Consider the following 57,671-nt stretch of genomic DNA (forward strand, 5'->3'; position numbering starts at 1 on the left):
CCGTTGACTTCCGCAACCAGAAACAGACTGACGTCGTGATTCACCTTCCGCTCAATGTCCATTTCCGGATCGTTCCACGGACGCAGCAGATCGCAGCGCTCCCAAAGGGTGATCACCTCTTCGAAATCTTCCTGGCGAAAAACGCGTATCTCCATGGTATTAACCGCCTTTTCGGGTTTAAAAACAGTGATTATGGCGTGAACCGTGCCTTTAGCCAATAACCGGGGAAAATCTCGCCAAAATTTGGCATAATGTCACTTTGTCACGTATTGAAATGAAAAGTAAAACAATTCTCAATAAGGACTGTCGTAACGCTAAACGCGATACGATATAACACCAGGACCCCATTTTTTAGTATTCAGGCCGCATGAGCACATTCAAACCATTAAAAGCACTCACATCGCGTCGTCAGGTTCTCAAAGCGGGGCTGGCGGCCTTAACGTTAACGGGCATCGCAAAGCAGGCTCAGGCAAAAGACGAGAGCACGCTCAAAACCAGTAACGGACACAGCAAACCCAAAACCAAAAAGCCCGGCGCGAAGCGTCTGGTGATGCTTGACCCGGGCCACGGCGGAATTGATACCGGCGCCATCGGCAAAAACGGTTCGAAAGAAAAACACGTCGTACTGGCGATTGCAAAAAATGTGCGCGCAATTTTACGCAGTAACGGCATTGACGCCCGTCTGACGCGCTCTGGCGACACCTTTATTCCGCTGTATGACCGGGTGGAGATAGCCCACCAGCACGGCGCGGATCTGTTTATGTCGATTCACGCCGACGGCTTTACCAACCCTTCAGCGGCGGGCGCCTCGGTGTTTGCGCTGTCCAACCGTGGCGCCAGTAGCGCCATGGCGAAATACCTCTCCGACCGTGAAAACCGGGCGGATGAAGTCGCCGGGAAAAAAGCCACCGACAAAGATCACCTGTTACAGCAGGTGCTGTTCGATCTCGTGCAGACGGATACCATCAAAAACAGCCTGACGCTCGGCTCGCACATCCTGAAGAAAATTAAGCCGGTACATCGTCTGCACAGTAAAAGCACCGAACAGGCGGCATTTGTGGTGCTGAAATCACCGTCTATTCCGTCCGTGCTGGTGGAAACCTCGTTTATCACCAACCCGGATGAAGAGCGTCTTCTCGGCACCACGGCGTTTCGCCAGAAGATCGCTAATGCCATCGCCTCCGGCATTATCAGTTATTTCAACTGGTTCGATAACCAAAAAGCGCACTCCAGGAAACGTTGATGAAACCCAATGCTCAACTGGTTAAAACCTTCCTGCTGCAGCTGCAGGATGAGATTTGCCGCAAACTGGCCGCCGCGGACGGCGGTGAATTCCAGGAAGATAACTGGCAGCGTGAAGCCGGCGGCGGCGGGCGCAGCCGGGTGCTGCGCAATGGCGGTATCTTTGAACAGGCGGGCGTGAATTTCTCCCACGTCCACGGAGACGCCATGCCCGCGTCTGCAACCGCGCATCGTCCTGAACTTGCGGGCCGCAGTTTTGAAGCGATGGGGGTCTCGCTGGTGGTGCATCCACACAACCCGTTTGTGCCGACCAGCCACGCCAACGTCCGCTTTTTCATTGCGGAAAAACCGGGGGCCGATCCGGTCTGGTGGTTTGGCGGCGGTTTCGACCTTACACCCTACTACGGGTTTGAAGAAGATGCCGTGCACTGGCACACCACCGCGCGGAACCTCTGCCTGCCGTTTGGCGAAGACATCTACCCGAAGTTTAAAAAATGGTGCGACGACTACTTCTACCTGAAGCATCGCGACGAGCAGCGCGGCATTGGCGGGCTGTTCTTTGACGATCTGAACACGCCTGATTTTGATACCGCGTTCCGCTTTATGCGCGCGGTGGGCGAAGGGTATACCGACGCTTATCTGCCCATCGTCGAACGCCGTAAAGACACCCACTACGGCGTGCGCGAGCGCGAATTCCAGCTCTATCGTCGCGGGCGTTACGTTGAGTTCAACCTGGTGTGGGATCGCGGGACGCTGTTTGGCCTGCAGACCGGCGGGCGCACGGAATCGATTTTGATGTCGATGCCGCCGCTGGTGCGCTGGGAGTACTGCTACGAGCCAAAAGAAGGCAGCCCGGAGGCTGCCTTGAGTGAATTCCTGAAAGTACGCGACTGGGTTTAACCCCCCTCACACCGGCCCTCTCCCAAAGGGAGAGGGTTAGGGTGAGGGTAAAAATTACAGCGGCTGGGTCTGCGCCTCAACCACCGCCAGGGCCACCATATTCACGATACGGCGCACAGAGGCAATCGGCGTTAACACGTGCACCGGTTTCGCCACGCCCATCAGCACCGGGCCTACGGTCACCCCTTCAGAACTGGAGACGCGCAGCAGGTTATAGCTGATACGCGCCGCTTCCACGTTCGGCATAATCAGGATATTCGCCGATCCTTTCAGCGGGCTGTCCGGCATACGTTCGTTGCGAATGCTTTCCACCAGTGCCGCATCACCGTGCATTTCCCCGTCAATCATCAGCTCCGGCGCACGCTCGCGCACCAGCGCCAGCGTCTCACGCATTTTGCAGGCCGCCGCAGATTTAGACGAACCAAAGTTAGAGTGCGACAGCAGCGCCACCTTCGGCTCGATACCAAAGCGGCGCACGGTCTCCGCCGCCATCACGGTGATTTCCGCCAGCTCGTCCGGGCTCGGATCGTCGTTAACGTAGGTGTCAGCGATAAAGGTGTTGCCGCTCGGCAGCAGCAGGGCATTCATCGCCCCGGCGGTATGAACCCCGTCACGATAGCCGAAGATCTCCTGCACCACGCTAAAGTGCTCGTGGTAATCGCCGATGGTGCCGCAGATCAATGCGTCCGCTTCACCGCGATGGACCATGATCGCGCCGATCACCGTCGTGTTGCTGATGACGGCTTTCTGCGCCTGCTCCTGGGTGATCCCCCGACGCTTCATGATCGCGTAGTATTCGCTCCAGTACTCTTTAAAGCGCGGATCGGATTCGTTGTTGACGATCTCGAAGTCGACGCCCGGCTTAATCTGCAGACCCAGCTTCTGAATGCGCATCTCAATCACGCTCGGACGACCAATCAGGATCGGCTTCGCCAGACCTAAGGTGATCAGCTCCTGGGTAGCGTGCAGCACGCGCGCCTCTTCCCCTTCCGCCAGCACCACGCGCTTCGCGTCGGCACGCGCCTGCGAGAAGATCGGCTTCATGAACAGGTTAGTTTTATAGACAAACTCGGTGAGCTTATCGATGTAAGCATCAAAATCCTGTATCGGACGCGTCGCCACGCCGGAATCCATCGCCGCTTTGGCCACCGCTGGCGCAATTTTGACAATCAGGCGCGGGTCAAACGGTTTAGGAATGATGTAGTCCGGGCCAAAGCTCAGATCCTGATCGCCGTAGGCGGAGGCCACCACTTCACTCTGCTCGGCGTGGGCCAGTTCCGCGATGGCGTGCACGGCGGCAAGCTTCATCTCTTCGTTGATCGCCGTTGCGCCAACATCCAGCGCGCCGCGGAAGATGAACGGGAAGCAGAGCACGTTGTTGACCTGGTTTGGGTAGTCGGAACGGCCGGTACAGATAATGGCATCTTCACGCACCGCTTTCGCCAGCGGCGGCAGAATTTCCGGCTCCGGGTTCGCCAGGGCCAGGATCATTGGCGCGCGCGCCATCTTCTTCACCATCTCCTGGGTCAGCACTTTCGGGCCCGAGCAGCCGAGGAAGATATCCGCGCCGTCAATGACGTCCTCGAGCGTGCGCTTGCCGTCGTCTTCGACTGCATACGCCGCTTTGGTTTCCGCCATGTTGGGCTCGCGGTCTTTATAGATAACGCCTTTAGAATCGCAGACCACGATGTTGTGCTTCTGCATACCCAGCGCCACCAGCAGGTTCATACAGGCGATGGCCGCCGCACCTGCGCCAGAAACCACCATGCGCACATCAGAGAGATTTTTTTCCACCACGCGCAGGCCGTTCAGAATCGCGGCGGTGCTGATAATCGCGGTGCCGTGCTGGTCATCATGGAACACGGGAATGTTCATACGCTCGCGCAGCTTCTGCTCGATATAGAAACATTCCGGCGCTTTGATGTCTTCCAGGTTAATCCCGCCGAAGGTCGGCTCCAGCGCGGCCACCACGTTAATGAATTTGTCAGGATCAAGCTCGTCCACCTCGATATCAAACACGTCGATACCGGCGAATTTCTTGAACAGCACGCCTTTCCCTTCCATCACCGGTTTACCCGCCAGGGCACCGATGTTACCGAGACCGAGTACCGCCGTACCGTTAGAGATAACGGCCACGAGGTTGCCGCGCGCGGTGTATTTGTAGGCCGCCAGCGGGTCTTTTTCGATTTCCAGACACGGTGCCGCAACGCCAGGCGAATAGGCCAGCGCCAGATCGCGCTGGGTTGCCAGCGGCTTGGTTGGGGAGACCTGGATTTTGCCCGGGACAGGGAACTCGTGAAAATCGAGGGCACTCTGTTTTAACTGATCGTCCATCTTGTTATTCCTTTTACGTATCGGTCAGATAGTATCGCCTCAGGACAGCACATAAACTTTGAAGGCAGCCAAACTCTCACCATCACACATTAAAAATTGTTATCAATTTATAACAGCCATGTTACCCGTCTCAAAAGCAATGCCTCCCCCGTCTGCTATGCTTTTTTGTTAAGTCCATCATGATTTTCTCAGAAGTGTGAACTAACGCACTCATCTAACTCTTTTATTTCCAAGGAGTAATCATTTATGAACCAGCTAGACGGCATCAAACAATTCACTACCGTGGTTGCAGACAGCGGCGATATCGAGTCGATTCGCCACTATCAGCCGGAAGATGCGACCACCAACCCTTCGCTTCTGCTCAAGGCTGCCGGGCTTGCCCATTTTAGTCATCTGATTGATGACGCCATTGCCTACGGTAAACAGCGCGGGAAAACGCAGGAGCAGCAGGTCGCCGAAGCCAGCGACAAGCTGGCGGTTAATTTCGGTGCGGAAATTCTGAAAAGCATCCCGGGACGCGTCTCCACCGAAGTGGACGCCCGCCTCTCATTCGATAAAGAAAAGAGCATCAATAAAGCCCGCCGCCTGGTCGAACTCTACCAGGAACAGGGGATCGATAAATCACGCATTCTGATCAAACTGGCGTCGACCTGGGAAGGCATCCGTGCGGCAGAGGTGCTGGAAAAAGAGGGGATCCACTGCAACCTGACGCTGCTGTTCTCCTTTGCTCAGGCACGCGCCTGTGCCGAAGCCGGCGTGTTCCTGGTCTCACCGTTTGTCGGCCGCATCTACGACTGGTACCAGGCGAAACAGCCGATGGATCCGTACGTGGTAGATGAGGATCCGGGCGTGAAATCGGTCCGTAATATCTACGATTATTACAAGCAGCACCGCTATGAAACCATCGTGATGGGGGCCAGCTTCCGCCGTACCGAGCAGATCCTCGCCCTGGCCGGCTGCGACCGTCTGACCATCTCCCCTAACCTGCTGAAAGAGCTGCAGGACAAAGAAGAGACGGTCATCCGCAAGCTGATCCCCACCTCTACCGTGCTGCCAAAACCGAAAGCCATGACCGAAGCCGAATTCCGCTGGGAGCACAATCAGGACGCCATGGCCGTGGAAAAACTGGCGGAAGGTATCCGCCTGTTCGCCGTTGACCAGCGCAAACTTGAAGATCTTCTCGCCGCCAAACTTTAACCTTGCCATGGAGTGAACTATGTCCCGTAAAGAGCTAGCCAATGCCATTCGCGCCCTCAGCATGGATGCCGTGCAAAAAGCCAATTCCGGCCACCCCGGCGCGCCCATGGGCATGGCTGATATTGCCGAAGTGTTGTGGAACGACTTTCTCAAACACAACCCCAATGATCCCACCTGGTACGACCGCGACCGTTTTATTCTCTCCAACGGCCACGCCTCGATGCTGCTCTACAGCCTGCTGCATCTTTCCGGCTATGACCTGCCGCTCGAGGAGCTGAAAAACTTCCGCCAGCTGCACTCAAAAACGCCGGGTCACCCGGAAATTGGCTATACGCCCGGGGTAGAAACGACCACCGGGCCGCTCGGTCAGGGGCTGGCCAATGCGGTCGGGCTGGCGATTGCCGAGCGCACGCTGGCGGCGCAGTTTAACCAGCCGGGGCACGACATTGTCGATCACTACACGTACGTGTTTATGGGCGACGGCTGTCTGATGGAGGGGATTTCCCATGAAGTCTGTTCCCTGGCGGGCACCCTGGGGCTGGGTAAGTTGATTGGCTTCTACGATCACAACGGCATCTCCATCGACGGGGAAACCGAGGGCTGGTTCACCGACGACACGGCAAAACGCTTCGAAGCCTACCACTGGCACGTGGTACATGAGATCGACGGCCACGATCCTGAGGCGGTGAAAAAAGCGATTCAGGAAGCGCAAAGCGTGAAGGACAAACCGTCGCTGATTATCTGCCGCACGGTTATCGGCTTTGGTTCACCGAATAAGGCCGGCAAGGAAGAGGCGCACGGCGCGGCGCTGGGCGAAGAGGAAGTGGCGCTGACCCGGCAAAAGCTGGGCTGGAAACATCCGCCGTTTGAGATCCCGAAAGAGATTTACCGGGCGTGGGACGCCCGTGAAGCGGGTGAAAAAGCCCAGCAGGCCTGGAACGAGAAGTTTGCCGCATACAAAAAAGCACACCCGGGACTGGCCGCCGAATTCTCTCGCCGCATGAGCGGTGGCCTGCCGGAAGACTGGGACGATAAAACCCATGCGCTGATTGAAAACCTGCAGTCCAACCCGGCGAAAATTGCCACCCGTAAGGCTTCGCAAAACACGCTGAATGCCATTGGTCCGCTGCTGCCCGAACTGCTTGGCGGCTCGGCGGATCTGGCCCCAAGTAACCTGACCATCTGGTCCGGCTCGAAATCGCTGAAAGAGGACATTGCCGGGAACTACATCCACTACGGCGTGCGCGAATTCGGGATGACCGCCATTGCCAACGGTATCGCTCATCACGGCGGTTTCGTGCCCTACACCGCCACCTTCCTGATGTTTGTCGAGTATGCCCGTAACGCAGCGCGCATGGCGGCCTTAATGAAGGCGCGACAGATTATGGTCTATACCCATGACTCCATTGGTCTCGGGGAAGATGGCCCCACGCACCAGGCGGTTGAACAGCTGGCGAGCCTGCGCTTAACGCCAAACTTCAGCACCTGGCGTCCGTGCGATCAGGTCGAAGCAGCAGTTGGCTGGAAACTGGCAGTAGAGCGCCACAATGGCCCAACGGCATTAATTCTGTCACGCCAGAACCTGACGCAGATTGAACGCACCCCGGAGCAGGTGAAAAATATCGCCCGCGGCGGCTACATCCTGAAAGACAGCGGCGGCAAGCCGGACGTGATCCTGATTGCGACCGGTTCAGAAGTCGAAATCACGGTGAAAGCGGCGGAAAAACTGACCGCCGAAGGCCACGCGGTGCGCGTGGTATCCCTGCCCTCAACGGATATTTTTGACGCCCAGGATGAGGCGTACCGTGAGTCGGTGCTGCCCTCTAACGTCGCGGCGCGCGTGGCGGTTGAAGCCGGTATGGCCGACTACTGGTACAAATATGTCGGCCTTAAAGGGGCGATTGTGGGCATGCGGGGCTACGGTGAGTCCGCCCCTGCCGACAAGCTGTTCCCGTATTTTGGTTTCACCGTTGAGAACGTGGTAGAGAAGGCGCTGAGCGTGCTGTAGTGCGGTCTGTTTATTGCCGGGTGGCGCTATCGCTTACCCGGCAAAGCTACCGCGTGATCCACAGCGTGGGCCAGGCATCTGGCCCATTCCAGTTATCGCAGCTGGGTTCCTCGGCATAACGCACCAGGCGGAAACGCTGGCCGTCAAAACGCCAGCGCGTCTGGATGCCACAATCTCCCAAACCGCGTCCCAGCGCCAGCGTGGTCAGCTCGCGCGTCTTCTCATCGAAGCTGGCGTTCATTAACTCCATTTCACTGCTGCCACTCGACGGCGTAAACGGCAGACGTAGCCTGACGCTGCGGGCAGAGAACGGTTTTTTACGTGACACCAGCCATGCCAGATCGACGGTGTTATAGGCCCCCGCCTCGCAGCTGACGATCAACAGCGCTTTTTCATCGGTTAACGCGGTGACGCGCACTTCGCGGCGGTTAGGATCGAGCGAGCACTGGCTGCTGTTCATCCGCCCGGTGCCATAATCCAGCAGGTCATTCAGTTCGGCGTGGGAAAGCGGTGTTGGAGTAGGATTAACGGTCGCCACCTTTTTCAGGGCGGGCGCGGGCGGCACGCTTAACGGCGGATCGTCACCTTTCTTAATCCACGCGGTTTCACTGCCGACACGCTTTTGCTGGGCATCAATAAACAGCAGCGCGGCTTTCAGACCGCTCAGGGAAATCACCTGCTTACCGCCGCGCAGGGTCAGGGTCTTCCCTTCCTGAATATTTTTCAGAAAGGCGGTGATGGTGGCCGCATCGTCCGTTTTCAGGTGCCATGGCGTGAGCTGCCAGCGCTGCTTGTCCAGCTTCAGAGGCACATTGTCCAGCAGCAGCCGGGTGGCAATCTCCGGCTCTTTGACGGAGGGCGTATCCAGCCCGCCGAGATCGATACGCAGCGTTGCATCCGTTTTCGCGCCGGCGCTTCGGGTGAGCGTCATGACCAGCCCCCGGTGTTCGCCGGTGTTGCGGGCCAGGCAAAAGTTCTGGTTATTACAGGTCACCTGCCAGTCAGAGAAAGCTTGCTGAGCAGGCGCAGCCCGCACCTGCGGCGCGAGGAGCAGACAAAACAGGGAAAATAAAAAGACGCTATAGCGCATGAATGACACAATCCCGGAACGAAAACGCGTAACTGGGCAGTATCTTCGTGTTCCGGCCGGGTCGTCTCAATCGGATTTATCGGATAGATTTATCCGAAAAACACTCTACATCCGTTCGAAAGTGGTATTCATTAAGCCGGTACTCTGCAAATACTGCAGCAATATCACTGCTTTACCATCCCTGATTTCGCCTGAACGCATCATTTCCAGCGCCCGGGAGAAAGGCAACTCCAGCACCTCGATATCTTCATCCTCCACGCCACCGCCCCGGTGCGTACGCTGGGCGTCGCTGTATTCCGCAATGAAGAAATGGATAAGTTCCGTGACGCCGCCTGGGGACATGTACAGCTCAAAGACCTTTTTGACCTCGCCCACTTCAAAGCCGGTTTCTTCTACGGCCTCTTTGCGGATGCAGACTTCCGGCTCATCGTCATCAAGCAGGCCCGCGCAGGTTTCAATCAGACGTCCGTCAGGGTTGCCGTTTACCCACGTCGCCACCCTGAACTGACGGATCAGCACCACGCTCTGCTTTTCACGGTTATATAGCAGAATGGTCGCCCCGTTACCCCGGTCGTAAACCTCGCGCTTATGGCGGATCACTTCACCGTTATTACGCGTAAGATCGTAGGTGATGTTACGCAGGACAAAGTAGTTTTCAGAGAGAATTTTGTCTTTGATAACGTCAATTTTCAGGGTCATACGGGCTCCACGACATAATGAGTGGTCCTATACTACGCCGTGAATCCCGCTTTGTCGCCCGCCGCTTTAATGATGTTTCGGGCCGCTAACCCCAAGCCAGTCGAGTATCCCTTGCGCCGCATGACGCCCTTCCGCCATCGCGGTCACCACCAGATCCGCGCCGCGAACCGCATCACCGCCGGCGAAAATGTGTGGGTTGCTCGTCTGATAACGGTAGCGGCTTTCTACCGAGGCCACGATGCGTCCCCACTCATCTGTTTCAACACCCTGCGCCTGCAGCCACGGCATCGCGTGCGGGTTAAAACCAAACGCCATGATCACCGCATCAGCCTCCATTACAAACTCGCTGCCGGGCACCGGAACGGGCCGACGCCGCCCCTGCGCATCCGGCTCACCGAGCCGGGTACGCAGCATCCGGATACCGTTGACCTTCCCGTCAGGAGCCTGCGTCAGCTCAACCGGCTGGACGTTAAATTCAAATGCCGCCCCCTCTTCTCTGGCATTCTTCACCTCTTTCTTCGACCCCGGCATGTTGGCCTCATCCCGGCGATAGGCGCAGGTCACCTTTGCGGCGCCATGACGTAGCGCGGTACGTACGCAGTCCATGGCGGTATCGCCCCCACCGAGCACCACCACGTTCAGCCCACGGGTATCGATGAACGGTTCGCTGGCCGTTGCGTCCAGCCCCATAACATGCCGCGTGTTGCCCACCAGGAAAGGCAGCGCGTCATAGACCCCTGGCGCATCTTCGTGCGGGATACCGGCCTTCATCGAGCGATAGGTGCCCACGCCAATGAACAGGGCGTCGTACTCGTCCTTTAACTGTGACATCGGCACGTCCTTGCCCACCTCGCAGTTCAGCGCAAAGCGGATCCCCATCGCGGTAAATATCTCCCTGCGCCGCGCAAGCAGCGATTTGTCCAGCTTGAATGCCGGAATGCCAAAAGTGAGTAAACCGCCAATTTCCGGATGCCGGTCATAGACCGTCACGCTCACCCCGCTGCGCGCCAGCACGTCGGCGCATGCCAGACCGGCAGGACCCGCGCCGACGATCGCGACACGTTTACCCGTCGGCGTGACGGCGGACATGTCCGGCCGCCAGCCCATCGCCAGCGCCCTGTCGGCGATATAGCGCTCGATGTTGCCGATGGTGACGGCCCCCGCCTCATCACGAAGCGTGCAGGCCCCTTCGCATAACCGGTCCTGCGGGCAGACGCGGCCGGTTATTTCAGGCAAACAATTGGTCTGATGAGAAAGTTCGACCGCGCCGGCAATATCCCCCGCATTCAGACGCTCAATCCACTGCGGGATGTGGTTGTGCAGCGGGCAAGTCCATTCGCAAATGCTGTGCTCTCCGCACTTCAGGCAGCGCGACGCCTCGCGGGCGGCCTGTTCGGCCCGAAACGGCAGGTAAATTTCGTGAAAATGGCTAATGCGTTCCGCGGCAGGCAGTTTGTCGGGCTCACCGCGGGGCAGGGACATCTGCATCTGCTGCAGCTTACTGCGCGGGAGCTCGTCTCTGACGACCTCCCCATGCCAGGGCTGGACCGACAGGCAGGCCGCACGCTGGCGGCGCGATTTGACCAGCGTGTCCAGCACGGCAGGCGTCGCAAGGGAGAGGACATCAGCCGGGCAGTTTTCGATACAGGCCGGGCCCTGTGGACGCGTCAGGCAGAGATCGCATTTATTCGCCGAGGCCTTCACGCCGCCGTGGTCGAGCGGGGTGACGATGATCTCCATCGTGCCAAACGGACAAGCCACCGCGCAGGCCTTACAGCCGATGCATTTTTGTTGATTCACCTGTACGCTGTCATCGCATTTGCTGATGGCGCCGTTCGGGCAGCTCTGCGCGCAGGGCGCATTTTCACAATGATGACACGTGACGGGGCTTCGCTTCCCGCCGGACCTCAGGACCGTAATACGGGGATGAAAATGGCGCTCGCTCAGAACGTGTTGCTCACCGTTGTGTGCCATGACGCAGGCCACTTCGCAGGCGCGACACCCAATGCATTGCTGGCTGTTAGCCATAATAAAACGATTCATAACCACACCTGTTTTTGCTTCAATATCCTTATTCTTTATAAGAGTATGGTATTTACGCATCACGGCGCGTTCGGGCAATGTGCAAATGCCCGGAAGACCCAATTATTTCCAGTGAACCTGTGGCAGATCAATTTTATTCAGAGAGCCGTTCTGTGACCGTTAAACGACCCGTTTCCGCAAGCCTTGCCTGGGCTTTCTTTTCGATCATTGTCTTATCCGCGCTGACCAGCACCGTCGCACTGCTGACGCTGGCCAGCAGCCAGCGTGATGCCGAGGCGATTAATATTGCGGGTTCGCTGCGCATGCAGAGCTATCGACTGGGCTATGAGTTGCAGCGCAACAGCCCTTCCCTTGCCGCGCACCGCGAGCACTGGCAACAGACGTTGCGCGCGCCGGCACTGCAGAAGCTGGACCGCTGGTACGTCCCGGACAATGTTAACGCCCGCTATCAGCAGCTGCAGGTGGCCTGGCTGGAGATGGATAAACGCATCGCCCGCGGCGACAGCGCCTGGTATCAGACCCACATTGAGGATTTTGTCGGCCGCATTGATGCCTTTGTGCTCGCCCTGCAGCACTACACCGAGCATAAAATTCAGACGGTGACCCTGCTCTCCCTGGCCGGCGCGCTGGGGATCCTGCTGCTGACGCTGTTTACCCTGCGCCGCATTCGTCGTCAGGTGGTGTTACCGCTTAACAATCTGGTGGCCGCCAGCGAACGGATTGAGCGCGGTGAATTTGCCACCCCTGCGCCGGATACCGCCCTGCCGAATGAACTGGGCCAGCTTTCGCGCGCCTTCAACCACATGTCCGCCGAATTAGCGACGCTCTACCGCTCGCTTGAAGCCTCGGTTGCGGAAAAGACGCGGCATTTGCATGACGCCCACCAGCAGCTCGACATGCTGTTCAAGTGCTCTCAGGCGCTGAATACCGGCCAGATAGACAGCCACTGTTTCCGGCATATCCTGCAGATTGTCCATGACTATACGCAGATGAACTATCTGGAACTGCGTACCAGCGACGACTGGCGGCTGTGTGAAGGGACGGCGTTACGCGACATCCCGCTGCAAAACCTGCCGGTAGTGATGCAGGACACACTCTACGGCGAGCTGCGCTGGCAAAGCGAGACGGACAGCGTCCCTCTCCCTCTGATGAGAAGCGTGGCGACCATGCTCGGGCGTGGACTGTACTTTAACCAGGCGCAGAAGCATTACCAGCAGCTGCTGCTGATGGAAGAGCGCGCCACCATTGCCCGCGAGCTGCATGACTCGCTGGCGCAGGTGCTGTCGTATCTGCGCATTCAGCTTGCGCTGCTGAAGCGCGCCGTGCCGGAGGACAACACCCCGGCGCAGACCATCATTACCGATTTCTCCCGCGAGCTGAACAACGCCTGGCAGCAGTTGCGCGAGTTGCTCACCACCTTCCGCCTGACGCTGAACCACGCGAATTTACCCGCGGCGTTGCAGGAGTCTCTTGACGCGCTGCAGAGCCAGACGCAGGCGAAGCTGCACCTTGACTGTCGCCTCTCCTCGCTGGCGCTCGACGCGCAAAAGCAGGTTCATCTGTTACAGATCGTGCGTGAGGCGGTGTTGAACGCCATTAAGCACGCGCAGGCCAGCGAGATCACCGTGAGCTGCGTGACGGCTGTGGACGGTACGCACCGCGTCAGCATTCGTGACAACGGCATCGGAATTGGCGAAGCCAGCGAGCCGCCGGGACACTACGGTCTGAACATTATGCGTGAACGCGCGCAACGGCTTGGGGGAGCACTGCACTTTTCGCAGCCACAAAACGGGGGCACGCTGGTCAGCGTCACGTTCCCCGTGCCGCAGGCACCGGCGGGTAAATAACGGTAAAGGAGGAAGCGCAGGGAAAAGCGCATGATAATTTACACTATCTCCTTTTTTTCTCCACGTTTGACCTGAGCCTTACCGCTAAAGTTATGCGGGCAATAAACAATAATGACGAGCAGCAAAACGAGGTCACTTTTTCATGGCGAATTTTTTTATCGATCGCCCCATTTTTGCCTGGGTAATTGCCATTCTGTTGTGTCTGACAGGTGTCCTGGCAATTACGTCACTTCCCGTTGAGCAATATCCCGATCTGGCCCCGCCTAACGTGCGTGTCACCGCAAACTACCCCGGCGCGTCCGCACAAACGCTGGAAAATACCGTGACGCAGGTTATCGAGCAGAACATGACGGGTCTGGATAACCTGATGTACATGTCCTCGCAAAGTAGCGCCACCGGTCAGGCAACGGTGACCCTGAGCTTCAAGGCAGGCACTGACCCGGATGAAGCGGTGCAGCAGGTACAAAACCAGCTGCAGTCGGCCATGCGCAAACTGCCCCAGGCGGTACAGAACCAGGGCGTGACCGTGCGTAAAACCGGCGACACCAATATTTTGACCATCGCGTTTGTCTCGACAGATGGCTCGATGGATAAACAGGATATCGCGGACTACGTCGCCAGTAATATTCAGGATCCGCTCAGCCGTATTAACGGCGTCGGGGATATCGACGCTTACGGTTCACAATATTCAATGCGCATCTGGCTCGATCCCAACAAGCTCAACAGCTACCAGATGACGGCAACCGACGTGACGGATGCCATCAAAGCCCAGAACGCCCAGATTGCCGTAGGGCAGCTGGGAGGAACGCCGTCCGTTGATAAACAGGCCCTGAACGCCACCATTAATTCGCAATCCCTGCTGCAGACGCCGGAGCAGTTCCGCAACATCACCCTGCGGGTGAATCAGGATGGGTCGGAAGTGCGTCTGGGCGATGTCGCCACGGTGGAAATGGGCGCAGAAAAGTACGACTACCTGAGCCGCTTTAATGGCAACCAGGCCTCCGGTCTGGGGATTAAGCTGGCCTCCGGCGCGAACGAAATGGCCACGGCGAAACTGGTGTTAGACCGTCTGGATGAGCTGTCGCAGTATTTCCCGCACGGGCTGGAGTACAAAGTCGCCTATGAAACCACCTCCTTCGTTAAAGCGTCGATTGAGGACGTGGTGAAAACCCTGCTGGAAGCCATCGCGCTGGTGTTCCTGGTCATGTACCTGTTCCTGCAAAACTTCCGCGCGACGCTGATCCCAACCATTGCCGTTCCCGTGGTGCTGCTCGGGACCTTTTCGGTGCTTTACGCGTTCGGCTATAGCATTAACACCCTGACGATGTTTGCGATGGTGCTGGCGATTGGCCTGCTGGTGGACGATGCCATCGTGGTGGTTGAAAACGTCGAGCGCATCATGAGCGAAGAAGGACTCTCTCCGCGCCAGGCGACGCGCAAATCGATGGGTCAAATTCAGGGGGCGCTAGTCGGTATTGCGATGGTGCTCTCGGCGGTCTTTATCCCGATGGCCTTCTTTGGCGGCACCACCGGGGCGATTTACCGTCAGTTCTCCATTACCATCGTCTCGGCAATGGTGCTCTCCGTGCTGGTAGCGCTGATCCTCACCCCCGCGCTGTGCGCCACCATCCTGAAACCACTGCATAAAGGGGAGCATCACGGTCAGAAAGGGTTCTTCGGCTGGTTTAACCGGATGTTCAACCGCAATGCCGCCCGGTATGAATCTGCCGTCGGTCGCGTGCTGCACCGCAGCCTGCGCTGGATGATGATTTACGTTGTGCTGCTGGGCGGGATGGTCTGGCTGTTCCTGCACCTGCCCACCTCATTCCTGCCGATGGAAGACCGGGGCATGTTCACCACCTCGGTGCAGCTCCCGAGTGGCGCAACGCAGCAGCAAACGCTGAAAGTGGTGCAGAAAGTGGAGCAGTACTTCTTCACCAAAGAGAAAGATAACGTGGTCTCCGTCTTCTCCACCGTCGGGTCCGGCCCGGGCGGGAACGGGCAAAACGTCGCCCGCATGTTCGTTCGCCTGAAGGACTGGGACGAGCGCGATAGCAAAACGGGAACATCATTTGCCATTATTGAGCGTGCGACAAAAGCCTTTGCGCACATTAAAGAAGCCCGCGTCTTTGCCAGCAGTCCACCGGCCATCAGCGGGCTGGGCAGTTCCGCCGGGTTTGATATGGAGCTCCAGGATCACGCCGGTGCGGGCCATACGGCGCTGATGGCGGCGCGCGATAAGCTGCTGGCGCTCGCAGGCAACGATCCGGGCCTGACCCGCGTTCGCCATAACGGTCTGGATGACAGCCCGCAGCTTCAGGTGGATATCGATCAGCGCAAGGCGCAGGCGCTGGGGGTGTCGATTAACGATATCAACGACACCCTGCAAACGGCGTGGGGCTCGAGCTATGTGAATGACTTTATGGATCGCGGCCGCGTGAAAAAAGTGTATGTCCAGTCCGCCGCGCCATTCCGTATGCTGCCGGATGATATAAACCGCTGGTTTGTCAGAAACAGTGCCGGGGGAATGGTGCCGTTCTCTGCCTTTGCGACTTCACACTGGGAGAGCGGTTCGCCGCGTCTGGAGCGCTATAACGGCTATTCCTCGGTTGAAATCGTCGGGGAAGCCGCGCCAGGCGTGAGTACCGGTACGGCCATGGACATCATGGAAAAACTGGTGCAACAGCTGCCTGCCGGTTTTGGTCTGGAGTGGACGGCCATGTCTTACCAGGAGCGCCTCTCCGGAGCACAGGCACCGGCACTTTACGCGCTCTCTCTGCTGGTGGTCTTCCTCTGTCTTGCCGCACTGTATGAAAGCTGGTCAGTGCCGTTCTCGGTCATGCTGGTGGTGCCCCTTGGCGTCATTGGCGCCCTGCTCGCCACCTGGATGCGTGGTCTGGAGAACGATGTCTACTTCCAGGTCGGGCTGCTCACCGTGATTGGGCTGTCGGCGAAAAACGCCATTCTGATCGTTGAGTTTGCCAACGAGATGAATGCCAAAGGCCACGAGCTGATGGCCGCCACGCTGCACGCCTGCCGTCAGCGCCTGCGCCCGATCCTGATGACCTCGCTGGCATTTGTTTTTGGCGTACTGCCGATGGCAACCAGCACTGGCGCAGGCTCCAGCAGCCAGCATGCGGTCGGCACAGGGGTCATGGGCGGTATGATTTCGGCGACCGTCCTGGCCATCTATTTTGTTCCGCTGTTCTTTGTGCTGGTGCGTCGCCGCTTCCCGCTAAAGGAACGTCCGGAGTAAGTGGTTGAAATAAAAAAAGGCGGCTTATTCGGCCGCCTTTTTATTGTGTGATTTATTCACACTATGGTTATTTTACTTATTTAAGTGCTCTTGCAATTCTTACTGAATGTCATTTACGAAGCATGCCTTCGATAAAATCTTTCCAGTTCCCCAGTTCACGTTCAATCATAACAACCTCTCTTATTATTATGCGCATTCTACAAAAACGTATCATCATTGTGAAGACTATTTAACCAATTGCTGCGATTGTACCCCACGTCATACGGGGATTTATGATAAATATGAACGGAGAGCCCTCAATTTTTTGTGACGGCCAGCAATATTCTGAAATAACCCTACGGACGGGTGAGTTTTATTTTACCCGCTGAGTTTATTCGACATTTAAAGCTTATGGACATCTATGCTTAAAGGATGAAAGAATATTCAGCGTACAGTTGTTAGTTGAATTAAGATGACGCATAAATCCAGACGATTCCTGAATGTGTTATATTCCACTTAAGGATATATCTTCGAATTTACTGAACATTTAATCACCAGAACGACAAAAGGATTCACCATGGTTGTGATGTACGGCATTAAAAATTGCGACACCATCAAAAAAGCCCGCCGCTGGCTGGAGGCGAACAACGTAGAGTACCGTTTCCACGATTACCGTGCCGATGGGCTTGATGCAGAATTTCTGCATACCGCTATCGACGAGCTGGGCTGGGAAGCCTTGCTGAATACCCGCGGCACCACCTGGCGTAAACTGGATGAATCTCTTCGCGCCAGCATCAATGACGCCGACAGCGCGGCAAAACTGATGCTCGACATGCCGGCAATCATCAAACGCCCATTGCTCTGCGCGCCAGGGAAGCCTATGCTGCTGGGTTTCAGTGAAACCCTTTATTCCGACTTTATTCGTTGAGGTGTAGTTTATGTCATGCCCGGTCATTGAGCTGACTCAGCAGCTTATTCGCCGTCCTTCCCTTAGCCCGGACGACGCAGGTTGTCAGGCATTAATGATTGAGCGCCTGCGCGCTATCGGTTTTACCGTGGAGCGTATGGATTTTGGCGACACCCAGAATTTCTGGGCCTGGCGCGGCCAGGGCGAAACGCTGGCCTTTGCCGGACATACTGACGTGGTGCCCGCTGGCGATGCGGACCGCTGGATCAATCCCCCGTTTGAACCCACCATCCGCGATGGCATGCTGTTCGGCCGCGGGGCGGCAGACATGAAAGGCTCGCTGGCGGCGATGGTGGTAGCGGCTGAGCGCTTTGTCGCGCAACATCCGAACCACAAAAACCGGCTCGCGTTTCTGATCACCTCTGACGAAGAAGCCAGCGCCCATAACGGCACCGTAAAGGTTGTTGAGGCGCTGATGGCCCGCAACGAGCGCCTGGACTACTGCCTGGTGGGTGAGCCGTCCAGTACCGAAGTGGTGGGTGATGTGGTGAAAAATGGCCGCCGTGGCTCGCTGACCTGTAACCTGACCATTCACGGCGTTCAGGGGCACGTTGCGTATCCGCATCTGGCTGATAATCCGGTTCATCGCGCTGCGCCGATGCTGAGCGAGCTGGTGGCGATTGAGTGGGATAAAGGCAACGAGTTCTTCCCACCGACCAGCATGCAGATTGCGAACGTCAAAGCCGGAACCGGCAGCAATAACGTGATCCCGGGGGATTACTTCGTCCAGTTCAACTTCCGCTTTAGCACGGAACTGACCGACGAGATGATCAAGGCGCGCGTTATCGCCCTGCTGGAAAAATATAATCTGCGCTACACCGTGGACTGGTGGCTTTCCGGCCAGCCGTTCCTGACACAGCGCGGCAAGCTGGTGGATGCGGTGGTCAACGCCATCGAGCACTATAATGAAATTAAGCCACAGTTGCTGACAACGGGTGGCACCTCAGACGGACGCTTTATCGCCCGTATGGGCGCCCAGGTTGTCGAACTGGGACCAGTGAACGCGACCATTCATAAAATCAATGAGTGTGTTAATGCGGCAGATTTACAACTGCTGGCCCGTATGTATCAACGTATTATGGAGCAACTCGTCGCCTGACGAACGCTCTGAGAGGAATAGCGAATGGACTGGCTTTCAAAGTACTGGTGGGTTCTGGTGTTGGTTTTTCTGGTCGGCGTATTGCTGAACGTGATTAAAGACCTTAAGCGCGTTGACCATAAAAAATTTCTCGCCAACAAACCGGATCTTCCCCCGCACCGCGATTTTAACGACAAGTGGGACGATGACGACGACTGGCCGAAGAAGGACCAGAAGAAGTAATCCGCCCCCTCACCCTATCCCTCGCCCCTTTGGGGAGAGGGGCTGGGGGTGAGGGGGAAAAAACCTCACATAAATTCAACAATATCATCATTATCCGGCTTACCGCCGCTGAGCGCTTCATCAAAGTAGTGCTTCGGTACGGTATAGCGCAGATGATCGAGTGCGAACTGCATGCTACGGTCATCAATCGCGTGGCCCAGATCGTCAACGATATCCAGCGTCACATCTCCCCCTTCGCGAATCAGCGCTTCCTGTGCGGCGACCGCATGCGAGAGTTCAATCATCCGGTCTTCCCCACCGTGGATCAGGTGGATAGTCGTCTGCGTGGTCGCGTGGGTCGGTAGTGTCGCAAAACGGCCGTTAAACGCGATCACCCGTGAAACCAGACCCGGCTGCGCTTTTACGCTTTCCAGCGACATGATTGACCCCTGTGAGAAACCTATCAGGGCGGTTGCGTCGGCCCCCACGCCACTCTGCTGCTGCCAGTAGCGGACAATGTCGATAAACGTGGGCATGATGGCATCAATGCGTGCCTGACGGTTCTCTTCCGTCACGCCCTGAACAGAGAACCACTGCCGTCCATTAGGACCACACGGCTCGACGCCACCGATGCTGACAATCAGTGCCTGCGGAAAAACCGGCGCAAACCAGCTGCCAATCTGCCCCATATTGACGGCATTATCGCCAACACCATGAAACAGAAGCAGTAACTGTTTAGCCGGTTTGTCAGGGCTTTGAACAACAAAATGGTCATGTTTCATGGTGGTCTCCTTAATAGATGGCCTGGATTCTACGCCTCGCGGCGGGAATGACCATGCCACTTTACTGAAGAAGTCATTGAAAAAATTGCCATTGCAAAATGGCTTCTTTCAGCTGCTGGCAGCGGAGAGAGTCAAGACTTTCAAGCGCTTGCGCCGTTTCACTGCGCAACTTTACCAGCAGCGCTTTTTGTCCGATGTCTTCCGTTTTCCCTTCCATCTTCCCCCGCAGTGCCGGAAGCGGCATATCGACGGCGAGCAACAACCGTGTCAACGCGGCAACCGACGTGGAAAACGCGCGATGCGCAAAAGCAAACCCCGCCAGTTCCAGCCAGTCGTCATGATTAAGCGTAGCTTCCCACTCATATTCCACCGGGATCTTTTCACCGTTCCAGGCCGATAACACCCGCGCATCGCGCTTCAGACGCTGCTGCGCCTGCTGACACAGCTGATGCCCAGCCTCACTCTGCGCCAGCAGCGCCATCGCGGTGTAACAACCGCTGCTGGCTTCACGGTGGCTTCCCATCCGCACCAGCACAAAGCCGCACTGCTGCCAGAAACGCCAAAGCTCTTCGGTATAACCAAAGCTCACCGACAGATAATCCTCCCCGCTGGCGCTGCGAATAAGCGCCTGACCAATTCCTTCCCGCTGACGGTGAGGATGTACGGCAATACGGGTCACCCTTCGGCCTCTGAGCGTTGCCGCCAGCGGAGAGCCGCCGTGCGCCGCCAGAGACTGCGCCACCAGGTTTCCACGAGGACGGCGGAACCCCGCCCACACCGCGCGGCTAAGCGCAGGGGACAACCCGCCCTCCTCCACCAGCCACAGCGCTCCGGCGATGACCGGGTTCGCTTCGGCGACAGCAAACTGTTGCCCGGGCGCGTCCATCATGCGGCGTAAATCGAGCGGCGAGGTGCGATAATGCGCCGCACAGAGCAGCTCATAGACGCTCGCGACCAGCGCCGGACGGCGTTCCCATGCCGCGGGGGTCAGAGAGGTGATACGCACCTCGCCTTCCGGGCGGCGGTCAAGCAGCGTGTCGTCAAACAGCAGCGCGCTGGCCACGATCCGCTCAAGCGGACAACCTGCCGCCCAGCGTACCGGCGTTGATAAGCTGTAGCGCTGCAACCCGGCAAACCGACCGCAGAACTTGAGCAAGAATCCCCTGCCCGTCCCTTCATATCCCTGCACCGTGGTGGTCAACAGCACGCGAGGGAAACGGCTCACCAGCTTTTCCAGCAGCGGGCCGGGGATCGCGGCAGCTTCATCGACAATCAGCCAGTCAGCCTGATGCGAAGAAGCTAACAGCGCGTCCGGGGCCATAAAATGAAAACGCTCTCCGGCAAAGCGGGCGATACTTTCTGTCGCCCCTTTCGTCGGTGCGGTGACGACGGCGCTGCCCGCAATACGATGGAGTAACATTCCCGCCAGGGCCGACTTACCGCGCCCGCGCGCGGCGGTAACGGCCACGATGCCCCGCGGCATTTTCTGAAGAACGTCCAGGATCGCCGCCTGCTCGCGCTGCGGCGCGCCGCTGGCTGGGCGCCAGTCTGGAGCATCGGGTAAAGGCGGAAGGGATAAATCGCTGCCCTGAAGCCAGACAATCGCGTCGGGGTCGGCGGCAAGGGTCCGACAGAAATGGTGGACAAAATGCGGCGTGGCTATCGCTTCGGCGCTGTCGCTCCAGCGCAGGGAATCACGGTCAGGAAACCCGGCCCACGCCTCAAGCGGCGGAACCCGCAGCACCAGAAGGCTCCCGGCGCTCAGCGTTCCGCTCAGCGCGGCGAACGCGGCAACATCGAACCCGCAGCACGCGTCAAAAACAGCATGCCGGAACTCGCGTCCCAGCAGGCTACTGATGGCTTTTGAAGGATGTTCGTCAAGCCTTACCCAGTCTCCGGGTAGAGCGTCTCGCAGCGCTTCTGCCTGGGCTAAGCTCCACTGCGCATCGCCGCTGAGCACCACCAGCCGACGATGGCCAGTGCGCTCAAGCTCGCTTATCAGCTTTTCAAAGCGCAGCATTACATCGCTTTGCCGAAGGTATTACACTGCGCCGGATCGCCACTGTCGAAACCGCGTTTAAACCAGCTATAGCGCTGTTGCGAGGTCCCGTGCGTGAAGCTGTCCGGCACGACGCGCCCCTGGCTCTGCTGTTGAAGACGATCGTCACCGATAGCCTGAGCGGCATTTAACGCCTCTTCAAGATCGCCGGATTCCAGAACGCCCTGCTGCTGCATGCTGTGGCCCCAGACGCCCGCGAAGCAGTCCGCCTGCAGCTCCATTTTAACGGAGAGGCGGTTCACGTCGGCCTGAGAGGCATTTTGCTGAAGCTGGCGTACTTTTGGCTCAATCCCTAACAGTTTTTGCACGTGATGGCCGACTTCATGCGCGATCACGTAGCCCTGGGCGAAATCACCGTCCGCGCCAAGCTTGCGTTTCATGTCATCGTAAAAAGAGAGATCGATATAGACGGTGCCGTCTGCCGGGCAGTAGAACGGCCCCATTACCGATTGCCCGGTACCGCAACCGGTGCGGGTTGCTCCCCGGTACATCACCAGTTTCGGCTGCTGGTAGGTACGCCCCATCTTCTCGAACAGCTGACTCCAGGTGTCTTCTGTTGTGGCGAGAATAACGGAGGTAAATTTAGCCGCTTCATCTTCATTCGGGCTGATGGAGCGCTGAGAATGTTGCTGCTGTTGCAGCGGCTGACCGGTCATTAACCCGGTGAGATCGACGCCGTAATATCCCGCCACCAGCACGACAATCAGCAGGATTATCCCGCCCTTTCCGCTGGGTAACCGGAAGCCGGGCCCGCCCATTGAAGGACCGCCACCACCATCACTGCGTCTGTCTTCTACATTGTCACTTTCACGACGCCCTTGCCAGCGCATAACCACCTCGAACTATTCCATTAATAATAGCTATGATCGTAGGCGGTTAACGGCAAGATTACCATAGGAAACAAAGGTAAGAGGCCAAAGGATGCAAACATCCTTTGGCAAGTGAGGGAGTTAGTCGAGCTTAACGCCTAAACGGTGAGCAACCGCTTCGTAAGCTTCAATCAGGCCACCCAGGCTCTGGCGGAAACGGTCTTTGTCCATTTTATCCAGCGTTTCTTTGTCCCACAGGCGGCTACCGTCCGGCGAGAACTCATCGCCCAGCACCACTTCGCCTTTAAACAGACCAAACTCCAGCTTGAAATCGACGAGGATCAGGCCCGCGTCATCAAACAATTTTTTCAGCACGTCGTTGGCTTTGTAGGTCAGCTCTTTCATGCGCGCCAGGTTCTCTTTATTCACCCAGCCGAAGGTTTCGCAGTAGGAATCATTGACCATCGGATCGTGCATCGCGTCGTTTTTCAGGAACAGGTCGAACAGCGGTGGATTCAGTTCGATACCTTCTTCAATGCCCAGACGCTTCACCAGGGAGCCCGCTGCACGGTTACGAATTACGCACTCAACCGGAACCATATCCAGTTTTTTCACCAGACATTCCGTATCGGACAGCAACGCTTCCATCTGAGTCGGGATACCCGCTTCGGCCAGTTTGGTCATAATGAAATGGTTGAACTTGTTGTTCACCATGCCTTTACGATCGAACTGCTCAATGCGAGCGCCATCCCCTGCTGACGTATCATTGCGGAACTCGAGCACCAACAGATCCGGGTTTTCCGTGCTGTATACGGTCTTCGCTTTGCCACGATACAACTCAGCTTGCTTCTGCATCTTCATTACTCCTGGTGTGATGATTTGTGTTCAAAACTGGGCATATTATGCCACGCACACGTTTGCGTAGCACGAAAATAAAAAGGGCTGGATTCACCAGCCCTCGTTTTTATTTGCTGAATGCCGCCTGGAAGACAGCGACCAGCGCATCGTTCTGCGACTGGGTCAGAGTGTGACCTTTTGGATCGATAAACTGCAGACTGCTGCGGTTATCAAGGTCACCGACCTGAATCTTGTAGTCACCGGAGGCAAGCTGAGGATCTTTCGCACCCAGCTCCTGCCACGCGCTGTCGGAGAGCGGCTTGTAGGTTGCCGTCATGCTGCCGGTTGAACGCGTGCTGTCGGTCACCTTCATGCCCACTTTTTCCAGGGTCGCTGGCAGACGCTGCCAGGTCTGGTTAAACGGTGCACGCACCACCAGCATTGGCAGGCCGGTATCATCCGCACCGCTTTGCACATCGAAGGTCGCGCCATTGCGGCTCTGCGCGGCGTTGGCGGCATCGGTGGCAGTCTTATCGAGACCTGCGGCAATCACGTTTAGCATTTCGGTGCTGTAACGCTGCAGGGACGCGGCATCTGCAACCGGTTTACCCGCCTGCTCCAGGTTCAACAGCTTCACGTTAACCGCTTGCTGATATCCCTGTGGTTTGACGGAGACTTGATAGCGACCGCGGTACTGCTGATCTTCATCCAGACGGTTCCATTCGATCCAGTCGGTGGTTAACGTCTGGCTGGCGTCATCGCGTTTATCGATGGTGTAGTTCTTCGACTGAATAACGCTGACAACCTGCGGCCACAGGGTACTACCGCGCGCGCTCTCAACCATCAGAGACGCGGTATCACCGGTGAACTGGGTACGCGCCCCGCTCACCAGCGCCAGAGGCTGTGCTGGCGGACGAATATCAAGCGCTTTACCGACCAGGCCGCTGCCGTTGGTCACGGGGATATTATAATCGCCGTTCTGAATCGGCAGGATCATACCAGCCGGTGCGTGAAGTTCAGCAAGCGGGGTCGCATCCAGATAGGATTCATCACCGCTCACCTGGCGCTTGTAGCGCGAGTCTGAACTACAGGCAGCGAGCAGCATAACAAGCGAAACACTCGCAACCTTCGCCAGGCGCGACTTCTGTACTGAATAAGCCATCAAATCTCCCTAAACTTTACAGCAAACCGGCATGCTTCAGCGCTGCCCTGACGATATCACGACCGTGGTCGGTAATCGGTGTCATTGGCAGACGCAGCGTATCGGTTGCTACAAGCCCCAACTCCTTACACGCCCATTTCACGGGGATCGGATTGGGTTCGACAAATAATTTATTGTGCAGCGGCATCAGACGCTGATTAATGACACGCGCTTCATCAAAGTGACCGGCGGCGGCCAGTTTGCACATTTCAGCCATATCGCGCGCCGCAACGTTTGCCGTTACGGAGATCACGCCATGGCCACCGAGCTGCATAAAGTCCAGCGCGGTCGCATCATCACCGCTCAACAGGATAAAGTCGTCTGAAACCAGCTCTTTGATCTGATGAACGCGGCTTAAGTTCCCTGTCGCCTCTTTAATACCGATAATATTTTTCACTTCCGAGAGACGACCAACGGTTTCCGGCAGCATATCGCAGCCGGTACGGGACGGCACATTATACAGAATTTGTGGCAAGTCAGTATGTTCAGCGATGGCTTTGAAGTGCTGGAACAAACCTTCCTGGGTAGGACGGTTGTAATAAGGGGTCACCGTCAGACAGCCGACGATGCCGCTGTCGTTAAAACGTTTAGTCAGGCTGATCGCTTCTGCGGTTGCATTTGCCCCTGTCCCCGCGATGACCGGAATACGTCCGTCAGCCAGTTCGAGGGTCAGCATAACCACATCACCGTGCTCATCGTGGCTCAGCGTTGCAGATTCACCGGTAGTCCCTACCGAAACGATCGCCGAGGTTCCATTGGCGACATGGTAATCAATCAGCTTCTTCATGCTAGACCGGCAGACGTTACCTTTTTCATCCATCGGTGTTACAAGCGCGACAATACTTCCCGTGAACATGAGCCATCCTCTGTGCGAACAAGAGTCTCAATGGTACGTTTGGAACTGTAATAAAAGCAAGCGACCTGAGGCCCTCAGGCGGTTGTATGCATGTTTTTTTTATGCTTTCCTTAGGAAGACTTAACCATGCAAAGGAAGAACAGGTTTGACAACCTCATCACAACATTACCTGGTTATCACTGCGCTGGGTGCCGACAGGCCGGGTATCGTGAACACCATCACGCGTCACGTGAGCAGCTGCGGCTGTAATATCGAAGACAGCCGTCTGGCGATGCTGGGCGAAGAGTTCACGTTTATTATGCTGCTGTCCGGAACATGGAATGCCATTACGCTTATCGAATCCACCCTGCCGCTGAAAGGCGCGGAGCTGGATTTGCTCATCGTGATGAAACGTACCACCGCGCGCCCACGTCCGGCCATGCCCGCTACCGTCTGGGTGCAGGTTGAAGTCCCTGATTCCCCCCATTTGATCGAGCGCTTTACCGCGCTGTTTGACAGCCATCAGATGAACATCGCCGAGCTCGTTTCCCGCACGCAGCCGGGCGACGAGAACACCGTACCCACGCTCTTTATTCAGATTACCGCACACAGCCCTGCTTCACAGGATGCGTCAAATATCGAGCAAGCGTTCAAAGCCCTCTGTACAGAATTAAACGCGCAGGGCAGTATAAGCGTCGTAAATTATTCGCAGCACGAACAGGATGGAGTTGAGTAATGAATCCACTGAAAGCCGGTGACATCGCACCGAAATTTAGCTTACCGGATCAAGACGGCGAGCAAGTAAATTTGACCGACTTCCAGGGACAGCGTGTTCTGGTCTATTTCTACCCGAAAGCCATGACCCCCGGCTGCACCGTACAGGCCTGCGGCTTACGCGACAACATGGACGAGTTGAAAAAAGCCGGCGTGGAAGTGCTGGGTATCAGCACGGATAAACCAGAAAAGCTGTCACGATTTGCTGAAAAAGAGCTGCTGAACTTCACGCTGCTTTCTGATGAAGATCATCAGGTGTGCGAACAGTTCGGCATCTGGGGCGAGAAGACGTTTATGGGTAAAACCTACGACGGCATTCACCGCATCAGCTTCCTGATCGACGCTGACGGTAAAATTGAACACGTGTTTGACGACTTCAAAACCAGCAACCACCACGATGTAGTGTTGAACTGGCTGAAACAAAGTGCCTGAAAGTGAGTGTCGGGTGGCGGCTTCGCCTTACCCGACCTTCTCCCTCTCCCTGTGGGAGAGGGTCGGGGTGAGGGCATCAGGCCGCACAAAACCTACTTCTCTTCCACCGCTGGCACATCCGGCCACGCGTGCACCACCGCTTTAATCAGCGTCGCCAGCGGAATGGCAAAGAACACACCCCAGAACCCCCACAGCCCGCCGAAAATCACCACCGACAGAATAATCACCAGCGGATGCAGATTCACCGCTTCGGAGAACAGCACCGGTACCAGCAGGTTACCGTCCAGCCCCTGAATAATCAGGTATACTGCGAAGCAGCTCCAGAACTCGGTTCCCAGGCCAAACTGGAACAGCGCGACGCCAACCACCGGAATGGTCACCACAAACGCGCCGATGTACGGAATCAGAACCGACAGCCCCACCAGCACCGCCAGCAGCAGCGAGTAGTTCAGACCGAAGATCAGGAAACCAATCCAGGTGGCGACCCCCACGACGATCATCTCCAGCACCTTGCCGCGAATGTAGTTGGTGATCTGCTGGTTCATCTCTTCCCAGACCTGCCCCGCCAGACCGCGATTGCGCGGCAGAATACGCCGAACGGCGTTGAGCATCTGGTCTTTATCTTTTACCAGGAAGAAGACCATCAGCGGTACGAGCACGAGATAGACCGCCAGGGTAAGCAGCCCCACCAGCGACGCCAGAGAGTACTTCACCACCGAATCACCCATCGTCATGATGCGGGCGCGCATATTTTCCGCCATCGCGTCGATGATCCCGGCATCCATCAGGGCCGGGTAACGGCGCGGCAGCGTGGCGGCGAAATCAGAGAGCTTATTCAGCATGCCGGGCATATCGCGGATCAGGTAGATCCCCTGCTGCCAGGCCACCGGCATCACCACCAGGGCCATCAACAGCAGGATACCGACAAACAGCACCAGGACGATGCTGGCCGCCCAGCGACGGGAACAGCCAATATATTCCAGACGCGCCGTTGGCCACTCCAGCAGGTAGGCCAGCACAATCGCCACCAGCAGAGGGGCGAGCAGACCGCTGAAGAAGAACAGAATACCGAACCCGACAACCAGAATAACCAGCAGAGCAATGGCCTCCGGGTCGCTGAACCGGCGCCGGTACCACTGCATTAACATTTCGAGCATACAACCCTTCCCTGAATCGAATGGCGGGAGTGAGACGGTGAATTGTATCTAACTGTCACAAAAAAGACTTTCGCTTTTTGTATCCCGGTCACAATCCGCAAAAGCATGATGAATGGGATTTTCTTCATGCGGCAACACGGCTACACTCGCTGGGCAGCAGAGATGAACGATATGCCGCTTCATCGGTCAAATTAGCACATCCAATATACAGGACAGTGGTTATGTTCAGGCAGTTGAGAAAAACACTGGTTGCAACACTGATTGCCGCAGTGACGGTCGGTCAGGTATTACCCGCTTTTGCTGACTCGTCCGATTCATTGCCGGACATGGGCACCACAGCAGGAAGCACGCTCTCGATTGGGCAAGAGATGCAAATGGGCGATTACTATGTTCGCCAGCTGCGCGGCAGCGCTCCGCTGATTAACGACCCTTTGCTGGTACAGTACATCAACGGGCTGGGGATGCGTCTGGTGGCGCACGCCGACTCGGTAAAAACGCCGTTCCACTTCTATTTGATTAATAATGACGAAATCAACGCCTTCGCCTTCTTTGGCGGTAACGTGGTGCTGCATTCGGCGTTATTCCGTTACTCAGACAACGAAAGCCAGCTGGCCTCGGTGATGGCGCACGAAATTTCGCACGTCACGCAGCGCCACCTGGCGCGTGCGATGGAAGACCAGAAGCGTAACGCACCGCTCACCTGGGTGGGCGCACTGGGCTCTATTCTGCTGGCAATGGCCAGCCCGCAGGCCGGGATGGCAGCCTTAACCGGTACGCTGGCCGGTACGCGTCAGGGGATGATCAGCTTTACCCAGCAAAACGAGCAGGAAGCGGACCGCATCGGCATCCAGGTGCTGCAGCGCTCGGGCTTCGACCCGCAGGCCATGCCGAGCTTCCTGGAAAAACTGCTCGATCAGGCCCGTTATTCTTCCCGCCCACCGGAAATTCTGCTCACGCACCCGTTACCGGAAAGCCGTCTGTCAGATGCGCGTAACCGTGCCAACCAGATGCGTCCGGTAGTGGTCCAGTCTTCGCAGGATTTCTACATGGCGAAAGTGAGAACGCTGGGGATGTACAATTCCGGGCGTAACCAGCTCACCAGCGACCTGCTGGATGCCCTGGCGAAAGGCAACGTGCGTGAGAAAAACGCCGCGCAGTATGGCCTGGCGCTGCAGGCGATGGAAGCCAGTAAATACGACGAGGCGCGTAAAGCGCTGCAGCCGCTTCTGGCCGCCGACCCGAATAACCCGTGGTATCTCGATTTGTCCACGGATATCGATCTGGGGCAGAAGAAATCTGCCGATGCGATTAACCGCCTGAAAGGGGCGAAAGACGTTCGTACCAACCCTGTGCTGCAGCTTAACCTGGCGAACGCTTACTTACAGGGCGGCCAGCCTGGGGAAGCGGCGACCATTCTGAACCGCTACACCTTTAATAATAAAGACGATCAAAACGGCTGGGACCTGCTTGCACAGGCTGAAGCCCAGTTGGGCAACCGCGATCAGGAGCTGGCGGCGCGCGCCGAAGGCTTTGCCCTGGTGGGGCGCCTCGATCAGGCGATTTCCACGCTCAGCAGCGCCAGCGCGCAGGTCAAACTCGGCAGCCTCCAGCAGGCCCGTTACGACGCGCGTATCGATCAGCTGCGCGGCCTGCAGCAGCGCTTTAAGCCGTACGAGAAGATGTAATAAAGGAGAATGTACGTCATGACAGACGCCGTAAAAATCTATCACAACCCTCGCTGCTCCAAGAGCCGCGATACCCTGAGCCTGCTGAAATCTAACGGCGTTGAGCCTGAGGTGGTGCTGTATCTCGACACCCCGCCTGATGCCCAAACCCTCCGTCAGCTGCTACACATGCTGGGGATGGGCAGTGCACGAGAGCTGATGCGCCAGAAAGAAGATCTGTATAAGTCGCTTAACCTGGACGACAGCCGTCTCACCGAAGCCGAGCTGGTTCAGGCCATGGTTGAAAATCCAAAGCTGATTGAGCGACCCATTGTGGTGGCCAACGGCCAGGCACGCATTGGTCGCCCGCCGGAAGACGTGCTCGAGATCCTCTAATCGTTACGCCGCAGCGCTTCCAGAAAGGCCTGCGGCGTGCTTTCACCTAACGTCTTCTGCGCTTTTCCCCGGTTGTAACTCTCACACAGTTGAATCAACAGCTCCCCGACAGGCGTCGTTTTTACCTGCGGAATAATGTCCTGCAAGGGTACCGCGATCTGCACCGCCCGGGAGGTCCGGGGATGCACGTTGATGGCAATTTCACTGTCCGGCAGGGTGACCTCAAAACCAAAAGTCTCAACAGATTGTACAGGGGCCGGACAGGCCTCAAGCAGCGCCTGCGTCCATCGCGTCAACAGCTGCGGCGATAACCCGGCATAGAGCCGCGCATAGCACCAGCCGCTCACCGGCTCCCGCGCCCACAGCAGATGTTGCTCCCCACCGTCGTCCATATGAAGCGATAACGGCAAATGATGCAGCATCAGCTGCTGAGGCACGATACCGGCCTTCAGCGCTTTTTTACCGCGCAGCGGCGCACGCTTCGGTTTGGCGCCAGCGGGTTTGAGATAGCGATTCAGCGTTGCCCGGGACACGCGGATCCCCAGTACGTTATTAACCAGAAGCAGCAGTTCATCCAGCGGCGCGTTCAGGATGTCGCGCAGCGCATTCACCAGTACAGCCTGCTCTTGTCTCATCGCTTTGTGTATCACTTTTGGCGTTGTCTGCTTATCTGAAACCTGCTCACGGTTGCGCCAGCGCCTGACGGTGGTGATGGAGATCCCCAGCTCAGTCGCCAGCTCTCTGTCGCTCTTATCGGACTGCTGGAGATAACGACGAATACGTGGCGTGGTGGTGGCATTAGCATGCAGTTTAATTTCCATCGCAACAATTCCATTAACTAATCATATGAGATTTATATAGCACACGCGGTTGCTTTGTGACCGATTTCACCTTTCGCCCGCCACGCTTCACTGATAATCCACAGACATAACATAAACCGCACCACTCAATCTTGTACGGAGTTCACAATGAACAATGTTCTGGGATTTCTTGAAGCAAAGCTGATGCCGCTGGCAGCCAAAACGGCACAGCAGCGTCACCTCGGGGCCATTCGCGGCGCCTACGTGTCGTTCATGCCGTTTATCATTGTCGGTTCGATTCTGCTGGTGATCTCGTCATTTCCGAATCAAACCTATCAGCAGTTTATGTCTCAGGCCTTTGGTGAGAGCTGGAGCGCCATCATCGAAATTCCGTTCAACGCGGTGTTCTCCACCATGTCGCTGTTTATCAGCTTCCTGGTGGCGTTCCGCCTGGCCGAACACTACGGCGAAGACCGCATCTCCTGCGGCATCCTGGCGCTGGTAGCGTTTCTGATCCTGACGCCGTTTATCAAAGTGGCGGAGAACGGCGGGATTACCGTGATGCCGGTGGAGTGGATTGGCAGTAAAGGACTGTTCGTGGCGATGATTGGCTCGCTGCTGTGGACGGAGCTGTTCTGCTGGCTGAAGCGCAAAAATCTGGTCATCAAAATGCCGGACGGCGTGCCGCCCGCGGTACAGGAGTCGTTCGCCGCGCTGATCCCGGCGCTGCTGGTGATGATTCTGGTGCTGGTTATCCGCATCGTCTTTGAGAACACCCATTACAACACGATCCATCAGTTTATTTATGAGGTTGTGGCCACGCCGGTGCGCCACTACGGCACCTCTTACTTTGGCGCGCTGATGACGGTATTCAGCATTACCATTCTGTGGTCAGTGGGCATTAACTCCGGCTCGATGATCAACGGCATTATTCGTCCCCTGTGGATGGAGAACCAGACTGATAACATCGCCGCCATTCAGGCTGGGGCCACGCCGCCGCACATCATTACTGAACAGTTTTTTGACATGATCTGGATGGGTGGCGCAGGGGCCACGCTGTCGCTGGTGATTGCGATGCTGATTTTCGCCCGCAGCAAAAACATGCGTGAAGTCGCCCGCCTGGGCGCGGGGGCGTCGGTGTTTAACATCAACGAACCGATTCTGTTCGGTCTGCCGGTAATCATGAACCCGATCATGCTTATCCCCTTCAATCTTGTGCCGCTGGTGCTGGTGAGCGTGCAGTACGCGGCGATGAAAATTGGCGCGGTCGCCGTAACCACCGGGGTGTTTATCCCGTGGACGCTGCCGCCGGTGATCAGCGGTTTTATCGTCACCGGGCACCTCAGCGGCAGCGTGATGCAGCTTATCAATCTGCTGATTGGCGCCATGCTGTATCTGCCTTTCATGCGCATTGTGGACAAGCAGTACCGCGCGGCGGAAGTGGCGACCGTTACGCAAACCGACACGACACTTGCAAAACAGGAGTAAAGCATGTGGGGAATTATCGCCACCTGGCGAATGGCGCTTGAAGGCGTCACAGAGTCTGCCTCTGCGCTGGCTGCGGGAAAACCGGTCTCTGCGGCAGTGGTGGATGCCGTTGCCGCCGTCGAAGATTTTCCGTTTTATAAATCCGTCGGCTACGGTGGGTTACCTACTGAAAACGGCGAGGTTGAGCTGGACGCGGCGTACATGGACGGCGACACGCTGGCGTTTGGTGCCGTGGGTAATCTTGTGGATATCGCCAACCCGGTGCGCGTGGCGCAGGCGCTCAGCCGTCAGCGGTATAACAGCCTTTTGGTCGGCCAGGGGGCGCGCGAATGGGCCCTGAGCCAGGGCTTTGCGGACAAAACCATGCTCACAGACCGCGCCATGCAGCATTACCGCAAGCGCTGCCGGGAGACGCTGGATAAAGGCCTAAGCCCGTACGACGGCCACGACACCGTCGGGATTATCGGCCTCGACAAACAGGGCTCCATGAGCGTCGCCACCTCCACCAGCGGCCTGTTTATGAAAAAACGCGGCCGACTCGGCGATTCGCCGATTATCGGGTCCGGCTTTTACTGTGACAGCGAAACCGGCGCCGCCACCGCCACGGGCGTGGGGGAAGATCTGATGAAAGGCTGTACCAGCTACGAAATTGTTCGCCGCATGGCCCAGGGCATGACGCCCCAGCAGGCGGCGGATTCGGTGGTGTTTGAGCTGGAAGACAAGCTGATGTCGCGCTTTGGCCGCGCGGGAGATCTCTCCGTGGTGTGCATGAATAATAAAGGCGAGTTCGGCGCGGCGACCAATATCAAAACCTTCTCGTTTGTGGTCGCCACCGCCCGCCAGCCGCTGACCGTGTTTCGCGCCGAGCGCCGGCAGGAAAAGACGCATTATCAGGCCGTGGATGAAGCATGGATGCAGGCCTACGCTGCGCGGATCCGCGCGCCGATTGAGGAGCAATAATGATTACCTGGCAACTGACAACCACCCTTTCCAACACCAGACCACACGGTCACCTCATCGCCCGGACCGCCTGTCCATTACTGCCGGACACCCCGCTTATCGCGGAGATGCGCGGGCAGGACGGGGTTGCCGATACCCGTTTTGGCTGCGCCCCTTTTGCACGGATCACGCTGGTGCCGGATGCGCTCTGGCAGGACTGTCTCACTGAAGGATTACTGACGGCACTGCGCCCCCTGCTGGCCTCCCCTGTCAGCCCTGATGTGATCATCGACGTCACCCATATCGACGACGTTGTGCTGGTGCAGGTGCTGCGCTTTCTCTTCAACCAGGCGCACCGTCTTAGCGACCTGCAGTTGAAGCGACCCGACGATACGCCAGCGCGTCTGCGCCACGTTACCGCTCTTTGCCTGCCGGAACAGCGGGACAATCTGGAGGTCATCTTCCGCCAGCAGCAGGCCATCAGCCGGGGCATGGTCTTTGCGCGTCGTCTGGCGGATATCCCTTCCGATCGCTGTACGCCACAGTTTGTGGTCGAAGAGGCGAAAAAATTGTCCGCCGACTTCCCTGCCCTGCGGTGTGAGGTGCTGGATGAAAAGCAGATCGTTGCGCAGGGTTTGGGGCTACTTCATGCCGTCGGTAAAGGCGCTTCCTGTCCGCCGCGGCTGCTGGCCATTCACTATGAGGGGGTTTCTGACGGTCCGGTACGTTGCTACGTAGGTAAAGGCATTACCTTCGACACCGGTGGTCTGTGGCTGAAGGAAGGCGCCGGCATGTACACCATGAAGTACGACATGTGCGGGGCGGCTAACGTACTGGGCCTGATGCTTGCCGTCGCAGAACTTGGTCTTCCCGTTCGCATCATGGGCGTGCTGGCGCTGGCGGAAAACGCGATAGGTCCGGACGCCATGCAGCCCGGCACGGTCGCGCGGGCCTGCAACGGCACAACGGTTGAAATCAACAATACCGATGCCGAAGGTCGACTGGTGCTGGCAGACGCGATTGCCTGGACCAGCCTGCGCCATCCCCGGGCACGCTATATTATTGATATGGCGACGCTAACGGGTGCGGTGGTCAAAGCGCTGGGGTATGAGCTGAGCGGGTTAATGACCCAGAATGAACCGCTGCGCAAGGCGCTGACGCAGGCGGGGAAACAGAGCGGCGACGAAGTGTGGTCCCTGCCGCTGGACGCGCGGCTGAAAAAGCAGACCGACAGCGCCATCGCCGATCTGTGCAACACCCCAACCAACAATGCGGCAATCAGCGCCTCGGCGGCATGGCTGCTGCATCACTTCTGCCCGCCGACGATCCCGTGGGCGCATCTGGATATTAGCGGTACGGCGCTGTGGCGTGAAAACGGACGGAGCGTGGCGTCAGGGAGGCCGATTCCGCTGCTGGTGGAGCACTTGCTGGGGGATCTTTAGCCGGGTGGCGGCTACGCCTTACCCGGCCTACAAATATTTCTCCCTCTCCCCGTGGGAGAGGGTTGGGGTGAGGGCATCAACCCGCACGATTCTCGTAGGCCCGGTAAGCGCAGCGCCACCGGGCAACAAAACTCAAAGCTTCAGAATATCTTTCACAAACGGAATGGTCAGCTTGCGCTGGGCGGTGATGGACGCGCGATCGAGCTGATCGAGCGTGTCGAACAGCGTGCGCATTTCGCGGTCCAGACGCTTAAGCAGGAAACGACCCACGTCCTCCGGCAGCTCAAAGCCACGCTGCTTTGCGCGCAGCTGTAACGCCTGCAGTTTGTCTTCATCGGACAGTGGCTGCAGCTTATAGATTTGCCCCCAGTCCAGACGCGATGCCAAATCCGGCAGCCCCAGATTAAGCTGGCGCGGCGGACGATCGCCGGTGATCAAGAGCCGGGTTTTGCCCGATTCCAGAATGCGGTTATAGAGGTTAAAGATCGCCATTTCCCACGGCTCATCCCCCGCCACGCATTCGATATTATCGATGCAGACCAGGGAGAGGTGTTCCATTCCCTCCAGCACGTCAGGCACAAACCAGGTACGCTTATCCAGCGGCACATAGCCTACCGCATCACCCCGGGCGGAGAGTTCCGCACAGGCGGCATGCAACAGGTGGCTGCGCCCCGCGCCTTCGCGTGACCAGATATAGATGTATCCGCTGTGATCCTGGCGCAGCACGTTTTGCAGTGCAGCCAGTAAAGAGGGGTTATCACCCGGCCAGAAACTCGCGAAAGTTTCGTCGTCAGGGAGATAGAGTGGCAGAGAGAGCTGTGCCGGTCCGTTCAGAAGTACCTCAACCAGATCTTACATAAAATCGGCATGGAGTTTAACACGGAACCTGCAAGGAGAGAACCGGGCGATCCTTCGCCCGATTAAAGGATCAGATTAAAGGATCAGTGTGGGGCATTTTCGCTTTCGTCGGCGTCCAGCACCACCTCTTCCGGGCGGATCACGGAGATCAGCTTGAAAATCAGGCTCAGGCCCACGCCAACGATGGTCGCCAGCGCCATCCCCTTCAGCTCGGCCGCACCGATGTGCACCTTGGCGCCGCTCACGCCGATGATCAGGATAACGGAGGTCAGGATCAGATTCTGCGCTTTGCTGTAATCCACTTTAGACTCAATCAGCACGCGAATACCGGATGCGCCGATCACGCCGTACAGCAGCAGAGAGACACCGCCCATCACCGGCACCGGGATGATCTGGATCGCCGCTGCCAGTTTACCGACGCAGGAAAGCAAAATGGCAATGATCGCCGCGCCGCCGATAACCCAGGTACTGTAGACGCGGGTAATGGCCATCACGCCAATATTCTCACCGTAGGTGGTGTTTGGCGTGGAGCCAAAGAACCCGGAGATAATGGTCGAGAAGCCGTTGGCAAACATAGAACGGTGCAGACCCGGGTCGCGGATCAAATCGCGCTTGACGATGTTCGCCGTCACCACCAGGTGACCAACGTGTTCAGCAATAACCACCAGCGCGGCAGGCAGAATGGTGAAGATAGCAAACCATTCGAAGCGTGGCGTGTAGAAGGTTGGCAGGGCGAACCAGTGCGCCTGAGCGATTGGCGTGGTATCGACAACGCCCATCACGAAGGAGAGTGCATAGCCCGCCAGCACGCCGATCAGGATCGGGATAATCGCCATAAAACCGCGGAACAGCACGGAGCCAAACACCGTTACGCCCAGGGTCACCAGCGAGATGATGATGGTTTTGGAATCCGGTGACTGGCCGTCAGCAGGCAGCAGACCGGCCATATTGGCCGCCACGCCCGCAAGCTCGAGACCGATAACGGCAACGATGGCACCCATTGCCGCAGGCGGGAACATCACGTCCAGCCAGCCGGTACCGGCTTTCTTCACAATGAAAGAGACCAGGCAGAACAGCACGCCACACATGATAAACCCGCCCAGCGCCACTTCATAACCCAGCGGCAGAAGCAGCAACACCGGCGAGATAAAGGCAAAGCTCGAACCCAGATACGCCGGGATTTTGCCTTTACAGATAAAGAGGTACAGCAGCGTACCAATACCGTTGAACAGCAGCACGGTAGCCGGGTTAATGTGAAACAGGATTGGCACCAGCACGGTTGCGCCAAACATGGCGAACAGGTGCTGCAAACTAAGCGGGATTGTCTGTAAAAGCGGCGGTCTTTCACTCACCCCGATAGCACGGCGCGTCATAGTGTTTTCCTCTGAGATGGTTAGTTATGTGTGTTTTATTCAAAAAAAAGCCGACTATCAAAGTCGGCTTCGTTATCGTTATTCGATTATTTCGTACCAAAGATCTTATCGCCGGCATCGCCCAGCCCCGGGATGATGTACCCGTGCTCGTTCAGCCCCTGGTCGACAGACGCGGTATACAGCTCCACATCCGGGTGCGCTTTTTCCAGCGCCGCGATCCCTTCCGGTGCCGCAACCAGCACCAGCACTTTAATGCTGCTGCAGCCTGCTTTTTTCAGCAGGTCGATAGTGGCGATCATTGAACCGCCGGTCGCCAGCATTGGGTCAACCACCAGCGCCATACGCTCGTCGATGTTAGACACCAGCTTCTGGAAGTAAGGTACCGGCTCCAGCGTCTCTTCATTACGGTAGATACCCACCACGCTGATACGCGCGCTCGGTACGTGCTCCAGCACGCCCTCCATCATGCCGAGACCGGCACGCAGGATTGGCACTACGGTAATTTTCTTACCTTTGATCTGCTCAACCTGCACCGGGCCGTTCCAGCCTTCGATGGTCACTTTTTCGGTTTCCAGGTCAGAGGTCGCTTCGTAGGTCAGCAGGCTACCCACTTCAGATGCCAGTTCGCGAAAACGCTTCGTGCTGATGTCATGCTCACGCATCAGGCCCAACTTGTGTTTAACGAGTGGGTGTTTCACTTCCACAATCTTCATTCTCTTTCTCCTCTGAGGTGGCATCCGCAAAAAAATCGCGGGATTATACCGCTTTTTTCAGATTAGGCCATACCCATCTTGCTTGACAGGGATCAAGCGAAGTGATTTAGAGACAAAAAAACCGGAGGCGAGACTCCGGCTTGAGTGCGGGGTTCTGCCGGGTGGCGCTAACGCTTACCCGGCCTACACATCCCGTAGGCCCGGTAAGCGCAGCGCCACCGGGCAATTATAGCTGCTCGCCGTTACTCGCAATCACCTGCTTATACCAGTCGAACGACTTCTTCTTACTGCGGTTCAGCGTGCCGTTACCTTCATTGTCTTTATCGACAAAGATAAAGCCGTAGCGTTTTTTCATTTCGCCCGTACCGGCAGAAACGAGGTCGATACAGCCCCACGGGGTATAGCCCATCAGGTCTACGCCATCTTCCACCACCGCTTTTTTCATCTCACGGATGTGGGCGGCGAGATAGTCAATGCGGTACTGATCATTCACCGTGCCGTCGCTCTCCTGCACGTCGATGGCGCCAAAGCCATTCTCAACGATGAACAGCGGCAGCTGGTAGTGATCCCAGAACCAGTTCAGGGAGTAGCGCAGACCCACCGGGTCAATCTGCCAGCCCCAGTCCGATTTCTGCACGTACGGGTTGGAGACCAGACTCTTGCTCTCGTCGTAATCCAGTTCCGGGTTGTCCGCCGTCGCTTTGGTGGCGAAAGACATGTAATAGCTGAAGCCGATGTAATCCACGCAGCCCTGGGTCAGCGCCGCTTTATCTTCCTCGGTAATATCCAGCGCGAAACCGCGACGCTCGAAGTAGTTGAGTAGATGCTGCGGATACTTACCGCGCACATGGACGTCGGTGAACCAGTAACGACGGTGCATGGCGTTCATCGCCATCATCATATCGTCGGGCGCGCAGGTCAGCGGATAGATAGGACACATGGCAATCATGCAGCCGATCTGCAGCGACGGGTTAATCTCGCGTCCCGCCTTCACCGCCAGGGCGCTGGCCACCAGCTCATAGTGGGCCGCCTGGAACATCACCGGCTCCCGGTCCTCCCCCGGCGCATACTTCAGCCCGGAGTTGGTGAACGGCGCAAAATCTTCGTGGAAGTTAGCCTGGTTGTTAATCTCGTTGAAGGTCATCCAGTACTTCACTTTATGCTGATAGCGCTGGAATACGACGGTTGCGAAGCGAACGAAGAAGTCGATCAGCTTACGGTTGCGCCATCCGCCGTATTCCGTGACCAGATGGAAAGGCATCTCAAAGTGAGAGAGCGTGATAACCGGTTCAATGCCGTATTTCAGACACTCATCGAACAGATCGTCATAGAACTTCAGGCCCGCCTCGTTAGGCTCCCGCTCGTCCCCTTTCGGGAAGATACGCGTCCAGGCGATAGAGGTACGGAAGCATTTGAACCCCATCTCGGCAAAGAGTTTGATGTCTTCCTTATAACGATGGTAAAAATCGATGGCTTCGTGGTTCGGGTAGTTTTTCCCTGGCAGCACGCCGTTGGTGATTTCACGCGGTACGCCGTGGGCGCCGGCGGTCATGACGTCGGCGACGCTCACCCCTTTACCGCCCTCTTGCCAGCCGCCTTCCAGCTGGTGCGCGGCCACCGCGCCGCCCCACAGAAAACCTGCTTTAAATCCTGACATACTCTTTCCCTCATTCGATGTTGCGGATTGCTGACGGATACTGCTGTCTGAAATGGTAAACCGCGCCAATTAACCCGGCGCGGTTGCCGTGGCTGACAACATCGGCGATATCCGCGATGCCAAACCACGTGAGATGGGTGCGAAGCAGGCCCATAAAACCGGGTCGTTCCGCGATACCGCCGCCAATGAAAATGGTCTGCGGATCGAACACATTCGCCAGGTTGTAGAGCCCTGTCGCAATGCCGTTAAGAAAATCATCCACCAGGCGGCGGCATACCACGTCGCCTGCGTCATAACCATCAAAGATGGCTTCGCCGGTCACCTCATCAAGCGCCAGCCCGTGAAAGTCGGCGTAGCGCTTGCGAAGCGTGCGTAACGTGCAGTTTTCATTCATGGAGTGGCGGGCAATGCGCCTTGAGTCCGCCCTTTCCGTAAGCATGTAGCCGAACTCCCCGGCGCGAAAACGCGCCCCGTGAACCAGCCTGCCGTTGCAGAAAATGGCCCCGCCAATCCCGGTACCGATGGTCAGCACCAGGAAATTGTCGATCCCCGTCGCCTTCCCCTGCCAGCGTTCCGCCAGCAGCACGCAGTTGGCGTCATTCTCTACGGTCACCGGTAAACCCGTCTGCGCCTCAAGCCAGGCCTGCAACGCGAACTGGTCAAAGCGGCGGATTGCCCCTCCCATCTCGATAAACCCGGTATGCGGGTTAACATACCCCGGCGCGCTGATGGCGATCCCGTCAAGTCCGCGATGCGCCGTCACCCAGCTCAGCATGTGCGAAAGGATGGCCTCGCCGTCGCTGTTCTTAATGGCGGCCTTATCCGTTTGCAGAAGCTCTCCCTGCGCTGTCGCGATGCCCATTTTTAATGCGGTGCCACCAATATCGAATGCGGCAATGCCCATGACTTCATCCCTCCTGAATGAAACTGAAACCGGTTTCAGTTCATGATGTTCAATCCGCAAACCGCTGGCAAGCAGATCGCCGAAACCGGTTTCATTTTCGTGAACGGAGTCAAGTTTGCGCGCCGCCAGAGGGGGAACAGAAAAAAAAATCCTCTCGCCGAGAATAGGCTCGCAAACGTTTGCCTGGACTGTTAGAATTGCGCCGATTTTTCTTACTAGCTATGCAATCGCGTGGGGACTTGAGCCGTGACCAACAAAACTTCTCTCAGCTACAAAGATGCCGGTGTTGATATTGACGCAGGTAATGCGCTGGTTGACCGAATCAAAGGTGTGGTGAAAAAAACCCGCCGCCCGGAAGTGATGGGGGGTCTGGGTGGATTCGGCGCACTGTGCGCGCTGCCGCAAAAATATCGTGAACCTGTTCTGGTCTCGGGTACTGACGGTGTAGGCACAAAACTGCGCCTGGCGATGGATTTAAAACGTCACGACACAATCGGTATCGATCTGGTCGCGATGTGTGTAAACGACCTGGTGGTTCAGGGTGCTGAGCCGCTGTTCTTCCTCGATTATTACGCGACCGGCAAACTGGACGTTGATACCGCAGCCAGCGTCATTAACGGTATCGCCGAAGGGTGTCTGCAGTCTGGGTGTGCGCTGGTCGGCGGTGAGACCGCTGAAATGCCGGGCATGTATCACGGCGAAGATTATGACGTCGCAGGCTTCTGCGTCGGCGTGGTAGAAAAATCAGAAATTATCGACGGCAGCAAAGTAGCCGATGGCGATGTGCTGATCGCGCTGGCCTCCAGCGGCCCGCACTCTAACGGCTACTCCCTGGTGCGCAAAATTCTTGAGGTGAGCGGTTGCGACCCACAGACCACCGAGCTTGAAGGTAAACCGCTGGCCGATCATCTGCTGGCCCCGACCCGCATCTACGTGAAAAACGTGCTGGAACTTATCGAGAACGTTGACGTTCACGCCATTGCCCACCTGACGGGCGGCGGCTTCTGGGAAAACATTCCTCGCGTACTGCCGGACAACACGCAGGCGGTGATCGACGAATCCTCATGGCAGTGGCCGGCCGTCTTTAACTGGCTGCAGACCGCAGGTAACGTGAGCTCTCACGAAATGTATCGCACCTTTAACTGCGGCGTCGGTATGGTGATCGCCCTGCCAGCCAGTGAAGCGGATAAAGCGGTTAAGCTGCTGACAGAGAAAGGTGAAAACGCGTGGAAAATCGGTACGATTAAAGCTTCCGATTCCGAACAGCGTGTGGTTATTGAATGAAAAACATCGTGGTGCTCATTTCCGGCAACGGAAGCAATTTGCAGGCGATAATTGACGCCTGCAAACAGAAGAAAATCAACGGCACCATTCGGGCAGTCTTCAGCAACAAGGCCGATGCATTCGGCCTTGAGCGCGCCCGGGAAGCAAACATTCCCGCGCACGCGCTGGAAGCCAGCCAGTTTGCTGGTCGTGAAGCGTTTGACCGCGAGCTGGTGCAGGAGATTGATGCCTACGCTCCTGACGTCGTGGTGCTGGCAGGATACATGCGTATTCTGAGCCCGGCTTTTGTTGCACATTACGCCGGACGCCTGCTGAATATTCACCCTTCGCTTCTGCCGAAATATCCCGGCCTGCACACCCATCGCCAGGTTCTGGAAAACGGCGATGAAGAGCACGGTACCTCGGTCCATTTCGTGACCGACGAACTGGACGGCGGCCCGGTGATCCTGCAGGCCAAAGTCCCGGTCTTTGACGGCGACAACGAAGACGACGTGACCGAACGGGTACAGACCCAGGAGCATGCCATTTACCCGCTGGTGGTGAGCTGGTTTGTCGACGGGCGTCTCGAAATGCGCGACGGCGCGGCATGGCTGGATGGCGTGAAGTTACCTCCGCAGGGCTATGCGGCCGAAGAGTAGTTTGTTATATCGGGTGGCGCTGCGCTTACCCGATATCCCCTTCTCCAACCCTCTAAAATCCTCAACAAAAAAAATAACTGTCATACTTTTCTGGCACTGTTGGACATATCGTGGAAATGCTCGCCATAATAAGGACGAGACGGATTTACCACGTCCTGTGATTGAACTGGAGTGTGAGCTGTAATGGGTCAGGAAAAGTTATATATCGAGAAAGAGCTAAGCTGGTTAGCATTTAACGAACGTGTCCTCCAGGAAGCGGCTGACAAAAGTAACCCGCTGATCGAGCGCATGCGTTTTTTGGGCATTTATTCCAACAACCTGGATGAGTTCTACAAGGTTCGCTTTGCCGAGCTGAAAAGACGCATCATCATCAGCGAAGAACAGGGCTTAAACTCTCACTCGCGCCATCTGTTGGGCAAAATCCAGTCCCGCGTGTTGAAAGCCGATCAGGAATTTGACGGCCTGTATAACGAACTGCTGCTGGAGATGGCACGCAATCAAATCTTCCTGATTAACGAACGTCAGCTTTCCGTTAACCAACAAAACTGGCTGCGCCACTACTTCAAGCAGTATCTGCGCCAGCACATCACCCCGATACTGATCAACCGCGAAACCGATCTGGTGCAGTTCCTGAAAGATGACTACACCTACCTGGCGGTGGAAATTATTCGCGGTGAATCCATCCGATACGCGCTGCTGGAGATCCCGTCCGATAAGGTGCCGCGCTTTGTGAACCTGCCGCCGGAAACCCCACGCAGACGCAAGCCGATGATCCTGCTGGATAACATCCTGCGCTACTGTCTGGATGACATCTTCAAAGGCTTCTTCGATTACGACGCGTTAAACGCCTATTCGATGAAGATGACCCGTGACGCCGAATATGACCTGGTGCACGAGATGGAAGCCAGCCTGATGGAGCTGATGTCCTCCAGCCTCAAGCAGCGCCTGACGGCGGAGCCGGTGCGCTTTGTTTATCAGCGCGATATGCCGGACGCGATGGTGGAAATGCTGCGCGAGAAACTGACCATTTCGCGCTATGACTCCATCGTCCCGGGTGGCCGTTACCACAACTTTAAAGACTTTATTGGCTTCCCGAACGTGGGCAAGGCCAATCTGGTAAACAAACCGCTGCCGCGCCTGCGCCATCTGTGGTTTGATAAATTCCGCAACGGTTTCGACGCCATCCGCGAACGCGACGTCCTGCTCTACTATCCGTATCACACGTTTGAACACGTGCTGGAGCTGCTGCGTCAGGCCTCCTTCGACCCGAGCGTGCTGGCGATCAAAATCAACATCTACCGCGTGGCCAAAGATTCCCGCATTATCGATGCGATGATCCACGCCGCGCACAATGGTAAAAAAGTTACCGTGGTGGTGGAGCTGCAGGCGCGCTTCGACGAAGAGGCGAACATTCACTGGGCGCGCCGGCTGACGGAAGCGGGCGTACACGTCATCTTCTCCGCGCCGGGGCTGAAAATTCACGCCAAGCTGTTCCTTATCTCCCGTAAAGAGGGTGACGACGTGGTGCGCTATGCCCACATCGGTACCGGGAACTTTAACGAGAAAACCGCGCGAATTTATACCGACTACTCGCTGCTGACCGCCGATGCGCGCATCACCAACGAGGTGCGTCGGGTGTTCAACTTTATTGAGAACCCGTACCGCCCGGTGAGCTTCGACTATCTGCTGGTATCCCCACAGAACTCGCGCCGTCTGCTGTACGATATGATCGATAAAGAGATCGCCAATGCTCAGAAAGGGCTGTCGTCCGGCATCACCCTGAAGCTCAACAACCTGGTCGACAAAGGTCTGGTAGACCGCCTGTATGCGGCGTCCAGCTCCGGCGTGCCGGTTAATCTGCTGATCCGCGGCATGTGCTCGCTGATCCCGGAACTGGAAGGTATCAGCGACAATATTCGGGTGATCAGTATTGTTGACCGCTACCTGGAACACGATCGGGTCTATATTTTTGATAATGCGGGTGATAAGCAGGTCTATCTCTCTTCTGCAGACTGGATGACGCGCAATATTGACTACCGAATTGAAGTCGCGGCACCGCTGCTGGATCCGCGTCTGAAGCAGCAGATCCTCGACATTATCGAGATTCTGTTCAGCGATACCGTGAAAGCACGCTATATCGACAAAGAACTGAGTAACCGCTACGTGCCGCGCGGCAACCGCCGTAAAGTGCGGTCACAACTGGCGATTTACGACTATATCAAATCACTCGAGCAACCCGATTAACCTATGCCGATAAATGATAAGACCCCACGCCCGCAGGAATTCGCCGCGGTCGATCTAGGCTCTAACAGTTTCCACATGGTCATCGCCCGTGAGGTGGATGGCGCGCTGCAGATCATCGGTCGTCTGAAGCAGCGCGTACACCTGGCGGATGGCCTTGATGAACGCAGCATGCTTAGCGAAGAGGCGATGGAGCGCGGCTTAAACTGCCTGTCGCTGTTCGCTGAACGTCTGCAGGGCTTTTCGCCCTCCAGCGTGTGCATCGTGGGCACCCATACCCTGCGTCAGGCCCTGAACGCGCCAGAGTTCCTCAAACGGGCGGAAAAAGTGATCCCCTACCCGATTGAGATCATCTCCGGTAACGAAGAGGCGCGCCTGATTTTTATGGGCGTTGAGCACACCCAGCCGGAAAAAGGGCGCAAGCTGGTTATCGATATCGGCGGCGGCTCTACAGAGCTTGTGATCGGCGAAGACTTTGAGCCGCGTCTGGTGGAAAGCCGCCGGATGGGCTGCGTCAGCTTCGCGCAGATGTACTTCCCGGGCGGCACCATCACCCGTGAGAACTTCCAGCGGGCGCGGATGGCGGCCGTCCAGAAACTGGAAAACCTGGCCTGGCAGTACCGGATCCAGGGCTGGAACGTGGCGCTGGGCGCATCAGGCACCATCAAAGCGGCGCATGAAGTGCTGCTGGCGATGGGTGAAAAAGACGGGTTTATCACCCCCGAGCGCCTGACGCTGCTGACCGAAGAAGTGCTGAAACATAAAAGTTTTGACGCCTTAAGCCTGCCGGGGCTTTCCGACGAGCGTAAAGCGGTGTTCGTACCGGGGCTGGCTATTCTCTGCGGCGTGTTCGATGCGCTGGCCATCAAGGAGCTGCGTCTCTCCGACGGCGCGCTGCGTGAAGGCGTGCTCTACGAGATGGAAGGCCGCTTCCGCCACCAGGATATTCGCAGCCGCACCGCGCAAAGCCTGGCAAACCAGTACAACATCGACCGCGACCAGGCGAAGCGCGTGCTGGAAACCACCGTACAGATGTACGAACAATGGCAGGAGCAGAATCCTAAACTTGCGCATCCGCAGCTCGCCGCCCTGCTGAAATGGGCCGCGATGCTGCACGAAGTGGGACTGAACATTAACCACAGCGGCATGCACCGTCATTCGGCCTACATTCTGCAAAACAGCGATCTGCCGGGCTTCAACCAGGAGCAGCAGACCATGATGGCGACCCTGGTGCGCTATCACCGTAAAGCCATCAAGCTCGACGATCTGCCGCGCTTCACGCTGTTCAAGAAGAAGCAGTTCCTGCCGCTGATTCAGCTGCTGCGCCTGGGCGTGCTGCTCAATAACCAGCGTCAGGCCACCACCACCCCGCCCACGCTGAAGCTGAAAACCGACGACCATCACTGGACGCTCTGCTTCCCGCACGACTGGTTTAGCCAGAACGCGCTGGTCCTGCTGGACCTGGAAAAAGAGCAGCAGTACTGGGAAGCGGTCACCGGCTGGCTGCTCAAGATCGAAGAAGAGAGCGCCGACGTCGCGGCATAACGGCTCAGGCGTCCGCTACGGACGCCTCTGCCTCCAGCAGCGAGGCAAGCGCCACCGGCCTGCCAATCAGATACCCCTGCACATAATCGATACCCAGCGCGTGAACCGCGCTGCGTATCTCTTCGGTCTCGACGTACTCAGCCACCACCAGCATTTTCTTCATGCGCGCCAGATGGCAGATTGAAGCCACTATCTGGTAATCCAGGCTGTTATTGACGATGTTGCGAATAAAGCTGCCGTCAATCTTGAGAATATCGGCATCCACGCTTTTCAGCCGCGCATAGCTGGCATAGCCGGTGCCAAAATCATCAATCGCAATGCGTACCCCCATTTTCTGCAGCTGCTGGAGGATGTGTTGCGCCTGCTCCCCGTTGCCGAAGGTGCTGCATTCCGTCACCTCAAAAATCAGCTGCCACGGCTCAATGGCGTATTTCGCCAGCAGGCGGCTCACCTCAAGCGGGAACTGCACCCGACAAACGGTTGAAGGGGCCAGATTAATGGCAAAACGATGACCGGGTAGTTGCTCGCGGTGTTCTGCCAGGAAGCGCAGGGTGTGGTCCAGCACCCACAAATCCACCCGCGAGGAGAGACCAAACTCCTGCGCGACGGGCAGGAATTGATCGGGGGAGAGCAATAGCCCGTCTACGTCCGGCATCCGCAGCAGGATTTCATGATAGCGGTCACCCCGCAGGCCGCGAACGGGCTGCGCCAGCAGGGTAAAAGCGTTGTTATCGAGTGCCTTTTGCAGGCGACTCATCATCGCGACTTTATCCTTCAGGCTGCGCTGAAGATGGACAGCGCCACGCTGCTGAAGATTTTCCGGATGGTTGGAGGAGAGCGACAGATCGGCAACCACCCCCAGCTCACCCAGTACCAGATAAAGATGAGTAACCGGGGAGCGGACATAGCAGTAGCTCACGCCAACCTGCGGCTGCAGCGGCATGCCATCCCAGACAAAGCGGAACTGTTTGATATGCTCGTCGAGGGTATCAATGCGCTGCTGGTGTGATTCTGCGTTAAGCCGTACCGCCAGGTCGCAGCCGGTCAGGTGATATACCTGCTCATTAGGCTGAAGCGTGCCGTTAATCCACTGCGCCAGCTGCTGTTTGTACAAAATACGCAGCAGCACGCCGTAATTTCGGCCCAGAATTTCCAGCTCCGGAATGCGCAGCAGGCAGAGCGCCGACCACGGGTTCTTCGCCAGATCGCGCGACAGCGCCCGCAGGTTAGGCATATGTACGACCGGGTCGAGCAGCGCCAGCCTGCGGGTGCGTTTATTCACCGCACGCTGGCGAGTCGCCAGCATCGACATATAAATCACAACAAACGAGAAGACCAGGTAACTGGAAGAGGTGATCGCCAGCTGGATGTCATACCCCGCGTTCACCGGGATATAGTGATAAAAATAGTGAATAGACACCAGCAGCACCGGTGTCCAGATTAGCGATATCAGCTTATAGCCAAAACGCATCGCCCCCCAGAGCATCACCGGCATCAGCAACGACAGGGTGTAGTTGGTGGTGAAAATGGAGCTGTTTTCATTCATCGGGAGCAACAGCAGCGAAAGCAACCCACCAAGCGTAATCGCCCACAGCAAAAACTCAACGAGCGTCACCTTTTTGTCTATCTGAAGACGGATCTGCGAGATAAAACGGGTGAGATAGCGCGGATGACGAATCAGGCGGATCAGCAGATAGCTCAACGGCACGCCTGTCAGCCCGCTGACCAGCAGCGCCTGATAGTTAATGAGCGTGCTAATATTGAGAGGGTTGAGCCCCGCCAGGCTCTGACGACTCTCATACACGCCCAGATAGACCGCAAACTGAAACAACACGAGAAACAGCGTTGCAGGACAGAAGACCTGCCAGAACAGGCGCTGCGGCATCAGCCGGATATCGCCGTACCCCGTCATATTGCGTCTGGGGGCAAAAACGCGATAACCCCCCCAGCTCAGCACGAGAGGAACAATAAAATGCAGCACACCGGCGACGGTTTCAAACAGCCCGACCGCGTCGTAATAACGGATAAACAGCGATAACACAATTCCAGGCACGGCGGCAAAGCCAAAGAAGAGCATTAATACGAGCAGAAAAGAGAGCGGCAAATAATAGAGCGCCACAATACCGTCGCCCAGCTGCGTCAGGGTATTGGCTGCACTCAGCACGGGCAGCAAAACCACTGGCAAAATAAGCGGCAGCGCCCACCAGCGGTCTTTATTTCGTTTCAGGAAAGCGAGAATGTTCATAGATGCCCGGTTTAACCCCTTTCAGTCCCTGGGGAACATAAAGACAGGCATCCGACCTGACGTACGCGCCGCCCGGCAACGTGCAGGGCGAACAGTGTGGAGGAAGGATTTTAAATACCAGGCTTGAGAATCCGTTGACCTAAATCAAACTAATTTACGCAAATAACGTTTCGCGGCGCTTTTTTGAAATAATTTTCCTCACGTTATCAAGATGGTAAATGCATTAATAAATTTCAATAACATCAGATAATGTAAACGTTGACGGTTATTTACACATTGCAGAATTGACCCCATCTTCCCGCTGTGCCTTAATATCCTCATCGCCCAAAAGGGCTTACCCAGGAAAAACAGAGTGAGTCAGGTCACGCGTATGCGCAAACGACATCGATTTAACACCCGGATGACCCGCATCATACTGTTAATCAGCTTCCTCTTTTTCTTTGGCCGCTTCGTTTATTCTTCGATTGGCGCCTGGTATCACCATCAGGACAAACTCCAGTCACAGCAAACCAGCCTGACCGTCGACACAGCTGACCGCTAGCTCGCCGGAGAGTTTTGCACTAACCGAATAATGCCTGCTATCCCTTTGCTGAGGATTTTATCCTGTCGCATCACCACGGCCAGCTGCCGATGCAGCACCGGCGTCAGCGACCTCACGCATAGTCCGTCACGATCGGCCTCCTGCTCCACCGCCATGCGCGGCACAATGCTGTAGCCCAGCCCTGCGCGCACCATGCGCTTGATCGCCTCGATACTGCCAAGCTGCATCACCGGCGCGCCCCCTGAGCCACTGGCAGCAAACCAGCCCTCGATCAGCGCCCGGGTACCGCTGCCGGATTCAAAGGCAATCAGCGGGTGAGCATATAACGCCTCCGGGGTAAACGCCCTGAAAGCCTCCTGCTGCTCCCGCGAGGCGATAAAAACAAACTCTTCCTCCATCACCGGCAGGACGTCCAGCGCTCTGCTACTCACCGGCAGCGTCACCAGCCCCATATCGAGACGGTTCTCCTCGATGGCCCTGACGATATCCAGGGTGTTGCCCGTGGTTACCCCCACGTTCAGAAGCGGATAGTCGCGGCGTAGCTGTTCCAGCAGCGGCGGCAGCAGATGAATGCAGGCGGTTGCGCCCGTGCCGAGCGTAATGGTGCCGCTCACATCATGGCTGAAGGCGCTCACGGCGCGGATGGCTTCATCCACCGCCTGTTGAATGCGCTCCCCATGCGCCAGCAGAGCCTCTCCGGCTGCCGTCACCCTGATGCCCCGCCCGGTACGCTCCACCAGTCGCGTTTGCAGAAATTGCTCCAGCTGGCGAATTTGCAGGCTGACGGCGGGCTGGGAAATGCCCAGCAGATCCGCCGCGGCGGAAAAGCTCCCGCGCTGGTGAACCAGACGGAACGTCGCGAGATAGCCCAGATTAAGCGTCGTCATTCAAAGTTTCTCTTATACCGCGCATAAGGTTGCGGCCCTGCCAGCACAATACCGCGGCCGTTATGCTCAGGACAACTGCATAACGGAGTGAAAACAATGGAAACACCGGCCCTGCCTCGCTGCCTCGCCCTCGCGGCGGGCTGTAATCAGCTCATCAACTGGGGGATCTCGTTTTATATGCCCGGCACCTTCGCGCTGGCCATTTCAGCCGACCGGGGATGGTCATCCCCGCAGATTTACCTCGGCCTGACGCTGGCGATGCTGGTGATGGCGGCGGTTTCTCCTTTTGTTGCCCGTCTGCTGGCGCGCTTTGGCGGCCAGACGGTGGTGATGAGCGGCACATTGCTGATCGCCATCAGCTGCGCAGGGATGTCGTCTACCCAGACGCTGTCTGGCTGGTACTGCGCCTGGCTGGTCACCGGTGTCGGGATGCGCCTGTCGCTGTACGATGCGCTGTTCGCCGCGCTGGTCAACCTCTACGGGCAGCAGGCGCGAAGAACGATCTCACGCGTCACGCTGGCGGGCGGGCTGGCCTCCGCCGTCTTCTGGCCGCTGGGCGATGGCCTGCTCCACATCATGAGCTGGCAAGAGGCGTTACGCGTCTATGCCCTCGCAGGCCTGCTCAGCGCAGCGCTGATACGCACCCTTCCCCGGCAGCGCCTGGCGGTGACGACAAAGGCCAGCGCGCCGCCGCTGAAAAACGAACGGCGTAACGGCTGGCTTTATGCCGCCTTCATTGCCCTCATCACCTTTGTCTCTAACGGTACGTCCACCCATCTGCCGGAATTTATTGCAAGTTGCGGCCTGCCGGTCGCCATCGGCATGCTGTGGGGGTTCGGCCAGACGGGCGCCCGCGCGCTGGAGGTCGTGGCTGGTGCCCGCTTAACGCCCTTATCCTTAACGCTTTTTACCGCTCTCGCCATGCCGCTCTGTTTTCTTGTGGGGATAAGCAGCGCCCTGTTTGTCTGGTGCGCCGCCGGGTTTGTGCTGGGCTATGGGGCCATCAACGGGCTGGTGACTATCGTTAAAGCCACCCTGCCGCTGGCGCTGTTTAGCGCGGAAAACTATGCCCGCCGTACGGGTCTGCTGCTGATCCCCGCGCAGCTGATGGCGGCAGCGTCGCCGTTTGCTTACGCATGGCTCAACAAAACGCTGGGGATCGCAGGGGCAATGTGGGTTTCCACCGGGTTAACACTGGTGATTACCGGTCTGGCGATAGCGATTGTGCGCCGTTCGCGCAGGCAGAATGTAACGCACTGTATCCAGCGCGACACGCTGACAAACGGGTACAAAACGCCCCCTCCGGCAAATATCGCCGATACATAAAAATGGTCTTCTGTCTCCGTTATCACTCGCAACGGATAAGGAGATAAAGATGAATCGTCGATTTTTACTGCTGCCGATACTTGCCCTGGCGTCGGCCAGCGCCCGGGCCGCGCCCCTGGACAATCTCAGCGCCGCAGACGTCAACGGCCCTGCTGCCGTTGCCCCGCTGGAACACCCGCAGCCCCCCGCCAGGCTGATTGTCGATCCACCGCTCGCCGGTCCGCTGAGCAAAGGGGCGGTCTTTATTCAGTATCGCGTCGAAAATCTGCGTATCGAGCCGGTGTTCGGTCCTGATGCGCTCAGGGTGACCCCGCGCATCGGACACATTCACGTGGTGGTGGATGACGCACCGTGGCACTGGGCGGATACCAGCGGAGAGCCGGTGATTCTGGTGGGACTGCCCGCCGGTAAACACAAGGTCACGATTATTTTGGCCGATCCGACCCATAAGCCTGTCGATCACAAAACCCTTGAATTCACCGTACCGCCCCATGCGGCGATCCACCATTTTTAAGGAATCTGAAGATGAAAGCACTGTCTGTACTGACGGCAGGTCTGCTGGCCCTTTCCGCCAGCGCCTTCGCGGAGAGTAAAACCAGCGTCGTACTGGTTCATGGCGCGTTTGCCGATGGCAGCAGCTGGAATAAGGTGATTACCCTGTTGCAGAAACAGCACGCAGAGGTGATTGCCGTCCAGCTGCCGCTCACCTCGCTAAAAGATGACGTGGCCGCCACGCAGAGAGCCATCGCCCGGGCGCACGGCGACGTGGTGCTGGTGGGCCACTCGTGGGGCGGCACCGTGATTAGCGAAGCGGGCAACGATGCGCGGGTGAAATCGCTGGTGTATGTGGCGGCGTTCGCGCCGGACTCCGGCCAGTCGACGGCGGATCTCGCGGGAAGCGTCCCTGCGCCGCCGGGGAGCGCAGGCATCGCCAAAACGGCGGACGGCTATTTATATCTGCCAACGGAGGCCGTCAGGAAGGACTTCGCGCCGGATGTGAAACCGGCTGAACAACAGACCATTGCAGCCACGCAGGGGCCAATAAAGGGCGACGCTTTCGCAGAAAAAGTGACTCACGCCGCGTGGCACAACAAACCGAGCTGGTATGTGGTGAGTCAGAATGACCGGATGATTAACCCGGCGCTTGAACGTGCGATGGCGAAGACGATCCATGCGAAAACCACGGAGGTGGCGGCGAGCCACGTGTCAATGGTAAGCCAGCCGGAGGCCATCGCCCGGACGATTGAGCAGGCGGTCAGGGACAATTAACGACCACGGCGGTTTATTCCACTTTCTGCACTTCCGTATCCCAAGGCAGCAGCGCAGTGCCGTCCTGCGCTGCTGGCGTCATAAAGGGAACCGGCTTGCCCGTCCTCCTGTCGACCAGCAGCGAGTGGCGCTCGCCCTGCGCAAACAAATGCTGTTCTCCCCACTGCCGCAGCGCCACAACGACGGGGAAAAGGCTCTCACCTTTATCGGTCAGCACATATTCCTGATACGCCGTGCCGTCTGATGCCCCCTGTAACGTCAGGATGTCCGCATCAACCAGCTTGCGAAGCCGGTCAGAAAGGATGTTGCGCGCCACCCTGAGGCTACGCTGAAAATCCCCGAAGCGCGTCATGCCGTCAAACGCATTACGCACGATAAGCAGCGACCAGCGATCCCCGATCGCCTCGACGCTGCGGGCAACGGGACAATATTCCTGTTTAACCGTCTTTTGAGACATCTCGTCTTTTCCTTGCAAAGGCCACGCCATAACCAGTTGCATTTTAAAACTGCATAACTTAGCATTCAACCAGTTTCATTTTAAAACCAGATTGATTCAGTCGAGGAATGTTAAACATGTCACTGTCATCAGCCCCTCTTTCAGCCGACATGCCGCGCAGCATGGTCTGGCTCTTTGCCACCGCCAGCGGTTTAAGCGTGGCAAACGTCTATTACGCACAGCCCCTGCTTGACGCGCTGGCCGGAGACTTTGGCATCAGCCCTGCGGCAGTCGGCGGCGTGGTCACCGCCACGCAGATTGGCTGCGCGCTGGCCCTGCTGTTTGTGGTTCCCCTGGGGGATAAAGTGGATCGCCGACGCCTGATGGCACTCCAGCTTGTTGCTCTGGTGGTCACCCTGGCCTCGGTCGGCCTGGCGCAAACCCCCTTCGCGCTTCTTGCCGGTATGCTGGCGACCGGCATGCTGGGTACGGCAATGACGCAAGGGCTGATCGCCTATGCCGCCAGCGCCGCGTCGCCGCATGAACAAGGCCGCGTTGTCGGCGCGGCACAGGGCGGCGTGTTCATGGGTCTGCTGCTCGCGCGCGTCTTTGCTGGCGGCATCAGCGACATCGCGGGCTGGCGCGGGGTTTATCTGTGTGCCGCCGCGCTGATGCTCATCATTGCATTACCGCTGTGGTGGAGGCTCCCCATCCTGCCTGTTGTCACTGCCACGATGAGCTACCCGCGACTGATTGGCTCGATGCTGACGCTGTTGAGACAGGAAAAAGTGCTGCAGATACGCGGCGTGCTGGCGCTGCTGATGTTTGCGTCGTTCAACATTTTCTGGAGCGCGCTGGTGCTGCCACTGAGCGTCCCGCCCTTTAGCTTCTCGCATACCGCGATTGGCGCGTTTGGACTGGCAGGCGCGGTAGGCGCGCTGGCGGCTGGCCGGGCAGGACGCTGGGCCGATCGGGGCTATGCCCAACGCACCAGTGCGGCGGCGCTGATGATTCTGCTGTTGGCATGGTGGCCCTTATCGTTGATGTACCGTTCACTCGGGATCCTGCTTATCGGCATCATACTGCTCGATTCGGGCGGACAGGCGCTACACGTCACCAACCAGAGCCTGATTTTTCGCACCCGTCCCGAGGCGCACAGCCGGCTGGTCGGGCTTTATATGCTGTTTTATGCCGTCGGCAGCGGGCTCGGCGCGATCGGCACGACGATGACGTACGCCCTTGCCGGCTGGCCGGGCGTCTGCCTGCTTGGCGCTTCGGTCAGCCTGCTGGCACTGGTGTTCTGGTGGCTAACCCGCGCTAGCCCACCTGCTCTGCGGGATAATCGCGGTTAATCCACGCGTGGTCCTCTTCCCAGGTGAACATCCATTTGCGCACCGGCCCGGCCATCACGTTGAGGTAATAGCTGTCATACCCGGCCATCGTCGCCACCGGGTGGTAGCCCTTCGGCACCATGACCACATCACGGTTGTAGACCGCCATGCACTCATCCAGCGTTCTGTCGTCGGTGTAAACGCGCTGCATGCAGAACCCCTGCCCGGGGTTGAGGCGATGGTAGTAGGTCTCCTCCAGATACGTCTCCTGCGGCGGGTTATCCGTGTCGTGCTTGTGGCTCGGGTACGAGCTGGTGCAGCCTTCATTGGTCCACACCTCCACCACCAGCAGGCTGTCGGCGGGCTTATCTTCCGGCAGAATATTGTGCACATAGCGCTGGTTATGGCCTTTGCCACGTGCTTCCGCGTCGATATCCTGCGGAGCAATCAACCGTGTCGGGTATGTGCCTTTTCCGGGAGCGGCGCAGACCGCCAGCTCCAGCGCCGTCAGCGCCTTCACCTGCACCGTCTCCTGCGGGGTAACGTAAACCGCCCACGGCCTGATGCGCTCGAACGGGCTCATCCGCTCGCCAATATCGTTAAACTGCGCGGAAGGCGTGCTGATGGAGGCGCGCCCGGCGACCAGCACCAGACAGCGCTCTTCGCTGACGGCGGGCAGCGTCAGCGTCTGCCCCTCCTGCAACTCATACGCCTCAAAGCCGACATATCCCCAGCCGGCGCGTTCCGGCGTAACGCACTGGGTGCGCCCCACCGCGTCCGGCTGTTGCCAGCGTGATAGCAAACGTGACATGTCACCTCCTCAGATAAGCCCGGCGTCGCGTGCCAGGCGGCTCAGGTTGTTATACCCCAGACGGGCGTAGGTCAGCGGGTGGGCAATTGCCGGATCCTGCTCGGCCTCCACCACCAGCCAGCCGTGATAATCCTGCGCCTTCAGCAGTTGCATAATCGGCGGGTAATCCACGCAGCCGTCGCCCGGCACGGTAAATACGCCACTCAGCACCGCGTCGAGGAAACTGGTTTTACGGTTTTTCACGTCCGCCAGCACGTCGGCGCGCACGTCTTTGCAGTGGACGTGGTTGATGCGCGACGCCCAGCGCTGCGCCACCGCCAGCGGATCGGCACCGGCAAAGGTCAGATGACCGGTATCCAGCAGCAATCCGACCTCCGCCCCGGTGTGGGTCATCAGATTGTCCACGTCGTCGGCAGACTCAATCACCGTGCCCATATGGTGATGGTAGGCAATCTGCACGCCCTGCTGCTGCGTATAGCGGGCAAACTCGGTGAGCTTCTCGCCGTACTCTTTCCAGCGCGCCTGCGGGAAGCGCGGACGCAGGTGAACCGGGGTCTGCTGCTCGCCGTGAATACAGCCGCTGACTTCGGCAAAGACCAGCACCTTCGCCCCCAGTTCGCGCAGCAGCGTCAGGTGAGACTGCACGGCGGCGATCTCCTCCTCCACACTGCGCTCCAGCAGGCGGCCGGAGTACCAGCCGGAAACCAGCTGAACGTCATGGCGCTGCAGGATGGGGCCGAGCAGGCGCGCTTCGCGCGGGAATTTATTGCCCAGCTCGAACCCGGCAAAACCGGCCTCTTTTCCCTCGCTCAGACAGGTTTCCAGCGGCGTCTCCGCGCCGAGGGAAGGCAGATCGTCATTCGTCCACGTCAGCGGGTTAATGCCCAGTTGTACACTCATTGTCGTCTCCATTATGCGTGTCCGCGCTCGCGCCACCAGGCGATAAGCTGCAGGTAGTTGTCCCGGATGCGCGCCACCAGCTGCGCATCGTCAATATCGTGTTTCAGCCACGCGCGGGAGGCATCGCCAAACAGCGTGCGTCCCACGGCAAACCCTTTCACCAGCGCCTGTCCCGCTGCGGCCTTGAAGTCAGCGCGCAGCTGTTCTGCCGGGGCATCCAGCCCGAGGATCACCACCCCGCGGCAGTGCGGGTCCCGGCGCGCGATAATCTCGCTCAGCGCCGTCCAGCCGTCGGCGGAGAGCGGCGGCAGCTTCCACCAGTCCGGGTAAATGCCGAGGTTGTAGAAGCGGGAGATGGCGCGCAGGTAGAGTTCATCGCTGCGCGGCATGCTGGCCGGAAGGATCACCTCCAGCAGCAGCTCATGCCCGGACTGGCAGCAGGCGTGGTACACCTCGGCGATTTTCTGCTCCTGCTCCAGGCGCAGGCCATGAGCGTCTTCCGGATGGAAGAAGACCAGGCACTTCACCACGTGCTCCTGCGGCCAGCTAATAAGCTGGGTGCCGATGTTGCCGTGCTCCATCTCCAGCGGACGCGAGCCGGGCAGCTCAATGGGGCGGCCAATCCACCACCCTTCACCGGTAATGGCGTTCAGCGCGTCCTGACCAAAGGTGCCGTCGCACAGCAGACCGGCTTTGCCCTCCAGCCCGGCACGACTTGCCGCCTCGCGGCTGGCCTGCAGGATCAACTGCTTCAGCGCAGGAATGCGCCCGATCGACGCCCCGCACTGCAGCGCCATGTCCTCCAGCTGGCTGCGGTGGTCGAAGGCCATTACACACAGCTCCGGCCATTCCCGGCGGCGGGTGGTGACCCGGTGGAGATGGTTAAGACGCGGGTCAAGATCCGGGCGCGGCACCCTTGCGGCGCGCGAGAGATAATCATCCAGCTCGATTTTGCTCGGCATCGCCGGGGCGCAGCCGTGGCGCGACACCACCAGCGCGCCGCAGGCGTTGGCGTAGCGGCACGCCTGCTCCCAGCCCTCGTCATTCAGGTAGCCGCGCAGCAGGCCGGACATAAACGCGTCTCCCGCGCCGAGGACGTTCAGCACCTCCACGCGCACGCCGGTCACCGTCAGGCCGTCGTCCAGACGGGGCGGAATGGCGCCGGTATAGACCGAACACCCCAGCGCGCCGCGCTTGCAGACCAGCGTTGCCTGACTCACGGCACGCACCTGCCCCAGCGCCTGAAGGGTATCCGTACTGCCGCCGGCAATGTGAAACTCCTCTTCGGTGCCGACGATGACGTCGAAGAGGTGCAGTACCTCCTGCAGCTCACGGGTGACCTTATCGGCGGCGATAAAGCGCGTTTCGCCGTCGCCTAAGGAGGTCAGCCCCCACAGCACCGGACGGTAGTCGATGTCCAGCACCGTGCGTACGCCGTGACGGCGAGCATAGCTCAGCGCCGTCAGCACCGCCTCGCGGGTCTGCGGGTGAGAAAGGTGAGTCCCGGTGATGGCAAGACACCGTGCGGAGGCGATGTAGTTTTCGTCCACATCGCTGGCCGTAATGGCCATATCCGCGCAGTTATCGCGATAAAAAATCAGTGGAAAGGTGTCCCGGTCTTTAATGCCGAGTAGCACCAGCGCCGTAAGGCGTTCTTTGTCGGTAATCAGATGGCTGGTATCGCAGCCCACCTGGTTTAACTCTTCCCGCAGGAAGCGGCCCATATGTTCATCGCCGACGCGCGCCAGCATCGACGAGCGCAGGCCCTGGCGTGCGGTGCCGTACGCCACGTTGCCGGACGAGCCGCCGAGGTATTTGGCGAAGCTCGAGACATCCTCCAGACGGGCACCAATCTGCTGGCTGTAGAGGTCTACCGCCACGCGGCCCATGCATATCACATCAAACTGCTTTTCCACGTTGATACCTCATCAGACAATGTCGTTCACGTTCAGCCAGCGGCCCTGCAGGTGCGAGAGCGCAATCGCGTCCAGCACGCGCGACACCTTCCAGCCCTCTTCGAAGTCCGGCCACATCGGCGCGTCGGCGGCTATCCCGTCCACCAGGTCGCGCACCTCCACCGTTTTTTGATCGTTAAAGCCAATCCCGTGGCCCGCGCCCATGCAGAACGCGCCATAGTCCGGGTGAGCGGGGCCGACGAGCAGGGTACGGAACCCCTGACGGTTCACCGGATCGTCATGCAGATAGAGCTTCAGCTCCGCCATGCGCTCCTGGGTG

General features: G+C 57.8%; 51 protein-coding genes (2 of these 51 cut by a window edge). 25 read left to right on the forward strand and 26 right to left on the reverse strand.

Translation table 11 applies throughout. The features are described 5' to 3' along the window. Positions 1-155, reverse strand: the 5' end (the start) of a protein-coding gene (locus C1N69_RS16250; protein WP_023308738.1) for a GNAT family acetyltransferase. Its footprint begins 271 nt before the window's first position; the window shows 155 of its 426 coding nt (coding positions 1-155); the start codon lies at positions 153-155; its stop codon lies beyond the left edge, outside the window. 212 nt (positions 156-367) lie between these two features. Here C1N69_RS16250 and amiA point away from each other — a divergent pair, with 212 nt between their 5' ends. Beyond that, entirely contained in the window at positions 368-1,243 is an 876-nt protein-coding gene (gene amiA, locus C1N69_RS16255) for an N-acetylmuramoyl-L-alanine amidase AmiA (protein WP_045286561.1), read from the forward strand. Then, positions 1,243-2,142 (forward strand): oxygen-dependent coproporphyrinogen oxidase, encoded by a 900-nt coding sequence (hemF, locus tag C1N69_RS16260; RefSeq protein ID WP_094918419.1) that lies wholly within the window; start codon positions 1,243-1,245, stop codon positions 2,140-2,142. The genes amiA and hemF overlap by 1 nt, the downstream gene beginning before the upstream one ends. Positions 2,143-2,196: 54 nt before the next feature. Here hemF and maeB read toward each other — a convergent pair whose 3' ends face one another. After that, positions 2,197-4,476, reverse strand: a complete 2,280-nt coding sequence (maeB, locus tag C1N69_RS16265; protein ID WP_025758794.1) for an NADP-dependent oxaloacetate-decarboxylating malate dehydrogenase — start codon at positions 4,474-4,476, stop codon at positions 2,197-2,199. 246 nt (positions 4,477-4,722) lie between these two features. Here maeB and tal point away from each other — a divergent pair, with 246 nt between their 5' ends. Continuing rightward, positions 4,723-5,673: a transaldolase gene (gene tal, locus C1N69_RS16270; RefSeq protein WP_025758795.1), complete on the forward strand. Its 951-nt coding sequence runs from the start codon at positions 4,723-4,725 to the stop codon at positions 5,671-5,673. Positions 5,674-5,692: 19 nt separating this feature from the next. Continuing rightward, positions 5,693-7,681, forward strand: a complete 1,989-nt coding sequence (gene tkt / locus C1N69_RS16275) for a transketolase (protein ID WP_155031532.1) — start codon at positions 5,693-5,695, stop codon at positions 7,679-7,681. 46 nt (positions 7,682-7,727) lie between these two features. Here the strand turns inward: tkt and C1N69_RS16280 are convergent, their stop codons facing one another. From C1N69_RS16280 to aegA, 3 genes are all read right to left on the reverse strand, one after another. Continuing rightward, complete coding sequence (locus C1N69_RS16280) at positions 7,728-8,771, reverse strand: DUF1176 domain-containing protein (RefSeq protein ID WP_155031533.1); 1,044 nt, start codon at positions 8,769-8,771, stop codon at positions 7,728-7,730. A gap of 105 nt (positions 8,772-8,876) precedes the next feature. Continuing rightward, positions 8,877-9,470, reverse strand: coding sequence for a GDP-mannose pyrophosphatase NudK (nudK, locus tag C1N69_RS16285; RefSeq protein WP_025758800.1), 594 nt, complete (start codon positions 9,468-9,470; stop codon positions 8,877-8,879). Between the two features lie 66 nt (positions 9,471-9,536). Continuing rightward, positions 9,537-11,513, reverse strand: coding sequence for a formate-dependent uric acid utilization protein AegA (gene aegA, locus C1N69_RS16290; protein ID WP_155031534.1), 1,977 nt, complete (start codon positions 11,511-11,513; stop codon positions 9,537-9,539). Positions 11,514-11,665: 152 nt separating this feature from the next. Between aegA and narQ the strand changes: the two genes are divergently transcribed. Together narQ and acrD are read left to right on the forward strand one after the other, a co-directional pair. Further along, positions 11,666-13,360, forward strand: coding sequence for a nitrate/nitrite two-component system sensor histidine kinase NarQ (narQ, locus tag C1N69_RS16295; protein ID WP_155031535.1), 1,695 nt, complete (start codon positions 11,666-11,668; stop codon positions 13,358-13,360). A 142-nt stretch (positions 13,361-13,502) separates the two neighbouring features. Further along, positions 13,503-16,616, forward strand: a complete 3,114-nt coding sequence (gene acrD / locus C1N69_RS16300; RefSeq protein WP_155031536.1) for a multidrug efflux RND transporter permease AcrD — start codon at positions 13,503-13,505, stop codon at positions 16,614-16,616. A 109-nt stretch (positions 16,617-16,725) separates the two neighbouring features. Here acrD and ypfM read toward each other — a convergent pair whose 3' ends face one another. Continuing rightward, a complete protein-coding gene (gene ypfM / locus C1N69_RS16305) occupies positions 16,726-16,785 on the reverse strand; it encodes a protein YpfM (protein ID WP_015572204.1) in 60 nt (19 codons plus the stop codon). Positions 16,786-17,172: 387 nt separating this feature from the next. Between ypfM and C1N69_RS16310 the strand changes: the two genes are divergently transcribed. From C1N69_RS16310 to C1N69_RS16320, 3 genes are read left to right on the forward strand one after another with little or no spacing between them, the layout of a single operon-like run. Further along, positions 17,173-17,523: an ArsC family reductase gene (locus C1N69_RS16310; protein ID WP_045284553.1), complete on the forward strand. Its 351-nt coding sequence runs from the start codon at positions 17,173-17,175 to the stop codon at positions 17,521-17,523. Between the two features lie 10 nt (positions 17,524-17,533). Then, on the forward strand, positions 17,534-18,661 hold the full coding sequence (gene dapE, locus C1N69_RS16315) for a succinyl-diaminopimelate desuccinylase (protein WP_025758963.1): 1,128 nt from the start codon (positions 17,534-17,536) through the stop codon (positions 18,659-18,661). 24 nt (positions 18,662-18,685) lie between these two features. After that, positions 18,686-18,883, forward strand: a complete 198-nt coding sequence (locus tag C1N69_RS16320) for a YpfN family protein (RefSeq protein WP_008501627.1) — start codon at positions 18,686-18,688, stop codon at positions 18,881-18,883. 65 nt (positions 18,884-18,948) lie between these two features. On the opposite strand, the gene ypfH is transcribed toward C1N69_RS16320, so the two are convergent. From ypfH to dapA, 6 genes are all read right to left on the reverse strand, one after another. After that, positions 18,949-19,644: an esterase gene (gene ypfH, locus C1N69_RS16325; protein ID WP_155031537.1), complete on the reverse strand. Its 696-nt coding sequence runs from the start codon at positions 19,642-19,644 to the stop codon at positions 18,949-18,951. Between the two features lie 73 nt (positions 19,645-19,717). Continuing rightward, positions 19,718-21,664 (reverse strand): tRNA(Met) cytidine acetyltransferase TmcA, encoded by a 1,947-nt coding sequence (locus C1N69_RS16330; protein ID WP_155031538.1) that lies wholly within the window; start codon positions 21,662-21,664, stop codon positions 19,718-19,720. After that, positions 21,664-22,533 carry a KPN_02809 family neutral zinc metallopeptidase gene (gene ypfJ, locus C1N69_RS16335; protein WP_047959195.1) on the reverse strand — a complete coding sequence of 290 codons (870 nt, stop codon included), beginning with the start codon at positions 22,531-22,533 and terminating at the stop codon, positions 21,664-21,666. The genes C1N69_RS16330 and ypfJ overlap by 1 nt, the downstream gene beginning before the upstream one ends. 120 nt (positions 22,534-22,653) lie before the next feature. Continuing rightward, positions 22,654-23,367, reverse strand: coding sequence for a phosphoribosylaminoimidazolesuccinocarboxamide synthase (purC, locus tag C1N69_RS16340; protein ID WP_008501631.1), 714 nt, complete (start codon positions 23,365-23,367; stop codon positions 22,654-22,656). Positions 23,368-23,476: 109 nt separating this feature from the next. Beyond that, positions 23,477-24,511: an outer membrane protein assembly factor BamC gene (gene bamC, locus C1N69_RS16345; protein ID WP_033146169.1), complete on the reverse strand. Its 1,035-nt coding sequence runs from the start codon at positions 24,509-24,511 to the stop codon at positions 23,477-23,479. Positions 24,512-24,527: 16 nt separating this feature from the next. Next, the gene (gene dapA, locus C1N69_RS16350; RefSeq protein WP_008501633.1) at positions 24,528-25,406 is read right to left on the reverse strand and encodes a 4-hydroxy-tetrahydrodipicolinate synthase; all 879 of its coding nucleotides are present in this window, start codon (positions 25,404-25,406) and stop codon (positions 24,528-24,530) included. Between the two features lie 145 nt (positions 25,407-25,551). Here dapA and C1N69_RS16355 point away from each other — a divergent pair, with 145 nt between their 5' ends. Further along, positions 25,552-26,121, forward strand: coding sequence for a glycine cleavage system transcriptional repressor (locus tag C1N69_RS16355; RefSeq protein WP_025758958.1), 570 nt, complete (start codon positions 25,552-25,554; stop codon positions 26,119-26,121). Continuing rightward, positions 26,121-26,591 (forward strand): thioredoxin-dependent thiol peroxidase, encoded by a 471-nt coding sequence (gene bcp / locus C1N69_RS16360; protein WP_025758956.1) that lies wholly within the window; start codon positions 26,121-26,123, stop codon positions 26,589-26,591. The genes C1N69_RS16355 and bcp overlap by 1 nt, the downstream gene beginning before the upstream one ends. A 92-nt stretch (positions 26,592-26,683) precedes the next feature. Here bcp and C1N69_RS16365 read toward each other — a convergent pair whose 3' ends face one another. Further along, complete coding sequence (locus C1N69_RS16365) at positions 26,684-27,748, reverse strand: AI-2E family transporter (RefSeq protein ID WP_155031539.1); 1,065 nt, start codon at positions 27,746-27,748, stop codon at positions 26,684-26,686. 221 nt (positions 27,749-27,969) lie between these two features. On the opposite strand from C1N69_RS16365, the gene bepA reads away from it, so the two are divergent. Continuing rightward, positions 27,970-29,433 carry a beta-barrel assembly-enhancing protease gene (gene bepA / locus C1N69_RS16370; protein ID WP_155031540.1) on the forward strand — a complete coding sequence of 488 codons (1,464 nt, stop codon included), beginning with the start codon at positions 27,970-27,972 and terminating at the stop codon, positions 29,431-29,433. A gap of 18 nt (positions 29,434-29,451) precedes the next feature. After that, positions 29,452-29,808, forward strand: coding sequence for an arsenate reductase (glutaredoxin) (arsC, locus tag C1N69_RS16375; RefSeq protein ID WP_045284558.1), 357 nt, complete (start codon positions 29,452-29,454; stop codon positions 29,806-29,808). Here arsC and C1N69_RS16380 read toward each other — a convergent pair. Continuing rightward, positions 29,805-30,629: an XRE family transcriptional regulator gene (locus C1N69_RS16380; RefSeq protein WP_155031541.1), complete on the reverse strand. Its 825-nt coding sequence runs from the start codon at positions 30,627-30,629 to the stop codon at positions 29,805-29,807. The two genes, arsC and C1N69_RS16380, sit on opposite strands and share 4 nt — an antisense overlap. 147 nt (positions 30,630-30,776) lie before the next feature. On the opposite strand from C1N69_RS16380, the gene celB reads away from it, so the two are divergent. The 3 genes from celB to C1N69_RS16395 are packed head-to-tail and all read left to right on the forward strand — an operon-like array spanning position 30,777 to position 34,477. Beyond that, positions 30,777-32,096 carry a PTS cellobiose transporter subunit IIC gene (gene celB, locus C1N69_RS16385; RefSeq protein WP_155031542.1) on the forward strand — a complete coding sequence of 440 codons (1,320 nt, stop codon included), beginning with the start codon at positions 30,777-30,779 and terminating at the stop codon, positions 32,094-32,096. A gap of 3 nt (positions 32,097-32,099) precedes the next feature. Further along, on the forward strand, positions 32,100-33,056 hold the full coding sequence (locus tag C1N69_RS16390) for a glycosylasparaginase (RefSeq protein ID WP_047959200.1): 957 nt from the start codon (positions 32,100-32,102) through the stop codon (positions 33,054-33,056). Then, positions 33,056-34,477 (forward strand): leucyl aminopeptidase family protein, encoded by a 1,422-nt coding sequence (locus tag C1N69_RS16395; protein WP_155031543.1) that lies wholly within the window; start codon positions 33,056-33,058, stop codon positions 34,475-34,477. The genes C1N69_RS16390 and C1N69_RS16395 overlap by 1 nt, the downstream gene beginning before the upstream one ends. A 132-nt stretch (positions 34,478-34,609) precedes the next feature. On the opposite strand, the gene C1N69_RS16400 is transcribed toward C1N69_RS16395, so the two are convergent. The 5 genes from C1N69_RS16400 to bglK all read right to left on the reverse strand — a co-directional run bounded on the left by C1N69_RS16400 (position 34,610) and on the right by bglK (position 39,982). Next, positions 34,610-35,311 carry a DnaA inactivator Hda gene (locus C1N69_RS16400; protein WP_216821201.1) on the reverse strand — a complete coding sequence of 234 codons (702 nt, stop codon included), beginning with the start codon at positions 35,309-35,311 and terminating at the stop codon, positions 34,610-34,612. A gap of 107 nt (positions 35,312-35,418) precedes the next feature. Further along, the gene (gene uraA, locus C1N69_RS16405; protein WP_155031544.1) at positions 35,419-36,708 is read right to left on the reverse strand and encodes a uracil permease; all 1,290 of its coding nucleotides are present in this window, start codon (positions 36,706-36,708) and stop codon (positions 35,419-35,421) included. A gap of 86 nt (positions 36,709-36,794) precedes the next feature. Beyond that, entirely contained in the window at positions 36,795-37,421 is a 627-nt protein-coding gene (gene upp / locus C1N69_RS16410; protein WP_003860560.1) for a uracil phosphoribosyltransferase, read from the reverse strand. Between the two features lie 226 nt (positions 37,422-37,647). Continuing rightward, positions 37,648-39,078 (reverse strand): 6-phospho-beta-glucosidase, encoded by a 1,431-nt coding sequence (locus tag C1N69_RS16415; RefSeq protein WP_047959202.1) that lies wholly within the window; start codon positions 39,076-39,078, stop codon positions 37,648-37,650. Positions 39,079-39,088: 10 nt separating this feature from the next. Next, positions 39,089-39,982, reverse strand: a complete 894-nt coding sequence (gene bglK, locus C1N69_RS16420; protein ID WP_155031545.1) for a beta-glucoside kinase BglK — start codon at positions 39,980-39,982, stop codon at positions 39,089-39,091. Positions 39,983-40,228: 246 nt separating this feature from the next. Between bglK and purM the strand changes: the two genes are divergently transcribed. From purM to ppx, 4 genes are all read left to right on the forward strand, one after another. Beyond that, positions 40,229-41,266: a phosphoribosylformylglycinamidine cyclo-ligase gene (gene purM, locus C1N69_RS16425; RefSeq protein WP_025758936.1), complete on the forward strand. Its 1,038-nt coding sequence runs from the start codon at positions 40,229-40,231 to the stop codon at positions 41,264-41,266. Further along, complete coding sequence (purN, locus tag C1N69_RS16430; RefSeq protein WP_025758935.1) at positions 41,263-41,904, forward strand: phosphoribosylglycinamide formyltransferase; 642 nt, start codon at positions 41,263-41,265, stop codon at positions 41,902-41,904. Before purM ends, purN begins: the two co-directional genes overlap by 4 nt. A gap of 183 nt (positions 41,905-42,087) precedes the next feature. After that, positions 42,088-44,148, forward strand: a complete 2,061-nt coding sequence (ppk1, locus tag C1N69_RS16435) for a polyphosphate kinase 1 (protein ID WP_025758934.1) — start codon at positions 42,088-42,090, stop codon at positions 44,146-44,148. Positions 44,149-44,151: 3 nt separating this feature from the next. Beyond that, entirely contained in the window at positions 44,152-45,690 is a 1,539-nt protein-coding gene (gene ppx / locus C1N69_RS16440; RefSeq protein ID WP_025758933.1) for an exopolyphosphatase, read from the forward strand. A gap of 4 nt (positions 45,691-45,694) precedes the next feature. Here ppx and C1N69_RS16445 read toward each other — a convergent pair whose 3' ends face one another. Continuing rightward, positions 45,695-47,935, reverse strand: coding sequence for an EAL domain-containing protein (locus C1N69_RS16445; protein WP_155031546.1), 2,241 nt, complete (start codon positions 47,933-47,935; stop codon positions 45,695-45,697). A 352-nt stretch (positions 47,936-48,287) separates the two neighbouring features. Here C1N69_RS16445 and C1N69_RS16450 point away from each other — a divergent pair, with 352 nt between their 5' ends. Further along, positions 48,288-48,476: a YfgG family protein gene (locus C1N69_RS16450; RefSeq protein WP_025758931.1), complete on the forward strand. Its 189-nt coding sequence runs from the start codon at positions 48,288-48,290 to the stop codon at positions 48,474-48,476. Here C1N69_RS16450 and C1N69_RS16455 read toward each other — a convergent pair. Beyond that, positions 48,473-49,363 carry a LysR family transcriptional regulator gene (locus tag C1N69_RS16455; RefSeq protein WP_095449860.1) on the reverse strand — a complete coding sequence of 297 codons (891 nt, stop codon included), beginning with the start codon at positions 49,361-49,363 and terminating at the stop codon, positions 48,473-48,475. The genes C1N69_RS16450 and C1N69_RS16455 overlap by 4 nt on opposite strands. Before the next feature lie 96 nt (positions 49,364-49,459). Here C1N69_RS16455 and C1N69_RS16460 point away from each other — a divergent pair, with 96 nt between their 5' ends. The 3 genes from C1N69_RS16460 to C1N69_RS16470 are packed head-to-tail and all read left to right on the forward strand — an operon-like array spanning position 49,460 to position 51,958. Then, positions 49,460-50,689 (forward strand): MFS transporter, encoded by a 1,230-nt coding sequence (locus C1N69_RS16460; RefSeq protein ID WP_155031547.1) that lies wholly within the window; start codon positions 49,460-49,462, stop codon positions 50,687-50,689. 49 nt (positions 50,690-50,738) lie between these two features. Further along, positions 50,739-51,203 carry a DUF6130 family protein gene (locus C1N69_RS16465; protein WP_047959208.1) on the forward strand — a complete coding sequence of 155 codons (465 nt, stop codon included), beginning with the start codon at positions 50,739-50,741 and terminating at the stop codon, positions 51,201-51,203. Positions 51,204-51,214: 11 nt separating this feature from the next. After that, positions 51,215-51,958 (forward strand): alpha/beta fold hydrolase, encoded by a 744-nt coding sequence (locus C1N69_RS16470; RefSeq protein ID WP_047959209.1) that lies wholly within the window; start codon positions 51,215-51,217, stop codon positions 51,956-51,958. Between the two features lie 13 nt (positions 51,959-51,971). Here C1N69_RS16470 and C1N69_RS16475 read toward each other — a convergent pair whose 3' ends face one another. Beyond that, a complete protein-coding gene (locus C1N69_RS16475; RefSeq protein ID WP_155031548.1) occupies positions 51,972-52,415 on the reverse strand; it encodes a winged helix-turn-helix transcriptional regulator in 444 nt (147 codons plus the stop codon). 116 nt (positions 52,416-52,531) lie between these two features. Here C1N69_RS16475 and C1N69_RS16480 point away from each other — a divergent pair, with 116 nt between their 5' ends. Then, positions 52,532-53,746 carry an MFS transporter gene (locus C1N69_RS16480; RefSeq protein ID WP_420841792.1) on the forward strand — a complete coding sequence of 405 codons (1,215 nt, stop codon included), beginning with the start codon at positions 52,532-52,534 and terminating at the stop codon, positions 53,744-53,746. Here the strand turns inward: C1N69_RS16480 and iolB are convergent. The 4 genes in view from iolB to C1N69_RS16500 are tightly spaced (at most 12 nt apart) and all read right to left on the reverse strand, a layout consistent with a single transcriptional unit that may run on beyond the window. After that, entirely contained in the window at positions 53,712-54,536 is an 825-nt protein-coding gene (iolB, locus tag C1N69_RS16485) for a 5-deoxy-glucuronate isomerase (protein WP_155031550.1), read from the reverse strand. The two genes, C1N69_RS16480 and iolB, sit on opposite strands and share 35 nt — an antisense overlap. 9 nt (positions 54,537-54,545) lie before the next feature. After that, complete coding sequence (gene iolE, locus C1N69_RS16490) at positions 54,546-55,436, reverse strand: myo-inosose-2 dehydratase (RefSeq protein WP_155031551.1); 891 nt, start codon at positions 55,434-55,436, stop codon at positions 54,546-54,548. Positions 55,437-55,447: 11 nt separating this feature from the next. Beyond that, positions 55,448-57,352, reverse strand: a complete 1,905-nt coding sequence (locus C1N69_RS16495; protein WP_155031552.1) for a bifunctional 5-dehydro-2-deoxygluconokinase/5-dehydro-2-deoxyphosphogluconate aldolase — start codon at positions 57,350-57,352, stop codon at positions 55,448-55,450. 12 nt (positions 57,353-57,364) lie between these two features. Further along, a protein-coding gene (locus C1N69_RS16500) for a Gfo/Idh/MocA family protein (RefSeq protein WP_155031553.1) crosses the window boundary here: on the reverse strand, positions 57,365-57,671 show its end. The gene runs 827 nt beyond the window's last position; only the last 307 of its 1,134 coding nucleotides appear in the window; its start codon lies off the right edge, out of view — the gene reads right to left on this strand; its stop codon occupies positions 57,365-57,367.

The organism is Enterobacter sichuanensis (genome assembly GCF_009036245.1).
Classification (GTDB): Bacteria; Pseudomonadota; Gammaproteobacteria; order Enterobacterales; family Enterobacteriaceae; genus Enterobacter; species Enterobacter sichuanensis.

Bases quoted from the DNA above. Each gene is read 5' to 3' on its own strand.
- amiA (WP_045286561.1), top strand. From the start codon at position 368: ATGAGCACATTCAAACCATTAAAAGCACTCACATCGCGTCGTCAGGTT.
- hemF (WP_094918419.1), top strand. From the start codon at position 1,243: ATGAAACCCAATGCTCAACTGGTTAAAACCTTCCTGCTGCAGCTGCAG.
- maeB (WP_025758794.1), bottom strand. From the start codon at position 4,476: ATGGACGATCAGTTAAAACAGAGTGCCCTCGATTTTCACGAGTTCCCT.
- tal (WP_025758795.1), top strand. From the start codon at position 4,723: ATGAACCAGCTAGACGGCATCAAACAATTCACTACCGTGGTTGCAGAC.
- tkt (WP_155031532.1), top strand. From the start codon at position 5,693: ATGTCCCGTAAAGAGCTAGCCAATGCCATTCGCGCCCTCAGCATGGAT.
- C1N69_RS16280 (WP_155031533.1), bottom strand. From the start codon at position 8,771: ATGCGCTATAGCGTCTTTTTATTTTCCCTGTTTTGTCTGCTCCTCGCG.
- nudK (WP_025758800.1), bottom strand. From the start codon at position 9,470: ATGACCCTGAAAATTGACGTTATCAAAGACAAAATTCTCTCTGAAAAC.
- aegA (WP_155031534.1), bottom strand. From the start codon at position 11,513: ATGAATCGTTTTATTATGGCTAACAGCCAGCAATGCATTGGGTGTCGC.
- acrD (WP_155031536.1), top strand. From the start codon at position 13,503: ATGGCGAATTTTTTTATCGATCGCCCCATTTTTGCCTGGGTAATTGCC.
- C1N69_RS16310 (WP_045284553.1), top strand. From the start codon at position 17,173: ATGGTTGTGATGTACGGCATTAAAAATTGCGACACCATCAAAAAAGCC.
- dapE (WP_025758963.1), top strand. From the start codon at position 17,534: ATGTCATGCCCGGTCATTGAGCTGACTCAGCAGCTTATTCGCCGTCCT.
- C1N69_RS16320 (WP_008501627.1), top strand. From the start codon at position 18,686: ATGGACTGGCTTTCAAAGTACTGGTGGGTTCTGGTGTTGGTTTTTCTG.
- ypfH (WP_155031537.1), bottom strand. From the start codon at position 19,644: ATGAAACATGACCATTTTGTTGTTCAAAGCCCTGACAAACCGGCTAAA.
- C1N69_RS16330 (WP_155031538.1), bottom strand. From the start codon at position 21,664: ATGCTGCGCTTTGAAAAGCTGATAAGCGAGCTTGAGCGCACTGGCCAT.
- ypfJ (WP_047959195.1), bottom strand. From the start codon at position 22,533: ATGCGCTGGCAAGGGCGTCGTGAAAGTGACAATGTAGAAGACAGACGC.
- purC (WP_008501631.1), bottom strand. From the start codon at position 23,367: ATGCAGAAGCAAGCTGAGTTGTATCGTGGCAAAGCGAAGACCGTATAC.
- bamC (WP_033146169.1), bottom strand. From the start codon at position 24,511: ATGGCTTATTCAGTACAGAAGTCGCGCCTGGCGAAGGTTGCGAGTGTT.
- dapA (WP_008501633.1), bottom strand. From the start codon at position 25,406: ATGTTCACGGGAAGTATTGTCGCGCTTGTAACACCGATGGATGAAAAA.
- bcp (WP_025758956.1), top strand. From the start codon at position 26,121: ATGAATCCACTGAAAGCCGGTGACATCGCACCGAAATTTAGCTTACCG.
- C1N69_RS16365 (WP_155031539.1), bottom strand. From the start codon at position 27,748: ATGCTCGAAATGTTAATGCAGTGGTACCGGCGCCGGTTCAGCGACCCG.
- bepA (WP_155031540.1), top strand. From the start codon at position 27,970: ATGTTCAGGCAGTTGAGAAAAACACTGGTTGCAACACTGATTGCCGCA.
- arsC (WP_045284558.1), top strand. From the start codon at position 29,452: ATGACAGACGCCGTAAAAATCTATCACAACCCTCGCTGCTCCAAGAGC.
- C1N69_RS16380 (WP_155031541.1), bottom strand. From the start codon at position 30,629: ATGGAAATTAAACTGCATGCTAATGCCACCACCACGCCACGTATTCGT.
- celB (WP_155031542.1), top strand. From the start codon at position 30,777: ATGAACAATGTTCTGGGATTTCTTGAAGCAAAGCTGATGCCGCTGGCA.
- C1N69_RS16390 (WP_047959200.1), top strand. From the start codon at position 32,100: ATGTGGGGAATTATCGCCACCTGGCGAATGGCGCTTGAAGGCGTCACA.
- C1N69_RS16395 (WP_155031543.1), top strand. From the start codon at position 33,056: ATGATTACCTGGCAACTGACAACCACCCTTTCCAACACCAGACCACAC.
- uraA (WP_155031544.1), bottom strand. From the start codon at position 36,708: ATGACGCGCCGTGCTATCGGGGTGAGTGAAAGACCGCCGCTTTTACAG.
- upp (WP_003860560.1), bottom strand. From the start codon at position 37,421: ATGAAGATTGTGGAAGTGAAACACCCACTCGTTAAACACAAGTTGGGC.
- C1N69_RS16415 (WP_047959202.1), bottom strand. From the start codon at position 39,078: ATGTCAGGATTTAAAGCAGGTTTTCTGTGGGGCGGCGCGGTGGCCGCG.
- bglK (WP_155031545.1), bottom strand. From the start codon at position 39,982: ATGGGCATTGCCGCATTCGATATTGGTGGCACCGCATTAAAAATGGGC.
- purN (WP_025758935.1), top strand. From the start codon at position 41,263: ATGAAAAACATCGTGGTGCTCATTTCCGGCAACGGAAGCAATTTGCAG.
- ppk1 (WP_025758934.1), top strand. From the start codon at position 42,088: ATGGGTCAGGAAAAGTTATATATCGAGAAAGAGCTAAGCTGGTTAGCA.
- ppx (WP_025758933.1), top strand. From the start codon at position 44,152: ATGCCGATAAATGATAAGACCCCACGCCCGCAGGAATTCGCCGCGGTC.
- C1N69_RS16445 (WP_155031546.1), bottom strand. From the start codon at position 47,935: ATGAACATTCTCGCTTTCCTGAAACGAAATAAAGACCGCTGGTGGGCG.
- C1N69_RS16455 (WP_095449860.1), bottom strand. From the start codon at position 49,363: ATGACGACGCTTAATCTGGGCTATCTCGCGACGTTCCGTCTGGTTCAC.
- C1N69_RS16460 (WP_155031547.1), top strand. From the start codon at position 49,460: ATGGAAACACCGGCCCTGCCTCGCTGCCTCGCCCTCGCGGCGGGCTGT.
- C1N69_RS16465 (WP_047959208.1), top strand. From the start codon at position 50,739: ATGAATCGTCGATTTTTACTGCTGCCGATACTTGCCCTGGCGTCGGCC.
- C1N69_RS16470 (WP_047959209.1), top strand. From the start codon at position 51,215: ATGAAAGCACTGTCTGTACTGACGGCAGGTCTGCTGGCCCTTTCCGCC.
- C1N69_RS16475 (WP_155031548.1), bottom strand. From the start codon at position 52,415: ATGTCTCAAAAGACGGTTAAACAGGAATATTGTCCCGTTGCCCGCAGC.
- C1N69_RS16480 (WP_420841792.1), top strand. From the start codon at position 52,532: ATGTCACTGTCATCAGCCCCTCTTTCAGCCGACATGCCGCGCAGCATG.
- iolB (WP_155031550.1), bottom strand. From the start codon at position 54,536: ATGTCACGTTTGCTATCACGCTGGCAACAGCCGGACGCGGTGGGGCGC.
- iolE (WP_155031551.1), bottom strand. From the start codon at position 55,436: ATGAGTGTACAACTGGGCATTAACCCGCTGACGTGGACGAATGACGAT.